This window comes from Geomonas propionica, from assembly GCF_016458235.1.
In the GTDB taxonomy this organism is placed as follows: Bacteria; Desulfobacterota; Desulfuromonadia; order Geobacterales; family Geobacteraceae; genus Geomonas; species Geomonas propionica.
Map to the genome: position 1 here is coordinate 1 of NZ_JAEMHK010000023.1, position 42,322 is coordinate 42,322.

The 42,322-nt window shown below is 57.5% G+C and carries 42 protein-coding genes; 32 read left to right on the plus strand and 10 right to left on the minus strand.

The features are described from left to right. Window positions 1–78 precede the first annotated feature (78 nt). The 4 genes from JFN90_RS21250 to JFN90_RS21265 all read right to left on the minus strand — a co-directional run bounded on the left by JFN90_RS21250 (window position 79) and on the right by JFN90_RS21265 (window position 3,745). Window positions 79–300: a glutaredoxin family protein gene (locus tag JFN90_RS21250; RefSeq protein WP_199397134.1), complete on the minus strand. Its 222-nt coding sequence runs from the start codon at window positions 298–300 to the stop codon at window positions 79–81. A gap of 15 nt (window positions 301–315) precedes the next feature. Then, window positions 316–492: a hypothetical protein gene (locus JFN90_RS21255; RefSeq protein ID WP_199397135.1), complete on the minus strand. Its 177-nt coding sequence runs from the start codon at window positions 490–492 to the stop codon at window positions 316–318. Window positions 493–560: 68 nt separating this feature from the next. Beyond that, on the minus strand, window positions 561–1,973 hold the full coding sequence (locus JFN90_RS21260; RefSeq protein ID WP_199397136.1) for a sigma-54-dependent transcriptional regulator: 1,413 nt from the start codon (window positions 1,971–1,973) through the stop codon (window positions 561–563). Then, window positions 1,970–3,745: a transporter substrate-binding domain-containing protein gene (locus JFN90_RS21265; RefSeq protein WP_199397137.1), complete on the minus strand. Its 1,776-nt coding sequence runs from the start codon at window positions 3,743–3,745 to the stop codon at window positions 1,970–1,972. The genes JFN90_RS21260 and JFN90_RS21265 overlap by 4 nt, the downstream gene beginning before the upstream one ends. A 191-nt stretch (window positions 3,746–3,936) precedes the next feature. On the opposite strand from JFN90_RS21265, the gene JFN90_RS21270 reads away from it, so the two are divergent. Together JFN90_RS21270 and JFN90_RS21275 are read left to right on the plus strand one after the other, a co-directional pair. Then, window positions 3,937–5,835, plus strand: coding sequence for a methyl-accepting chemotaxis protein (locus JFN90_RS21270; RefSeq protein ID WP_199397138.1), 1,899 nt, complete (start codon window positions 3,937–3,939; stop codon window positions 5,833–5,835). A gap of 342 nt (window positions 5,836–6,177) precedes the next feature. Further along, the gene (locus JFN90_RS21275; RefSeq protein WP_199397139.1) at window positions 6,178–6,801 is read left to right on the plus strand and encodes a fibronectin type III domain-containing protein; all 624 of its coding nucleotides are present in this window, start codon (window positions 6,178–6,180) and stop codon (window positions 6,799–6,801) included. Window positions 6,802–6,808: 7 nt separating this feature from the next. On the opposite strand, the gene JFN90_RS21280 is transcribed toward JFN90_RS21275, so the two are convergent. Further along, window positions 6,809–7,069: a hypothetical protein gene (locus JFN90_RS21280; RefSeq protein WP_199397140.1), complete on the minus strand. Its 261-nt coding sequence runs from the start codon at window positions 7,067–7,069 to the stop codon at window positions 6,809–6,811. 196 nt (window positions 7,070–7,265) lie between these two features. Between JFN90_RS21280 and JFN90_RS21285 the strand changes: the two genes are divergently transcribed. Both JFN90_RS21285 and JFN90_RS21290 read left to right on the plus strand, forming a co-directional pair. Beyond that, window positions 7,266–7,565: a transposase gene (locus JFN90_RS21285; protein WP_199397141.1), complete on the plus strand. Its 300-nt coding sequence runs from the start codon at window positions 7,266–7,268 to the stop codon at window positions 7,563–7,565. Further along, complete coding sequence (locus tag JFN90_RS21290) at window positions 7,562–8,416, plus strand: IS3 family transposase (protein ID WP_328756031.1); 855 nt, start codon at window positions 7,562–7,564, stop codon at window positions 8,414–8,416. Before JFN90_RS21285 ends, JFN90_RS21290 begins: the two co-directional genes overlap by 4 nt. A 101-nt stretch (window positions 8,417–8,517) precedes the next feature. Here the strand turns inward: JFN90_RS21290 and JFN90_RS21295 are convergent, their stop codons facing one another. After that, a complete protein-coding gene (locus tag JFN90_RS21295) occupies window positions 8,518–9,915 on the minus strand; it encodes an integron integrase (protein ID WP_199397142.1) in 1,398 nt (465 codons plus the stop codon). A 646-nt stretch (window positions 9,916–10,561) separates the two neighbouring features. On the opposite strand from JFN90_RS21295, the gene JFN90_RS21300 reads away from it, so the two are divergent. The 17 genes from JFN90_RS21300 (at window position 10,562) to rsgA (ending at window position 24,173) form a co-directional block, all read left to right on the plus strand. Next, a complete protein-coding gene (locus tag JFN90_RS21300) occupies window positions 10,562–11,041 on the plus strand; it encodes a hypothetical protein (RefSeq protein WP_199397143.1) in 480 nt (159 codons plus the stop codon). Window positions 11,042–11,166: 125 nt separating this feature from the next. Beyond that, window positions 11,167–11,529 carry a hypothetical protein gene (locus JFN90_RS21305; protein WP_199397144.1) on the plus strand — a complete coding sequence of 121 codons (363 nt, stop codon included), beginning with the start codon at window positions 11,167–11,169 and terminating at the stop codon, window positions 11,527–11,529. 167 nt (window positions 11,530–11,696) lie between these two features. Then, window positions 11,697–12,263, plus strand: coding sequence for a hypothetical protein (locus JFN90_RS21310; protein ID WP_199397145.1), 567 nt, complete (start codon window positions 11,697–11,699; stop codon window positions 12,261–12,263). A gap of 136 nt (window positions 12,264–12,399) precedes the next feature. Beyond that, entirely contained in the window at window positions 12,400–12,705 is a 306-nt protein-coding gene (locus JFN90_RS21315; RefSeq protein WP_199397146.1) for a hypothetical protein, read from the plus strand. Window positions 12,706–12,808: 103 nt separating this feature from the next. Beyond that, window positions 12,809–13,285 carry a hypothetical protein gene (locus tag JFN90_RS21320; RefSeq protein ID WP_199397147.1) on the plus strand — a complete coding sequence of 159 codons (477 nt, stop codon included), beginning with the start codon at window positions 12,809–12,811 and terminating at the stop codon, window positions 13,283–13,285. A gap of 152 nt (window positions 13,286–13,437) precedes the next feature. Next, complete coding sequence (locus tag JFN90_RS21325; RefSeq protein WP_199397148.1) at window positions 13,438–14,130, plus strand: hypothetical protein; 693 nt, start codon at window positions 13,438–13,440, stop codon at window positions 14,128–14,130. Window positions 14,131–14,223: 93 nt separating this feature from the next. Then, window positions 14,224–14,991: a hypothetical protein gene (locus JFN90_RS21330; RefSeq protein WP_199397149.1), complete on the plus strand. Its 768-nt coding sequence runs from the start codon at window positions 14,224–14,226 to the stop codon at window positions 14,989–14,991. A gap of 312 nt (window positions 14,992–15,303) precedes the next feature. Then, entirely contained in the window at window positions 15,304–16,020 is a 717-nt protein-coding gene (locus tag JFN90_RS21335) for an RluA family pseudouridine synthase (RefSeq protein WP_199397150.1), read from the plus strand. Between the two features lie 307 nt (window positions 16,021–16,327). Next, entirely contained in the window at window positions 16,328–16,741 is a 414-nt protein-coding gene (locus tag JFN90_RS21340) for a hypothetical protein (protein WP_199397151.1), read from the plus strand. Between the two features lie 111 nt (window positions 16,742–16,852). After that, window positions 16,853–17,521 carry a hypothetical protein gene (locus JFN90_RS21345; RefSeq protein WP_199397152.1) on the plus strand — a complete coding sequence of 223 codons (669 nt, stop codon included), beginning with the start codon at window positions 16,853–16,855 and terminating at the stop codon, window positions 17,519–17,521. Window positions 17,522–17,646: 125 nt separating this feature from the next. Next, on the plus strand, window positions 17,647–17,961 hold the full coding sequence (locus tag JFN90_RS21350) for a hypothetical protein (RefSeq protein ID WP_199397153.1): 315 nt from the start codon (window positions 17,647–17,649) through the stop codon (window positions 17,959–17,961). 173 nt (window positions 17,962–18,134) lie between these two features. Next, entirely contained in the window at window positions 18,135–18,494 is a 360-nt protein-coding gene (locus tag JFN90_RS21355; protein WP_199397154.1) for a hypothetical protein, read from the plus strand. Window positions 18,495–18,712: 218 nt separating this feature from the next. After that, on the plus strand, window positions 18,713–20,416 hold the full coding sequence (locus JFN90_RS21360) for a DUF3592 domain-containing protein (protein ID WP_199397155.1): 1,704 nt from the start codon (window positions 18,713–18,715) through the stop codon (window positions 20,414–20,416). 17 nt (window positions 20,417–20,433) lie between these two features. Continuing rightward, window positions 20,434–21,387: a homocysteine S-methyltransferase family protein gene (locus JFN90_RS21365; protein ID WP_199397156.1), complete on the plus strand. Its 954-nt coding sequence runs from the start codon at window positions 20,434–20,436 to the stop codon at window positions 21,385–21,387. A gap of 80 nt (window positions 21,388–21,467) precedes the next feature. Further along, a complete protein-coding gene (locus JFN90_RS21370) occupies window positions 21,468–22,091 on the plus strand; it encodes a hypothetical protein (RefSeq protein ID WP_199397157.1) in 624 nt (207 codons plus the stop codon). A gap of 82 nt (window positions 22,092–22,173) precedes the next feature. Continuing rightward, on the plus strand, window positions 22,174–22,974 hold the full coding sequence (locus JFN90_RS21375) for a hypothetical protein (protein WP_236019110.1): 801 nt from the start codon (window positions 22,174–22,176) through the stop codon (window positions 22,972–22,974). Between the two features lie 122 nt (window positions 22,975–23,096). Continuing rightward, complete coding sequence (gene rsgA / locus JFN90_RS21380) at window positions 23,097–24,173, plus strand: ribosome small subunit-dependent GTPase A (RefSeq protein WP_199397158.1); 1,077 nt, start codon at window positions 23,097–23,099, stop codon at window positions 24,171–24,173. Window positions 24,174–24,189: 16 nt separating this feature from the next. On the opposite strand, the gene JFN90_RS21385 is transcribed toward rsgA, so the two are convergent. Both JFN90_RS21385 and JFN90_RS21390 read right to left on the minus strand, forming a co-directional pair. Continuing rightward, window positions 24,190–25,911, minus strand: a complete 1,722-nt coding sequence (locus JFN90_RS21385) for a PAS domain S-box protein (RefSeq protein WP_199397159.1) — start codon at window positions 25,909–25,911, stop codon at window positions 24,190–24,192. Window positions 25,912–26,211: 300 nt separating this feature from the next. Further along, window positions 26,212–27,585 (minus strand): ABC transporter substrate-binding protein, encoded by a 1,374-nt coding sequence (locus JFN90_RS21390; protein WP_199397160.1) that lies wholly within the window; start codon window positions 27,583–27,585, stop codon window positions 26,212–26,214. A gap of 326 nt (window positions 27,586–27,911) precedes the next feature. Here JFN90_RS21390 and JFN90_RS21395 point away from each other — a divergent pair, with 326 nt between their 5' ends. Beyond that, complete coding sequence (locus JFN90_RS21395) at window positions 27,912–28,961, plus strand: adenosine deaminase (RefSeq protein WP_199397161.1); 1,050 nt, start codon at window positions 27,912–27,914, stop codon at window positions 28,959–28,961. 273 nt (window positions 28,962–29,234) lie between these two features. On the opposite strand, the gene JFN90_RS21400 is transcribed toward JFN90_RS21395, so the two are convergent. Next, on the minus strand, window positions 29,235–29,600 hold the full coding sequence (locus JFN90_RS21400; RefSeq protein ID WP_199397162.1) for a DUF3135 domain-containing protein: 366 nt from the start codon (window positions 29,598–29,600) through the stop codon (window positions 29,235–29,237). Between the two features lie 380 nt (window positions 29,601–29,980). Between JFN90_RS21400 and JFN90_RS21405 the strand changes: the two genes are divergently transcribed. From JFN90_RS21405 to JFN90_RS21430, 6 genes are all read left to right on the plus strand, one after another. Further along, the gene (locus JFN90_RS21405) at window positions 29,981–30,430 is read left to right on the plus strand and encodes a phage holin family protein (RefSeq protein ID WP_199397163.1); all 450 of its coding nucleotides are present in this window, start codon (window positions 29,981–29,983) and stop codon (window positions 30,428–30,430) included. Further along, window positions 30,352–30,942 (plus strand): DUF3618 domain-containing protein, encoded by a 591-nt coding sequence (locus JFN90_RS21410; protein WP_199397164.1) that lies wholly within the window; start codon window positions 30,352–30,354, stop codon window positions 30,940–30,942. Before JFN90_RS21405 ends, JFN90_RS21410 begins: the two co-directional genes overlap by 79 nt. 23 nt (window positions 30,943–30,965) lie before the next feature. Beyond that, window positions 30,966–31,241, plus strand: a complete 276-nt coding sequence (locus JFN90_RS21415) for a YtxH domain-containing protein (protein ID WP_199397165.1) — start codon at window positions 30,966–30,968, stop codon at window positions 31,239–31,241. Window positions 31,242–31,490: 249 nt separating this feature from the next. Beyond that, entirely contained in the window at window positions 31,491–32,540 is a 1,050-nt protein-coding gene (locus tag JFN90_RS21420) for a DUF3187 family protein (RefSeq protein WP_236019111.1), read from the plus strand. A 39-nt stretch (window positions 32,541–32,579) separates the two neighbouring features. Next, window positions 32,580–33,770, plus strand: a complete 1,191-nt coding sequence (locus tag JFN90_RS21425; RefSeq protein WP_199397166.1) for an FIST signal transduction protein — start codon at window positions 32,580–32,582, stop codon at window positions 33,768–33,770. 18 nt (window positions 33,771–33,788) lie between these two features. Further along, on the plus strand, window positions 33,789–36,356 hold the full coding sequence (locus tag JFN90_RS21430) for a hybrid sensor histidine kinase/response regulator (protein WP_199397167.1): 2,568 nt from the start codon (window positions 33,789–33,791) through the stop codon (window positions 36,354–36,356). A 21-nt stretch (window positions 36,357–36,377) separates the two neighbouring features. On the opposite strand, the gene JFN90_RS21435 is transcribed toward JFN90_RS21430, so the two are convergent. Continuing rightward, on the minus strand, window positions 36,378–36,794 hold the full coding sequence (locus JFN90_RS21435) for a MerR family transcriptional regulator (RefSeq protein WP_199397168.1): 417 nt from the start codon (window positions 36,792–36,794) through the stop codon (window positions 36,378–36,380). A 501-nt stretch (window positions 36,795–37,295) separates the two neighbouring features. Here JFN90_RS21435 and JFN90_RS21440 point away from each other — a divergent pair. The 4 genes from JFN90_RS21440 (at window position 37,296) to JFN90_RS21455 (ending at window position 42,171) form a co-directional block, all read left to right on the plus strand. After that, entirely contained in the window at window positions 37,296–38,855 is a 1,560-nt protein-coding gene (locus tag JFN90_RS21440; protein ID WP_199397169.1) for an acetyl-CoA hydrolase/transferase C-terminal domain-containing protein, read from the plus strand. A 21-nt stretch (window positions 38,856–38,876) separates the two neighbouring features. Beyond that, entirely contained in the window at window positions 38,877–39,716 is an 840-nt protein-coding gene (locus JFN90_RS21445) for an IclR family transcriptional regulator (protein ID WP_199397170.1), read from the plus strand. Between the two features lie 113 nt (window positions 39,717–39,829). Then, window positions 39,830–40,135 carry a DUF485 domain-containing protein gene (locus JFN90_RS21450; RefSeq protein WP_199397171.1) on the plus strand — a complete coding sequence of 102 codons (306 nt, stop codon included), beginning with the start codon at window positions 39,830–39,832 and terminating at the stop codon, window positions 40,133–40,135. A gap of 32 nt (window positions 40,136–40,167) precedes the next feature. After that, a complete protein-coding gene (locus JFN90_RS21455; protein WP_199397172.1) occupies window positions 40,168–42,171 on the plus strand; it encodes a solute symporter family protein in 2,004 nt (667 codons plus the stop codon). Window positions 42,172–42,322: the final 151 nt, after the last annotated feature.

Below are 42,322 nucleotides of genomic sequence, written 5' to 3' on the forward strand. Positions count from 1 at the left end.
CGAAGAGTTCGAACAGCAGGAGTTTAAGATGGCAGCATAAGGGTTTTTAACGTGTCCTCTATTGCGAAGACAGGTCATCTACTCCCCTTTACCCGCCGCCCCCCCATCCTCAAGCTCACGCATCACCCGCTCGATGGCCCGGACATCGCAGCCGTCGACGATCCGCTTGCCCTGGTCGAAGACGATGAGGGGGACCATGTCGCCGTGGTAGCGTTCGCGCCATTCCCGGTGCGCGACCTGATCTTTCCGGATGTCTCGGGTGGCGTAGGGGATCCCTTTGCTGGTGAAATAACTTTCCACCGAGGCGCAGTAGCTTCAGCCGCTGCCGATGTAGATGGTTATGGCGGGGTAGTGCCGGGTGGCGGTCGGGAGAGGGGATGACGGCGTGGCGCAACCGGGGAGAGGCAGCGCGAGCAGCAGGACCAGCGCGGCCAGTCGGAACACGGTCCGGTGACCTAGCGGCGGCATCTCGATTTTGTGGTAGTGCTGCATCAGTTCCTCCGGGGCCGTCATCCTGGCACTTACGTTAGCGCCACAGCAAGCCGTTCCTCGTCCACCTCTTACGCCCGCTGCTGCTTCAACCTCTTGCTCAAGGTCGGCTGCGACACACCCAAAAGCCGTGCCGCGATGGACTGGTTCCCCTCCGACCGCCGCACCGCCTCGGCCACCAGGAGGTCGATCGCCTCGGTGAACCCCGGCAACCGGTCCATCCCGAAGAACGGGTTGTCCGAAGGCTCCACCGGCTGCTCCGCTACCGATTGCGCCGGCCGCTCGCCGATGGCGCGCATGAACGCCTCCATGGAAAGGACACCCCCCTGGTGCAGGCTGACCGCGTCGTACACCATCGCCTTCAGTTCCCGCACGTTGCCGGGGAAGTCGTAGGTGGCGAGGAGCACGGCGAGTTCTTTCGGGAGCGTCGGCTTCTTCTTGCCGAATTCCCGCGCCGCCAGCTCCAGGAAGTGGTCCAGCAGCAGCGGTATGTCATCTTTTCTCTTCCTCAATGGTGGGACGTGCAGGTGGTGCGCCCGCAGCCGGTAGTAGAGGTCGTTTCTGAACTGCCCCGCCGCCTGCCGCGCCGCCAGGTCCTGGTGCGTCGCCACTACCACCCGCGCCCGGATGCGCCGGGGTCGGTCGCTGCCGATCGGGTAGTATTCCCCCTCCTGCAAAAGCCGCAACAGTTTCACCTGCGACCCAAGGCTCAGGTCGCCGATTTCGTCCAGGAACAGGGTCCCGTCGGCGGCCTGCTCGATCATCCCCTTTCTCGCCTCGCCCGCGCCGGTGTAGGCGCCCTTGACGTGCCCGAACAGCGTGTCGGACACCATGGTGTCGTCCAGTCCCGCCACGTTCACCGCCACTAGTTCCCCCTCCCTGCCGGAAAGCCGGTGCAGTGCGGAGACGATCAGTTCCTTGCCGACGCCGCTCTCTCCCGTCACCAGGATGGGCTGGGAGGAAAGCGCCACCGCCTCGACGTACTGGAAGATGGAACGCATCCCCTTGTCACCGGTCACGATGTCGTTAAACGCCTCCGGGTGCTCCAGCCGGTCGTAGAGGAACCGGTTTCTCAGTTCCCGGTTCTCCAGTTGCAGCTCCTTCTCCCGGACCGCCCGCTTCACCCCCTTGACGATGCGCCCCTCTTCCGAGGTCTTCACGTAGTAGTCGAAGGCGCCGCTACGCATGCAGTTCACCGCCGTCTCCAGCTGGTTCAGGCCGCTCACGATGATCACCGTCACCTCGGGATGCTCCTCGGCGATCCGCTCCAGCAGTTCCTGGCCGGAAAGGTGCGGCATGGTCAGGTCGAGCAGCACCACCCCCACCGTGTGCTCCGTCATCATCTTCAGGGCCTGCCGGCTGTCCGGGCAGGTGAGGATGTTGGTGAGCCCGGCGCGCTCCAGGGTGATGCTCATGGCATAGAGCCAGTCCGGTTCGTCGTCGACCAAAAGGATGCTGAAAGAAGGATAGAGGGTGGTGGTCATGCCATGGACTCCTTGTCGGGCAAGGTGAAGGTGAGCCGTGCCGTGGTGCCTGCGCCGGGGACGGAGCTGAAGGAGAGCTCGCCGCCGTGTTCCTTTACGATGCCGCTCGATACCGACAGCCCGAGCCCGGTTCCCCCGCTGTCGCGCTTGGTGGTGAAGAAGGGATCGGTGAGGCGGGAGAGATGTTCCGGCGCGATCCCCGTCCCCTGGTCGCGCACCTCCAGGATCACCTGCCTCTGGTCCGCCTCGAACCAGGTGACCAGCTCGATGCCTTTGTCCGGTGCGGGAAGCGCCTGGCACGCGTTCACCACGAGGTTCACCACCACCTGTTCGATGCGCTGGGCGCTGCCGTTGAGTCTGGGGATGCCGGTGCCGAGGCTCACGCTGAAATGTTCCGTGCTCTTCTCCACCAGGTTGGCCAGAAGGCGCAGGGCCGCCTGCACCGTCTCGTTCAGGTCGAACTCCGCCGCCTGCCCCGGCTCCTGCTGTCTCGCGAAATCCTTCAAGTCCTCGACGATCAGCTTGACCCGCCGCGACCCTTCCTGCATCTGCTGCATCAGCTTGGGGAGCGCCTCGCGCATGCGGGAGTAGGGAAGGCCCCCGAACTCGAAGTCGCCGTTGTCCCGGTAATACTCCTCAAGGATCGGCTCCGCGTCCCGGAACGCCTCCATCGCCACCGGCAGGTTCAACAGGATCAGCCCGTTGGGGTTGTTGATCTCGTGCGCCACGCCGGAGACCAGGATGCCGAGCGCCGCCATCTTGTCCGCCTGGACCAGCTGCTGCTGACGGTTTATCAGCTCCTCCTCGGCATGGCGGCGCTCCTCCACCTCGCGGGTCAGTTCGGCCGTGCGCGCCGCCACCTCGCGCCCCAGGGTGCGCGACCAGAGCACGGCGCCGCCGGCTACAAGGATCAGCGGCAGCACCACCACCGCACCGTACTTGAATACCTCGCTCCAGGAGAGCCCCGGCGGTTCCAGGACCCCGAGCCACTTGTTGTAGATCCTCTGGTACTCACCGGTGTTCTTCAAAATGGCGAGCCCCTCGTTGAAGCGCGCCAACAGCGCCGCGTTTCCCTTCTTCACCGCGAAGCAGTACTGCTGCGCCGATACCGGGTCGCCCACCGCCTCCAGGTTGGAGAGCCCCAGTTCCCGGATCAGGTACAGGCCGGGCAGTTTCGCCATCACCGCGTAGTCGTGCTTCCCCGAGGCGAGCGCGCGCAGCACGTCGGCGTGGGTCGGCACCGGGATCACCTTGGCGCCGATGCGCTGCGCCGCCAGGAACTCCTGCATGATGCCGTCGTTCAGCACCAGCACCTCCTTGCCGCGCAGGTCGGCCAGGGTGGGATGCCGGTTCCCCCCTTTGCGGGCGAAGATGGAGTGGTGCACGATGGTGTGCGGCGGCGAGAAGTCCACGCCTTTGGCGCGCTCCTCCGAATATGACATCCCCTCCAAGAGGTCGACGTCCCCCCGGACCAGGTCCTGGCGCCGTTCCGACCATGCCCCCAGGCGTATTTCGACCTTGAGCCCCATGACCCGGGCCACGGCGCGGGTCAACTCCACGTTGTAGCCGCTGGGCTTGTCGTCCTTGTCCAGGAACTCGTAAGGAGGGTAGCTGCGGTCGCCGCCGACGATGACCAGCGAGGGAGCGGCATCGGCGGCCGGGGCCGCGTGGGCGCAGATGACGCTGCAGAGGGAGAAGACGGCGGCGAGGAGGAAAAGGCGCAGGTACCGGTTGGGGCAATCATGGCGCTTGATAGTTCGTGCTGATGGCATGGATGCAGCTTATCTATGAAATTCGCCGCTTGCAAGATCATCTGATGCTACCGAAGGAATAAACGACGGCTGGTACATTATTTTGCGCCAATGTTTCCTGCGTTGTCGTTTAAAGTCCTCAAGCACATTCCTTATTGCACCGAAATGAAAGGAATGAGATATCCCTATTGTAAGAACATGAGAGGTGACCAATGAACCTGAGAAACAAGGTAAACATTACTGTCGTCGTCGCTTTTGCCATAGCGATCGTCGCCCTGATAGTTACCGCCGCCACCAGTTCGCGCAGGATCATGGGCAGCATGGTCAACACCTCACAATTGTCGCTTGCCAGCGACAACGCCGCCAGTGTCAACTCGTGGCTCTTGAGCAAACAGGCGATTATAGCTGCGGGCGCCAAGGAGTTATCCAGGGATCCGGGACAGTCAAAGGAGCAGCAAATGAGCCTGGTGAAGCTTCTGGCCGAAGCGGGCGGCTTCTCCACCGTCTATCCCGGCTACGAGAACGGCGTGTTCATCTCCTCCGACGGCTGGGTGCCCGACGCCGGTTGGGATCATCGCAAGAGGCCCTGGTACGAGAAGGCCAAGTCGGAGATGAAGGTGTCCCAGACCGAGCCGTACGTCGATGCCCAGACCGGCAAGACCATCATCTCCTTCATCGCGCCCATCACCGCCGGCGGGAGCTTCGCCGGCGTGCTCAGCTCCGACATCATGCTCGACGACGTCATCAAGCAGGTGTTGAACGTGAAGGTAGGGAGCTCCGGCTACGCCTTCATCATGGATAAGACCGGCAAGATCCTGGTGCACCCGAAAAAGGAACTCGTGCTCAAGAAAAAGTTCCAGGAGGTGACCGCCGGGCTGGACGACCTGAGCGCCAAGCTGTCCGCCGCGCCGGCCGGCAGCTTCGAGTACCAGATGGGGGACGTCGCCAAGATCGCGTCCTACGCGCGCATTCCCGCCGCAGACTGGTACATCTGCGTCACCGCGGACAAGGCCGACGTGTTCGCACCGGTCAACAGGCAGGTCCGTGCCCTCATCGCCATCGGCGCAATTTTCCTCGCCGTCGGCATCGCCATCATCTTCTTCATCGTGATGAGGCTACTGAGCCCGCTGGGCGTGCTCTGCACCCGCGTCACCGACCTGGCCGAAGGGGAGGGGGACCTGACCAAGCGGGTCGACGTGGGGAGCCGTAGCGACGAGATCGGGCTTCTGGCCGAGAAGCTGAACACCTTCGTGGAGAGCATGGGGAGCATCATCTCGCAGATCGCCTCCGCCTCCAGGTCGCTTGCCTCCGAGTCCAACGCCCTCACCTCAACCTCCATGTCCATCTCGGTCGGCGCCGAGTCGGTGGCCGGGCAGACCGCCACCGTGGCCACCGCCAGCGAGGAGATGGCCGCCACCGCCACCGACATCGCCAACAACTGTCACCAGGCAGCGGCCAGCGCCCAGCGCGCCGCCGATACCACCCAGCAAGGCTTCAAGGTGGTCACCAGCACCGTGAACGGCATCCGCGAGCGCGGCGAGCTGACCCGCGACAACGCGCAGGCGATCTCCTCGCTGGGAGAGCGCAGCGAGCAGATCGGCGCCATCGTTGCGACCATCGAGGACATCGCCGACCAGACCAACCTCCTGGCGTTGAACGCCGCCATCGAGGCCGCCCGTGCCGGCGAGCAGGGGCGCGGTTTCGCCGTCGTCGCCGACGAGGTGCGCGCCCTTGCCGAGCGCACCACCCGGGCCACCAAGGAAATCGGGAGCATGATCAGGGCCATCCAGCAGGAGACCAAGGCCGCCATCGCCTCCATGGAAGAAGGGGTGCGGGGGACCGACCAGGGGATCCAGGAGGCCGCGCAGCTTGAAGGGGCGCTGGCGAGCATTCTCGAGCAGGTGAACGAGGTGACCGCCCAGGTGAACCAGATCGCCACCGCCGCCGAGGAGCAGGGCGCCACCACCGGCGAGATCACCAACAACATCCAGCAGGTGACCGCCGTGGTCCAGGAGACTGCCAGCGGCGCCCAGGATTCCGCCCAGTCCGCCTCCAGGCTCTCCGAGCTCTCCGGAGAACTGCAGCGCATCGTCGGCAAGTTCAAGCTGTAACACCGCCGAAGAGCTCCAGTAGGAACCAACGCGAAGCGGGGGACGAGCAAAGACTCGTCCCCCGCTTTCTCATGTTCATCTCGTCATCGTCCTGTAGGGGCGAATAATCATTCGCCCGCCTTTGCCTAAGCCCCCTCGCGGTGTCCCAAATTTCACGCAAAGTCGCAAAGACGCGAGAGACATCCAAATAATCCTGAAGCCTTGCTTTCTTTGCTCCTCTGCACCTCCGCGCCTTTGCGTAAACTTCGATGTGGCTCGCCCCAAACATTTGTTGTTGCAATGACCGATCTGCATGCTAGTGTATTGGAGGTTTTTAATTGAGTAAAGGGAGGTACCCATATTGTGAAAAATCGTAACGGCGGAGAAAAGGACGAGGAGCTCATCCGTGCAAGCGGCGACCTCCTCACCAACTTGATTAAAGATCCTTCCATCATGCAAAGCATCTATACAGTGTTACCTAACCTGGAGAAGTTGCAGGCCGCCCACGAACGGCACATAAACATCTTCCAGCAGGTCCTGGGTGGCGCCCGTGACATGGAGGGGGAACTGGAAGCTGCCCGCAATGAAGTCATCACACAGTCGAGTCTAATTCACGGCATGGTGACCCTTACCGGCAAACATGACCCGACTATTCCGCAGAGGCTGGGCCTGGTGCATCAGATCGGCAGCAAGCGCCATTCGGCCGCTGGTCTTTTAGTCCCGGAGAACTTCCGGATGGCCTACGAGAAACGCAGTATCGTCGCGCGCGCGTCTGCGGTCAAGGGGGCCAGGAGTTACGAGATCTGGCTTTGCGAAAGTGACCCTCTCGTTGAAGCCAGTTGGAGGCACCACGCGACTTCAGGCAAGATCAATCGGATCGAATTAACCGGTCTCACGCCCGGCAAGCTGTACTACTTCAAGATCAGGGCTGTGGGCGCCAGCGACGCAGGGCCTTGGTCCAACTTTATCAGCATGATGGCTATCTAGACATCCTCTACAGTGTCACCACCGCGTGGTTACTGCTTCCGTACCCGGTGGTGACACTCCCTCCCATCCCACACCCTCCTCTACATGAAGTACTCCTTAAGACAAAATCAGAAAACGCCATCGCAAAATCGGAAAACGTGGTGACAAAATCGGAAAACGCGAAGACAAAATCAGAAAACGCGAAGACAAAATCAGAAAACGTCATCGACAAATCGGACAACACGGTGACAAAATCGGAAAACGTCATCATAAAATCGGAAAACACCATGACAAAATCCGAAAACGTCATCGTAAAATCGCAAACAGGATGACCAAATCGGAAAACGTAATCGTGAAATCGCGAAACACGGTGACAGATTGGGAAGGGGGGGAAGGGCTGTACAAATTTTGTGTAAAGGGGCTCCCTGAGCTATCTTCACTTTTGAGGACACACCATATATCCTAACGGGCCAGGAGGGTGTGTCATGAGATCGAATCGCAAGTACGATTCAGAGTTTAAACGGGAAGCAGTCAAGTTGGTCGTCGATGAGGGCCGCACCATCCGCGAGGTAGAGAGCAGCCTAGGGATCACCCATGGTGTTCTCAAAGGGTGGGTCCAGAAGCACCGGGACCAACAGGACCCTGTCAAAGTCAGCCAGCTCTGTGTTGAAGCTGAGCTAAAGCAATTACGCAAAGAGAACGAAAAGCTGCGCCGTGAGCGCGACATCCTAAAAAAAGCAGTGGCCATCTTCTCAACGGATCCGGATCGATATTCGGATTCATAACCGAGCACCGCTCCGAATTCGGAGTCGAGGAGATGTGCCGAGTTCTTGGAGTGACTCGGAGCTGGTATTACGCCCATGCAGTCGGCAGAGTGACCAAACGACAGCGTGAAGACCAGGCACTATTACCGGCAATCAAGAAAGCCTTCCACGACAGCGACAAGACGTATGGTGCAGTGCGAGTGCTCGAAGAGCTTCGTAAGCAGCAGCGGTACGTCGGCAAGAACCGCGTCAGGCGCCTAATGCGCGAAAATGATCTGCGAGTGAAGACTAGGCGGCGATTTAAAGTCACCACTAACTCGGATCACAAGCGCCCGGTAGCGCCGAACCTTTTACAGCGCCAGTTCCATGCCCAAGCTCCAAATCGTGTATGGACCGGAGATATCACTTACATCGAGACTGCTCAGGGTTGGTTATACCTGGCGGTGGTACTGGATTTGTTCTCCCGCCGGATCGTTGGCTGGAGCATGAGCGACCGTATGACAGATGACCTGGTCGTAACGGCTTTCTCCAATGCAACGGTAAAGCGGCGGCCACCAGGCGGCTTCGTCTTCCACAGCGATCGTGGTTCACAGTACTGCAGCAAGCGTTTCGGTGCCGCGGTTAGAAAGGCTGGCGGCGCGCAAAGCATGAGTGGCACCGGATGCTGCTACGACAACGCTGTCACCGAGACCTTCTTCTCAACACTCAAAAGAGAGTTGGTCTACCACTGCTCTTTCAAGACCCGGCAGGAAGCGCAGAGTCGGATCTTTTGCTACATCGAAGGCTTTTACAATCGCAAGAGGCTTCACTCAGCCATCGGCTACTGTTCACCTGAGGAGTTCGAGCAGCAAGGCTTGAGGTTGGCGGCATAAGGGTTTCTAACGTGTCCTCTATTGCGAAGATAGGTCACCCTGCTTAAGATGCCCGCCATCAGTTGGGCACCTACTTTCGACTGACCTGTGGCCTCAAACGCTCAAAAGTCCAGCGGGCTTTTCGGCGCTTGCTGCGTCAGTACGGGAACGCAGTGGGTGTAGACCATGGTCGTCTTCAGATTGGCGTGGCCAAGGAGTTTCTGGATGAGGCGGATGTCGTAGTTTGCTTGCAGCAGGTGTGTGGCAAAGGAGTGGCGAAAGGTGTGGGCGGTCACGCGCTTGAGGATCTTTGCGCGGCGCACTGCGTTGTGAAGAGCCTCTTGGATTTCCGTTTCGTGCAGGTGGTGTCGCCTCCTCTCGCCGGTGCCAGCAACCACGGTGAGCGTCCTTTGCGGGAAAAACCACTGGTGGATCAACTCTTTTGCGGCATGAGGGTACTTCTTCTCCACCGCGTCCTGCAAGAAGACGCCGTCATATCCTGCCGCCAGATCCCTTTCGTGCAAATGTGCGACCGCCTCTATCTGCGCTTTCAATGCCGGCAAAATCGATGCGGGCAGCGGGACCGTTCTGTCCTTGGCCCCTTTGCCATGGATGGTGAGCATCATGGCGTCGAAATTAAAATCCTGCACACGCAATTGCAGGCACTCGAACAGGCGCAAGCCACACCCGAACAGGAGGCTTATGAAGAGCCGGTACGGGTAAGCCAGTTGACCAAGAATGGCATCGATTTCAGCACGTGAGAGCACCATCGGGATGTACAAAGACTTCTTCGCCCGGGGCACATCCTTGAGGATCCCGAAATCTTTCATGAGGGCGTGACGATAGAGAAACAGGAGGGCGTTGAAAGCCTGGTTCTGCGTCGACGCCGCTACGTGGCATTTGACGGCGAGAAAGGTGAGGTATTGCTTTACATCTTCCGTGGATAAGTCATCGGGACTTTTATTTTTTAAAAAGCGTTGGAAATGGCGAGACCATGTCGCATATGTCTTCAGGGTTTTCCTGGAGTAGTGCCGCAGCTTTATTTCTGCGGCAAGTCGTTCGATAACCGTATCCCACTCCGGAGAATCCGACTTTTCGGAATATCCAGCCTCTTGGTAGTTTGAGGTGCGCAGCAGGGATTGAGTGGTTGGCGTATTAATGTCCGGGGCAATGGCGGCGGTGTCGGTTGGAGGATTGGGAACTGTCTCGGCTGGTTGGGGGGGCGCAAAATCGGAGGAAGTCGTGGGAGCACGTCGTTCGTTGTTTTTAAGCAAGGCGAAGTATAAAGAAACTGCATGGGCCGCATGTCGTTGCTGGTCGGCAGTCTGGTTTCTCTCACCCAATTTCTGACAGAAAAGGCGCACCCTGTCTGACTTAGACGGTGCTGGTGAATATTTTTCGCAAAAATCAAGGTAATATCTGAGCCATTGCAGGTACTCCGCGTGCAGCGATGGCGGGACCCGCGACTGTGCCAGGAGATTTAGGAATGCCGACACGACCGCCTTGGGGATACCATTCATCACTTCGCCTTTGACATGTATGCAGCATCTCTATATATTGCGATTGATTTGTGACGACAAATGAAAGTAGTTTAGCCGACGCATCTTCTCTTTGCGGGGAAGATGGAGGATGGTCAGTTTTCTGGCCATCCTCCCAATTGGCACAAATTCCCACCTTCCCAGTGTGCCATATCAGCACCTTACGTCAATGCGGTTTATGTGTATAGGCTAATATTCTTCTCGATGTGGGAGGATGGCGGCAATTTCCCACTAATATGTTGTTGGCCGCGATGAACCCCAAGGGCAACAGTTTAGGTAGAGGGGAAAAACCAAAAGCAGATTGCACGCGATGAGCTACAGGGACGAAAGTTCCGGCCGAAAAAGGAAAAACCTAAAAGTAATTAGCGTAAATGGCAAGAGCGTTCTGGACTTTCGCTGTGCAGGTGGTGGCGAGAGTGAAGGTCCTTACAGCACGTTTGAGGGCACATCCCGACATTCAGGGTTGGCCACCGTCTGATAAATGCGATCGCGCTTCCGGCTTCCGAGCCCGCGCATGGCCCAACCACAACGGGTGGAGACGGTCTCCGCAGTTGGTAAAAGCGAGTAAAAGCCTGCACAAGTTAGGTTGCTCCGCCGCTCACCCGCAGCCCGTTGGACGATGAGAATTATGAAACCAATTCATCACTGCAAACTTCGAATATTCGCTGACTATCGGCAGTTCTATCTCTGGGACCCTGTTGCGAGCGAACGTCTTGCGCCCACAGAATGGACAGACGATGATGTCCACCGGAGAATCAAGATAGCTGATCATGTGGTTGTCATTTGTCCAGAAAGGAATATGGAAGTTCCGGTTCACATCCGATTGTTTGATAAGGATCCTGGTTTCACGTTAGGACAGTGGGACCATATTGCAGAGGCGCCATTACTGATACAGAGCGGAATCCTTGAAGTCCATGAATGCACGGGAAGTGATCTCGCAGCTTTCTCCGTTGCCCCCGGACAATACAGAATAAGGTCAATGCACTGTTCTCTTGGGCAGTTGTCAGAGGACGGACTCGAAGGGGAAGATCATTATCAAGTCGATATCTGGCCAAGCCAAACAAAAACGATGATTATCATCAAACAATGGGAAGAAGGTAACTGGTAAGAGAGAAAGAGCAACCAAGGGACCTTGAAAGGCTAAAATCGACGTCAGATTCGCCCAACCAACGGGTTACACCTGACCAAAAACCGGCAGGTGAACCCTCAGCCGTTGTAGAGATAGGAAGGTAAATGCCGATACTTCAGGCGAAAAAAGAAAATGCTATTGATGCTGTCAGCCAACTGATAGCCCTTCTGGAACGGTGTAGGGAATATGGATGGGCTTCAAAGTTTATTCCGATTAAAGATGCTCTTGTCGACCTTGATTTTGACAAGGCAATCCACCTTTATTCGCGCATTCCAATGCCGAACATGGGAGGTTTTTTGGACCTTATTCTCTCAGAGCGAAACGGACACTTAGTCCGAAGTTACGATGAAGATAATGCGCTTCTTGAGATGCTTAGAGGTGTTGTCTCCCAGGCAATAGGAAATTTACGCCTTTATCTAAGTTACGAAATTGATCGTCCCCTTGTGAAGGTCCCACGCGGTGGATAGCGGGACCGGGATGGTCGGCGTAAAAAGAAGGCGGGCCGAGGTATTGGAACGTTAGGCAGTTTACAACCAAGGAGGTGGACCGGACTTCGCTGTAATTGAAAGCGGGGGTAAGCGTGATGAAGCTTAGCGCTCGCCGGTCACCTTCCGCCGTTGGACGAGGAACGATAATGAAAAAAATAATTATGGTTTTCGCTGCCCTGGTAATTGTTGTGGCAGTAGTATTTTACGTATTTAAAAATAGATCATCTGAGCCCGCCCTCCTTCAACCTACTGAAAAAACGTCTTTATCCCCGGAAAAAATTGCTGAAGTATTTTTGAAGGCTGATTACGATGGCGCTCGCCTTGGAGGCTCACATTCTTTAGGTGAAGTGGCGAGTCATATGGTGTCCCCAGAAGGAGAATTTGAGCCTGGGTGGGATACAGCCATCATAATAAATGACTACAGTGTCTCAACTCCTGCCATCAAAAATGGTGCAGCAAAAGTTGTCGTTAGGTATAACGTTCTTGGAAGCATTGCTGGTGCTCAAGAGTTGGAAAAGAAAAACAAAACCGAAAAAACTGAGTTCCATTTCAAAAGTGTTGGATCTAATTGGAAATTGATTGCTCCAGTTGACCTTAATCCACACATTTCAAAAGTAACTGCAATCAAGTCTCTTGAAGATTTGATTGACCCGCATGATGAAGAAAGATCAGAGCAAATGCGACAGCTTATTTCTAAGGTTCGGAAAATGTAGCTAGGCTGGCTCTTAAATTACCAACAAGCGCCAAGACCGGTCCAGCCGGTCAGGCTTATGACGTTGGGCAGAAGCAAAAAAATGCATTTGAAGAACCATAAAAGGGCAACGCGCCCCTTTCCTGGACACGCATAAAATGAGCAAATCTGGTGAATTCTACAAAAAATATGCGCCAATACCTCTTGCCCTGCTGACCTTGGCATTTGCCCTTGAAGCAGCCGGTATGGGAAAAGTTGCTACCTCATCATTCTTTTTATCTGTAACTATAACCCTTGGAATGATTCTTATTGCAGGGGTTCGTTTTGATGAATTGAACATAAGAGGTGTAATTTTTTCGAAGACTAATAGTCCCGCCGCATTTTACATCGTTTTTAGTATATTTTTGGCCTTGTTAATCGCGGAAATTATTGTGTGGTTTTGGTTGATACGGATTTCAGACTAAGAATGCACGATTTCCCATATTTAAGCAACTTGTAGCGCCCAACCAGCCCCATGGACGCCGACCGCCCGAAAAATCTGGGCGGGCGGGTCATGGGGGCACCCCGTTGGCCAGAAGAAATATAGAAAGAGCGACAATGACACGATCTCAGTTTATTCGAACAATTTTAGTTCTCTGTTCGGCCCTCGCTTTGGTCCAAGGGGCCATCGCAAAGGGGAACGATCTCCGAGATCTCCGAAGGAGTTGGGTCGGCGAATACCCATCAACGAGAAAGCAGAACCTTTTAAATGAACCAAGACTTAAGGGGAAATTGAAGGCACTTCTTGGAGAGGAGCGATATAAGCAACTCCTTTCTGATGATTACCTTCAAATACCAATAGATTACGTCGAAGGATATTTTGTTCTGAGCTATGCAGCCAACCTCCACATAATGCCCAAAGCAGAACAGGTCTATATCATAATCCGAGAGCATACAGGCTCACTGCACGTTGCTATTCAGGATGATCGAAACAAGATCCAATGGATGCACAGCGATGAACCTGAAATTCCATTCAAGATTCTTGAAATGCTAAGCTTTAAGTGAAAATTGAGCCCAGGGTAAAAGGGGACAGGCTACTTTTCCCAACAAGAGCTGGTAGAGACGGACTCCGCAGTCGGTAGGAGCTGGTAACAGCTTTCAAAAGTTGGTTCGCTCCGCCGCTCACCAGCAGCCCGTTGTACCATTCGAGGCCGAATATGACATGGAAAAGATTTGTAGTTGCCTTGATAGCTTTGACCTTTGCGGCCTCAACTGCTGTTGCAGAGCAAAAGAATGCCACACAGAAGCTGGTCGAAGAACAGATGCCCAATCTTAGACTGCTTCAAAACTCTAATGTTAGTGAAGTCACTGGGCTTTATCACCCGCAGCTAGAAAAATACGCTTCGCTAGCCGGATACGACTTAAAACGAGTTGTAAAAGCATTGAGTTTGCGGCCTGAAAAGGGAAACGTACCCGTTTATATTGGAGGGAATAGCCGGTATAGAGCGGGAGGATTCACAAGTGGCAGCCTGAAGGTTTTTGAAATTGCTCCTGTACAGTTCGGCGGCAAAAAGAAGCTTTACGTTCTTTTAAATAGACAAAAGCTCGATCAATATGATGTGGAAAATTTTCATAAAGGTTGGATTTTAGTGGAGATGTCACCTGAATATGTCGTGTTGAAAAGCCACGATCTCTTTGCTGACTCAAAGCGTCCTTGGCCCGGAGGGGAAGCTATATATACCGCTTTGAAAGTAACGAAAAACGAGCTACATGTTTTGCTCACTTACGAGCAAGCGATTAAAGACTTCGAGGTTCACACCAAATGTGATTACACTTTCGCACCTAATCCTGAAGGATTACTTACCTTTAAGAGGGTGAAAGAAACGACGGTCGACGGGCCAATGCCTTGAGATGAAGCCCAACCAGGCCGGTGGAGCGGTGCTTCCCGCTCACCGCCCACGACGTTGGTCTAAAAAACTGCAATTGAAGAACCGGAGATATACATGTTTGTCGTTGCCATTTACGGTTGGCAGGAAGAAACACCTGAACTGGTGCAGGAACTTGCCGGCGCCCTTGGCATCATGACGTTCGAGGCGCGGCAGCGATTGATCGGTGGAGGACCGTCCGTTGTTGCCAGTTTTGCGGATCACCAGCAGGCGAGGGCGTTGGCGGAAAAAGTGAGTCGTGGCGGCATCAAGGCCCTGATTGCCGACGCCACGGCGGTACGCATGCGAAGCGGGTTTTTAATCGTGCGGCGCTTCAGGTTTGAAGGCCGCATGCTGAACATCGAGACTCACAACGGCCAACAAGAGACGTTCCCCTATGCAGATATGGAACTGCTCATCACGGGTACAAGCGTCGTGGGCTTCAGCGAGACAAAAACTATTGTGGAGAAAAAGTTCAGCCTGGGCAAGACCTTGCTTACCGGCGGCATCCCTATGACCAGCAAGGTTGAGCGTCAGGAAGAAGTTTCCAGCGAGGAGAGTGAACAGGTACTCTATCTTTATGCTAACGACCGACCAACGACAATCTTCAGCCTAAACGGCATGAATTACGACGGCTTCGGCGCGGAGATGAAATTGTCCCGGAAACTGAATTTCTCACACCTCATCAGTCAACTGCGCCTGCATGCCTTCGGTGCCGCCTTCGACGACCGCCTGCTGAACAAGATCAACCAAGTACGCCTGCTTGGCCCCGCTCAAGGCCGGGAGGCCAGTCTGGATCTTGCCGCTGAGATCCTCGCCCGATGCCTGCTGACAAGCCGTGGATAAAAGATGAGGGGGCAACTCTTGAAAATGGAATAAATTTAAAATGTATTCCATCCAGAAAAATGGACCCGCCAATAAAAAGAAGGCAGGTCATTTCATGGCTGTTGGGCGATAAAAAATGCAACTGAAAATATCTGACCAAAAGACACTGACGCACGACTATCAAGAGATAATCGCAGCAAAAACTATGAAAGCAGAAACGCCGATGAGCTTGTTCAAGTGATTTCGAATGTTTTTCGAGAAGTTGCGTGATATGAGCTTTTGATTGAATACTGAATGGCCCCCATCCGCCGCTGGCCCCGGAGAAAGTTCGCCATGTCAGCAGCTAAACATCACCCCCAAGGGCTCACGATCCTGTACGAAGACCGGGACATCATCGTCATCGAGAAACCGTGCGGACTCCTGACAATCGGCACCGGCCGGGACAAGACGCGCACGGTCCATTCCATCCTCAACGATTACGCCCGCAAGGGAGATCCCCGTTCCCGAAACCGGGTCTATATCGTCCATCGCCTGGACCGGGAGACCTCCGGCATCCTGATTCTGGCCAAGAGCGAAGCTAACAAGATCTATCTGCAGGAGCATTGGCAGGAGACGGACAAGCACTACGTGACGGTGGTTCACGGCACACTGGCACGGAAGAGCGGCACCATCAGCAGCTATCTGGCGGAGAACAGCGCCATGCGGGTTTATTCGACCACCAACCAGGCGCAGGGCAAGCTTTCCCACACTGAATACGTCGTCATGAAGGAGAACCGCGGCCTCAGCCTGCTGGCAATCCATCTGCTCACCGGGCGCAAGCACCAGATCCGGGTGCACCTGTCCGAAGGGGGCAATGCCGTGGTGGGAGACAGCAAATACGGCACGGACCGGTATGCCCACGCAAACTTGGCGCTCCATGCCCGATCGCTCACGTTCACCCATCCGGTCAGCGGCCGGCGTATGGCCATCGAGACCGGCATCCCCGACTATTTTACTCGGCTGGTCGGCAGTATCTCGCCGAATAAACCGACGGACAAATGCCGGGAATAGATATGGGGTCTTCTGCCCCGACATAATAGTGAAAAAAGCAATTACCAACAAGGTCCATAGACACCGACCGCCCTAATAAACTAGTCGGGCGGGTCATGGCCCGAGACGTTGGAATAGAGAGGAAACATGCGATTCATTACACTTCTTGTGATCTACATCCTCAGTGGATCGAACGCCCTGGCGCAAGAATGCGGACAACCCGTAAAGGTGGTCGCTGGAAAGTTTTTAGAGGCACAGCATGACGGACTTTTGATGGTCTGGGAAAAGTCCGAGGGGGGTGTGGTTTTTTCGAAAGAAAGAGAACGAAGTGAACGCGAGAAATCCGGAATTTGGAGGGAGAGTTCTGTCTCTGACCGCTGACGAACTAGGTGTGGTCGAATCCTATTCAATCCAGAAATGTAATCAAGGTTCCGACAATGGAGAAATCCAAGTAACGTTCGACCTTGTAGCAATTACGAATGGTGAAGGGGACCTAAGCAGGAGGATTGTGCCGTCTAAAAGGTCGCTTAATGTGGTGTACAAGCTAATTTCGAGGCAGGGGCACTGGTATGTGCTAGATCCGCCGAAGCCAATGGTTTCACGGGTTAAATTGACAGAGGCTTTACGCGATGCTGCGACTTCTATGGCGACTGTTGTACAAAATCCTATGGCATCACAAGCACAAAAAAAGCAACATGTGAAATATAAGCAAGAGCTTGAAATACTTCAGACCCTGAAGTAGGTGACAGGCGGAGACGGCCGGTCTGATCAAAGGGCAAATCCCAACAAAGTGCAGCAGCGGACGGCAAAAGACGCCGCCGCTGTGCTCTCGGCGTTAGCAGAAAGGATGAAAATGAAAGAACATCTGGAAATTTTAAAGAGGGTCGGAAAAGTATTGATCGTCCTCGGCCTTCTGGACATTGGGGTCATGATTTACTGTATAACGAACGGAATCTCGTACTCATCAAGTCTTAACATCTTTGCTGTCATCGCCGGAATCTTTCTATTCCGCGGCAGCCTTCGTGCGGTTGCTGTCGTATCAGGGTTTGGAACCTTTTTGATTTCCGCCTTCACCTGCATGATAATCCTATGGCCATTTTACCAACCGATTGAACTAACACTACTACAGTTCAAGCTAGATCCAGTTTCATTCTGTACATCGTTAGCTATTGGGCTTCTCGTTTTGGGGCTTCTTTACTGGGTTGTCAGCGAGTTGCGCCAAGAACCAGTGCTAAAAGCAAGAATTGAGGCAGGAACCAAACATACTTCAATCAAAGTGCCAGTAATCTTAGGAATAGTCCTTACTGCAGTACTGACGATAAGCCTCCGAGTAATGCTTAATGGAGAAACAGCACAACAAGCAAAACAACGTGCAGAAAAAGAAGTTGGCCAAGGGTACAAGTTCCATGTGCGTTCACTGAACACGATGCTTAACTCACAAGGAAAGTTCATTTCGTCCACCGTGACCGCCTACAGCGATAAAGAGATGCGTGTAGTCCATGTGAACTGGGAAGAGAAGTGAGGTGCTAACCAGCGGCAACAGCGGTCTCCGCTGACGCTCCGCCGCTGGTGCCTTGAGACGTTGGACGCGGTGCCAGAGTCTGACCTCGAACTGGAGTGGATTAAAGAGTGCCTGCGGGGATAAAAATGAACACTGTCACTTACTACAATACCTCCACCGAGGTTCAGATCGGTGATCACGTCGAATTTAAGGTATGGCTATTCTTCTGGAAAGGTTGGCAAAAAGGGCGAGTCTACTATGTTCCAGGGATGTCTCCTAAAAGCGACACCCTCGAATATGACGGACTATCTTGGGTTTCCATCCACGACCCAAAAGGTAGTCCGGTAGGAGTTGTCGTCAATCCGGAGACAGGACAGCTAAAGGAGACTGTGCGGTTTATTAGACGGTCCGATGATGAGTTGACTGGAACACCCGCAGATTATAGCTTCCCTGATGAGTAAAAAGGGACCGGGACAAGATACCAATGAGTTCGTGGTCCAACCACAACGGGTGGAGACGGACTGCGCGAGTCAGTAGGAGCGAACAGGAGCCTGTGAGTGCAAGGTCGCTCCGCCGCTCACCCGCAACCCGTTGAAGGCCGCAAGGGCGGCCATTACTGATAAAAGGAGGTTTCATGAAGAAGTTGCTGTTGCTGGCTGGGGGGCTGCTGCTGGGAGGGTGTACGTCGGTGGGAAGTGTTGGGATGGTAACCAAGAGCATGGCTGATCCTGGCTCCCTGCTCAAAAATGCCCAATCATACAAAGAACTAGGACCGGTCGAGGGAGAGGCCTGCCGGTTTTTTATTTTAGCGATGGTGCCGTTCGGAGACTCCACCTTTTCCAGCGCAGTCGACGAAGCGCTTATAAAGTCAGGCGGCGACGCATTGCTTAATGTCACCGTTTCCAGCAGCCTTTACGGCTTCATCCCCATCTACAATTTCTTCAGCTACACCTGCACAAACGTCAAAGGAATTGCCATCAAGTTGAAACAGTGAGGTGAAGGGATCTAATGAGGAGATGAGGGGACGAAGGAGATGAGGGCAGCCCAAGGGGTCAGGCACCATTTAATGTGGCGCAGAAATTAAATAATGCCGATCGAAACTGGTGGAGACGGTCTTCGCGGGACGGTGAAAGCGGGGACCGCTTGTAGAAGTCAAGCTACTTCGCCACTCACCCGCAGGGCGCTAATAAAAAACTTTGCTGAGGGCACAATATGGCGACTATTTCGGACAAATCTAGTCGTATCCCCAAAAAAAACAGCCATACGGTCTGGCCTCTCTATCTCTTCTTCACCATCTTTTTCTTTGTTGGTAGCTGCTGCCTGCTCTATGCTCCAGTCAAGGCGGTGAAGACACTTAATTTCATTCGGAATGCAGCAGTTACCACCGGTACCGTGGAAGATATGGTGGCAAGGCGTGGCTCGAAATCGACCACCTACGCCCCCTCTGTCACCTTTACTACCCCGGACGGAAGGTTGATCAGGTTCATCTCCCAGGTAAGCGGCGGTCAATCGACGTACCACGTCGGGCAGCGGCTAGAAGTCTACTACGACCCGGGCAACGAGGGAAACGCGGAGATCAAGAGCTTCATCCCCCTCTGGATGCCGGTCATCATCCTCTCTGCCCTGGGGCTTGCTTTCAGCGGGGTTGGCGGGGGGATGATCTACGCCATTCGCCGTTCCATAAAAAATGCGGAACAGAAAGAGGCGCTGCTGCAGAAGGGGGCGCTTGAGTGGGAGACTGAACCGGACTGGCAGTCGGCAACCATCAGGTCGGCCACTGGCAGGGAAGCGGCATTTTTCTGGGTGTTTGCCGCTGTCTGGAACGCCATCGCCCAACCTACCGGATTCATCTGTCTCAACGCGGTAATTTACGAAGGCAATCGCCTCGCTGCAATAGGGCTGATGTTCCCGCTGGTTGGGTTCTGGCTCCTATGGGAAGCCACCAGAAGGACACTTCAGATACGGATTTTCGGTGATATCCAGCTCCGGATGGACCCGTTTCCTGCCTCAATCGGCGGAGAGGCCGGCGGTACCATCGATCTTCCGATCCACTTCAGCACCGGCAATGTCTTCGCTGTTTCTCTCTCCTGCGAACTGGTTGTCAAGCACCGAGATGGCAACCGTAAAGAGCTGATCTGGCAGGAGGCCGGCCGTGCTGCGTCGACGCTTGGTCCTGCCGGCACACGGATCGCTTTCCGGGTTGCCGTCCCAGCCACGGAACCGCCCAGCAGCGATTCCCATCTCTGGACGGTACGGATCACCGCTGAACTTCCCGGCCTTGACCTGGATCGAAGCTTTGTCATTCCGGTGATCCGGCAGGAATCGCCCAAGACATCCCGCCTGAACGTGCCGCTGGCCCCGGACCTGATGCCCAGCGCAGAGTTCCCTGCCGGGACGGTACAGGTCGAACGTCAGGGCGAAAGGCTACTGCTCCGCTACCCCTGCCGCCGGAATCTGAAGACCGGCTCGTTGTGCGTATTTTTCAGCGGCTGGTTTCTCGGGGGAGTATCAATCTTCGTGGTCAAATCGCCTGGAATGGGATTTGCGGTCCTGCCCATTTTCGGCACGATTGGCGTAGGCTTGCTGTTTTATGCCGTGTGGCTCTTAAGCAACTCGCTTCAGGTTACAGTCGGAGCAGGCGGGCTATCCGTTGTGCGTCGGTTATTCGGCATCCCGGTCAATAGGTCCTCCATAGAGACTGCTCTCGTCAGAAGAGTTGAAATCGAGAAGTTTGGGGCCCGCGGCACAGGAACATCTGCGAAACTGATCTATCGGATCATGGCCGATTGCGGCAATGGCACAACCATCACCCTGGGAGACGGAGTGGAAGGAAGGACCGTTGCCGAGGAGATTGCCAGACAGTTGCGGCAGGTATGCGGGGTACGGGCCAGAACCGCTGAGCAAACCAGAAGTTGAAAGAAGGGAGAGAGACGATGAACACCATCGACACCTTTCTGAGCCGATATCCGTTCATTCTTGGTGAGGGTGCCGTGATCGAGCGCCTGCGCCGCATGAAGGGATTGGAGCTCGATCCTTTCGTCGTGAACTCGGCTTTTATCTATCATGATGAAAAGCGGAGGGCGCTGGAGGGAATCTGCCGGGAGTACCTGGACATCGGCTGCCAGGCTGGACTGCCTCTCCTCATGTCCACACCGACCTGGCGGGCGAGCAGGGAACGGATCGCAGCGGCCGGCCTCGATGGCACCGACCTCAACGGCGACAATGCGGCTTTTCTGGAAGGCTTGAGGCAGAGCTACCAGGGATATGCCGACAAGATCCTCATCTGCGGGTTGATGAGTTGTAAAGGTGACGCGTATCATCCAGCCGAGGCTCTCCCGGAACACCAGGCTGCGGAATATCATGCGTGGCAGGCGGAAAAGCTCGCGGCGACCACGGTGGACTTTCTCCTGGCGGCCACGCTGCCGGCTCTGAGTGAAGCCACCGGCCTTGCCTTGGCACTGGCGCGGACGGGGAAGCCTTACATGGTGAGTTTCGTGGTCCGGCCGACCGGCACCCTGCTCGATGGCACGCCGCTAAAGGAAGCCATCGCTGCAATCGACGCCGTAGCCAATCCCAAACCGCTCGGGTTCATGATCAATTGCACCCATGTCACCTTTGCCAGATCTGCGCTACTCCATGAAACCAATTCGTCTGCAGAAGTGCGCCGACGAATCATCGGTCTTCTCGCCAATACCGCGGCACTCAGCCCGGAAGATCTGGACAACAGCTCTTCCCTCGTGGAACAGGAACCTGAGGCATTTGGGGCATCGGTGGCCGCCATGGGAATGGAGCTTGGGCTGAAGATCCTTGGCGGGTGCTGCGGCACGGATGGCCGCCATCTGTCCGCTCTGGCCACACGACTGCAGTCTCCCACTTCCTCCTCCTGATTTTGGCAGTGAGAGGGGGGGCAAGAGGGCAGGTCTGGACATTGGCAAGACCCGGCCCATTGGCAAGGAACTTAAACCCTATGAAAAACATTCAACAGTTGACGCGAGTCTGCGCCTTCTGGCTTCCGGTCGCGGGGGGATGCGCGTTCATTGTGCTCTATCTCTTTGCTGCTTCGATGTATCCTGGAGGTACCCGAGTCGATCACCATACCCAGGGCTACAGCCATATGTCGAACTACTGGTGTGACCTGCTCGATTCTGTTTCGTATTCCGGTGACATCAACCACGGCCGTCCCATTGCGGTCCTAGCGACCGTCATTCTTCCATTGTCGCTCGTCCCGCTTTGGCTCCAGGTGCCATTACTTTTTCATGCACCTTCTGTTGCACGGTCGATTGTCCGCATTGCTGGTCCTGTAGCGATGGTGCTCTCTACTTTAGTCTTCACGCCCATGCATGATTTTGCAATAAATCTTGCCGCTCTCTTTGGCCTAGTCGCATTCGCGACTACTATTTGGGGGCTAGCTCGCATGAAGCGCGCGGCACTCGTTTGCATCGGTCTAGTACCCATGCTGCTTGGCATAACCAATTACATCATGTGGCAGACCGGTAGTTTTCTGAACGTCATGCCCATGGTTCAAAAAGCGGCGTACGGTTCGATGTTCATCTGGATCATTGCTGTCAGTCGCACTATTCGGCAGACATGACCCGGCGTGGGATACACACAACCAGCGGCAACTGCGGTACCCGCTGACGCTCCGCCGCTTGAGACGTTAAAATGAGGAATCAATGGAAAAAACACTACATATTTTGACTGTGTTTTTCATGTTCATAACAGCGAGTGGCTGCGGACTTGTCGGGAGCAAAGTGGCCAGATTCACATCAGACTTCAAGACGCTACCTTCGGACGGATGTATTTTGTACGAAAAAGGCGCCGAAGCTCTTGCAGAGGAAACAGCCAGGTCCTTGCCGCGAGCCATCAAAACTGTTGAATCGAGACAATTCGGCGAATTCAAAGAACCGATTAAAATCTATGCTTTCGCTGATACGAAAAGTTTCGCTAAATTTGTGAACGTCCCAGAGGTAATTAAAGGGGCAGCCACAAGGAATGAGGTTTATCTTTCCGGCCAGCTCTTAGGGAAAATGGGAGAAGTACAAGGGGTTTTGACTCATGAACTTTCGCACGTTCAGTTATCACAGAGTCTCGGAGCTGTAACCTTCAATCGTGTATTGCCGCGATGGTTCCGCGAAGGACTCGCAATTTACATCGCAGATGGTGGTGGCGCTACTAATGCCACTGAAACAGAGACGATAGTGCAATTCCAATTAGGAAATCATTTCGCTCCAGAAACAGACGGTGCACTATTCAATCTAAATTTACCGGGACCAAAGGGCTTGGAACCCAAGATTTTTTACCGTCAAAGCGGAATGTTTGTTCAGTTTATGGCCATTAACCATCCAGAGCAGTTCAAGGCACTTTTAAAGGGTCTACAAGAAGGGAAAAACTTTGAGGCAGAATTTGCGGAGTGCTTTAAGTGCAAGGTGGACACGATGTTACAAGCGTTTATAGGCACATTGCGAAGAACGTAACCAGGATAAAGGGGACAGGCTACTTTATCCGCTACCGGTGAGAGCGTAACCGCATCCTTCGAGTCGGAGGGGTAACGTCGTCGGCAAGGCCACATCTTGTTGGGGTGGCAAAAGGTGAAGACATGTCGAACCGGCAATCGGAACTGGAAAAATTGGGATGGAACGAAAGGTTGGCCGGGCTCGCGGCACTGCAGAAGCAGTCGATCGAGACGGTCGCCCGCGTGGCGGCGGTGGATCGCGATCAGCTCTTGCTCCTCGACGACAAAGGCACATTCCGGGCCAAGCTGTCCGGGAGCTACCTGCACCATCACCGGCGGCCGGAAGAGTTGCCGTGCGTGGGAGATTGGGTCTGTGTCGAGAGGGGTGTGAATGACGACTTCGGCCTTATTCACACCATGCTGGAGCGCAGAACAAGCCTTTGCCGCAAAGCCGTCGGCGGGGTGAACGAATCGCAGATGATCGCGGCAAACATGGATTTCGTGATCATCGTCCAGTCATGTCACTTCGATTTCAATCTAAAGCGCCTGGAACGCTACCTCGTTATGGTTATGGAAGGTGGCGCCACCCCTTACGTGCTGCTTACCAAGACGGACTTGGTAGAACCCGACGTGCTTACAGCCCAGCTTTCTCAAATACGCGCTGCCGGTATCACCGCGCCGGTGCTGCCCCTGAGCAATGTCAGTCGTGAAGGAATCGAGGAGCTGAAGCGAAATCTATTGCCGGGCATGACCTATTGCTTCGTAGGTTCGTCCGGGGTCGGCAAAAGCACGATCATCAACGAACTGATCGGTCGGGGTAGGCTGGAGACCCAGGATGTAAGCGCTACCGGCGAAGGAAAACATACGACGGTACGCAGGGAACTGATACGCCTCGCAAATGGTGCCTTGGTAATCGACAACCCGGGGATGCGTGAATTTGGCATCGTAGCTGCGGAAAACGGCATAGGCGGAAGCTTCATCGACATAAACGCCCTGGCATCCGGTTGCCGCTACCGCGACTGCAGCCACACAAGCGAGCCTGGCTGTGCGGTCCTGGAGGCGCTCAGTGCCGGTGCAATCGACCAGGAACACTTCCAGAACTACGCGAAACTCACAGAAGAAGCAAAGTTCTACCAGATGTCACATGCCGAAAAGAGGAAGAAAGATCGGGATTTCGGCAAGTTCATCAAGTCGGTCAAGAAAGACATGAAACGAGACTAGAAGTGGACGCACGTGGTTAAACCTGGTGCTGCGGCGCCTGCAACGTGAAGTAGAAACAGGCGCCCTTGCCAGGCTCTCCCTCGGCGCGCACCTCGCCGCCGTGCCGGTCGACGATCCTGAACACGGTGGCCAGCCCGACCCCGGTGCCGGGAAAGTCGCTTGAGAGATGACAGCGCTGGAAAGGCTTGAAGATCTTCTCGGCGTCGCTCATCTTGAAGCCGATGCCGTTGTCGCGCACGAAGAACTCGTGCATCCCGTCGCGCAGCCCCTGTCCGAACTCGATGCAGGTGTGTTCGTTCCTGGAGGTGTACTTCCAGGCGTTGCCCAGCAGATTCTGCAAGAGAACCCGGGCCAGATGGGGGTCGCACCAAGCCGTCATGCCTGCTTCATTGCGCCAGTCCAGCGAGCGTTCCAGGTCGTACATCCGCAGTTCGGCGATGATGTCATCCGCCATGCGCCCCAGGTCCACCTCCTCGCAAGCCAATTCCGTTCTCGTTACCCGGAACAGCACCAGCATCGCCTCGATGAACTGCTCCATGTTTTCGCACCCGGTATTGATGGCGTTGACGAGGCTCAGGCCGGTTTCATCCAGCAGGTCGCGGTACATCTCGGCAAGGGCCTGACCGGCCGTATAGACGGTGGTTAGCGGTGTACGCAGGTCGTGCGACAGCGAGTAGCTGAAAGCCTCCAGCTCCCGGTTGGTGGCCTGCAACTCGAGGGTTTGCTGGCGCAGGCTGCCGTTCAGCTTCCGGATCGCCTCCTCCGATTGCCGGCGCTCCGAGATGTCGCGCACCACGCAGATGATGCCTCCGTCCTCCAGACGCGAAAGGGATATCTCCTGGGGGAACAGGGAGCCGTCCTTCTTGAGCCCGCTCGCCTCGCCGCGCCAGCCGTGCCCCTGCTCGAAGGCGGCAGAGATGAGCGGCTCCAGCCGTTGGCGCTCCTCGTTGGTGTACAGCTTTTTCCAGGTCTGGCTGAACAGTTCCTGCTGCGAGGGGTAGCCGTAGATCTCCGCGTGCGCCTTGTTCAGGTAGAGGTAGTCGCCGGTAGGGGTCAACAGGGCGATGCCGTCCATGGATGCCTCTATGGCGGCGAACTGCTTTTTCAGCATGTTCTCCCTGTTCTTGCGCTCGGTCACGTCGCGAACCAGTTCGATGGCCGCGGTGACGGCGCCCGTGGCATCCACCAGCGGGGCGGCCGAAGTCTCGATGTGACGCGTCTGCCCGTCGATGACATGGGTCACCTCCTGCCGGTGCAGCAGACCGTCGTGGAAACATTCGTTGACGACGCAACCGGGGCATACGTCTTCACGGTCGTGGTAGGCGCTGTAGCAGTGCTGTCCGACCCGCTCGCCCTTGAACTGCCTGGCCGGGGGATTCTGGTACAGGATCCTGAAGTCGCGGTCCTGGACCGTCACCGCGTCGGGCACACTGGCGAGGATGGCTTCGGTGCGGCCTTTTTCCAGGGCAAGCTTGGCCACGGTGTCTTCCAGCGCCGCGGTGGCTTCTTGCACCTTTTGGGACTTGCGGCAGGCGCAGGCCATGAAAACCAGCAGGAACAGGATGGTTTGCAGACGGTAGGTCAGCTCCTGCGCCTGTGGGTGCAGAAGCTGCTGCAGGAAGGGACCTTCGGAAAACAGCACCGCATCGAGAAAACTGTCGGTGAGCCATGACGCCAGTATCAGTACGGTTCCCGTGGCTATGGAGTAAGAGCGATCCTTTCGGAGCCGCGACAACATAAACTCTCCTCGTTATACAACTTCGACTGGCGTTGATTGCCAAGTGCAGATCAACCGGGTCGCGGTCACGATTGATCCAATCTCACCTATATGCATGATCTATATCGACTCGTATATCATATTGAAGTACAAGCTCATAGTGTTTTCCGCAAAGGTTGTGCGGCAATGTGGTCGGGCGGGCGCATGCCGCACGGCGCCGTACGGGGTACGCTGCAGTGGCGGGGTGTGGGGGGGCAGTTGTCGTCGGCGGGGGAGCGAGAGTGCGCGGTGCACCATGCCGACCAAGGGGAACTCTCGGTCCTACAGCTGCTTGGGCTTTCTGCCGGAGAAGTTGTCGTCGAAGCAGGAAGGACAGATGCCGTGACTGAACTGGGCTTCCGTGTGCTGGGATATGTAGGACTCCATCTGCTGCCAGCTCTGCTCGTCTTTTCTCACCTTCTTGCAGTACATGCACACCGGTATGATCCCCTCCAGTACCTTTACCTTGGAGAGGGCCTGCTCGAGTTCCCCGTTGCGCTGCACGAGCGCGTCCCTGTGGACCTGGAGGTTCTTGCGGCTGTTAACCAGCTTGACGAAGCTCATGGTGAGTGCCAGCAATAGCAGCACGGATATGGTTGAGAGTATTTCGACCCGGTGGCTCCAGAGGTAGCCGGGGGGCTTGTTGACGATGATGCTGTCGGCCGGCAGCTTCCCCGGTGCGATACCAACGCGCCGCAGCTCGTTGTAGTCGAACATGTCCTTGTTGGGGCTTGGGGTGACCGGGGGGAGGTCGTCTATGGATTCTCCCCTGAGTACCCGAACGGCCAGAGCCGCCGCAGCGGCACCATGTTCGCGAAGGTTCAGCAAACGACCGCCGACGATGCCTTTGCCCAGGTTGAATTCCCAGCCGCCGTACACGGGGACGGGACTGGCGGTGGAAATTCTGCGCAGCGCTTCGTTGCTGGAGACACGGTCGCCGTTTTTGTCTGGCACAAAGGAAGCGAAATAGACGATGGCGCTGCCGGGTTTCAGTTCCCTGACCCGGTCGATGAATTGGTCGAGCCGCAGCCCGGCCCAGTCGGTGAAGGTAGCCTTGTCGTGCAGTTGCGCCGCGGCCTTCTGGAACTCCATGTGGTTCAATCGGCCGGTGACGGAATCGTCGCGGATGACGACGATGTTCTTGGTGCCGGGATGGAGGGCAAAGATGAGATCGAGGGTGGCCTTGAAGCTTGGGCGCTCGTCGATGCCTACGATGCCGCGCTTGCCGGTAAGCCTGGCGCGGTCGAATGAGTTGGTGCCGCAGAAGACGATCGGGGTGGCGCCGAAGAGGTCTGATCTGTGCCGTTCGATGACGTTGAAGGCATAGTCGTCGGTGGAGAGGATCAGGTCGAAGTGGCGCTGCTGGTATTTGAACCTGAGCAGATCAATGAGCTTGGCATCGAATTCCCTGCCGCTGTTGTTCTTCGAGTCCAGGTACTCGACCTGGATCTCCGTTTCCGGCAGTGCCCGCAGCAGTGTCTCCTTGATGCCTTCTACCGCGTCATCGGACCCCTTGTAGCCGGAATGGTATGAGTTGAGGATCAGGACCTTCTTCCTCAAGGTCGTTTCCCCGCAGTTGGCGTCCGCGATCCATCCCAGCAGACAGATGCTGACCATCACGTACAGCAGGCGGTTTAAGAACCAGCACTTGCTCATCTTATTCTCCAATAACGGCAGCGACGTCCGCCTCTCTTTGGTTCCGTTACAGAAACGGGCCCGGCGCGACAAAATCTCCCGTATACAATAGTTTCGGCAGAAATGCGCCGCACTTTAGTGCGAAGAACAGTTCTGCATTTCCATATCTTCGTCATCGGTTGTGGCAGTCGGTTGCTGCAAAAGGGGACTCAGCGGGTGCTGACATAGTCGGTTGATCTTTTATAATTGGGGTAGCCCTGAAAGGTATTTGTGCTGTGGGTGCAGTTGTGGCAGTATCCCTCCTCCGCGTCTTCGGGCGCGCAACCGACCAGTACCGGAGTACGATTATGAACCTCGAAGCCATCCCGCGCCAGGAGCTGGACTGCATCCTGCGCCGCATGCCCAAAGCGGAGCTGCACATCCACATCGAAGGATCCCTGGAGCCGGAGCTGATCTTCCGCATGGCCCAGAAAAACGGCATCAAGCTCGTTTACCCGTCGGTCGAGGCGCTGCGTGCCGCCTATGCCTTCACCGACCTGCAGAGTTTTCTCGACATCTACTATGCCGGCGCCGGCGTGCTGCAGACCGAAGAGGATTTCTTCGACATGGCCTGGAGCTACCTGGAACGGGCTAAGGCTGACAACGTGATCCACTCGGAGATCTTCTTCGATCCCCAGACCCACACCGCCAGGGGTGTTGCCTTCGCGACCGTCATCAATGGTCTGCACCGGGCCATCGAGCGGGGGCGCGAGGAACTGGGACTGTCGGCGTCCCTGATCCTTTGCTTTTTGCGTCACCTGAGCGAGGCGGATGCCTTTGCCACCCTGGAAGAGGCGCTGCCGTTTCGGGACAAGTTCATCGGCGTCGGCCTGGATAGCGGTGAGCGCGGCAACCCGCCGGAGAAGTTCGCCGCAGTCTTTGGCCGCTGCCAGGCGTTGGGACTTAGGCTGGTGGCGCATGCCGGGGAAGAGGGACCGGCAAGCTACATAAGCGACGCTTTGGACCTGTTGAGGGCGGAAAGGATCGACCATGGAGTGCGGTGCCTGGAAGACCCGCAGTTGGTGGCCCGCCTCGCCTCGGAGCGGATCGCGCTGACGGTATGCCCGTTGTCGAACGTTAAGCTGGCGGTGTTTCCGGAACTCGGGAGCCACAACATCGGCAGACTGTTGGCGGAGGGGATTGTCGCCACCATCAACTCCGACGACCCCGCCTACTTCGGTGGGTACCTGAACGAGAACTTCACGGCCACCTTCGCCGCGCTCCCTCAACTCGGGGCACGGCAGGCGTACCAATTGGCCCGCAACAGCTTCGAGGCCAGCTTCGTCGCGGAGGAGACCAGGAAACGATGGATTGCCGGCCTCGACGCCTTCTTCGCTGACTGTTGCGGCGGCAGGTGATGGGGCGAGCTTACCATTGCAGAGGCCGACGATGAGGTTGTAATTCCCTAAGGGCAAATCCCCCCTGTCCCCCCTTCGCAAAGTGGGGAACGCTTGTTCACGCGCAGCGCTTCGTGGGCAACATCGTCTGCGCTCCGCAATTTACGGATGAGCCATTGCAGGGGGCGCGATACCCCAATAGAGTCAGTGGGGTACAAAAAAGGAGCCTCCAGAGCCGACATTGCCGGCCTCTGCGGCTCCTTTTGTACACGCCAACGCCACGCTACTGCACCGTTAAACCCTGCGTAGCTTGACCTCCTCCTCTTCCTTTCCCACGATCTGCTGTTTCTTACCGATGGTACGCAGCAGGGAGTTGCAGTTGTCTACCAGTTGCTCCAGTTGGCCTCCCCTGCCGTAGACCTGGCTGTAAAAGATGTTCTCCATGATGTGCATCCGGCCCAGGTTGCTGCCTGCCTTGCGCATCTGCATGGTCATCGACCACTGCATCTGCTGGAGCTTTAGGCTCTTTTCCGGTGTCCGCGCCACGCACGCTTTCTTCAAAGCATCATCTGCCAGTTTCTCGAAGCGGGCGGGATCCTCCTTGTATAGTTGCCTCAACTCATCCGGGGTGTACGCGGTAAACTCCTTTTCGGTACTCATGACACGCTCCTTCTCCTTGCATTACAATAAAAGTTGTGGCAGTGCTGCTGATTTAGTTTTTCTAATTGTGTACTAATGGAAAAAAATATTCCACTAAATTGTGTATACGGCTGGAGGGGGGCGACAGTAACACAGCCGGCATTATTTTTCCATTGGGTATCGGGACACTCCGTCAGCAAGATACCGTCCTGACGGTTGCGTGGCCCCGCAAGTCTCGCCTGCCGGACGGGAGTGCGCCGCATATACATTTTGCGCCCGTTTTGTTCCAGTCGCAGCTCTCGCCAATAGCCTTGCATTTAAAAGTTATTTTCCTTAACATTAATTTGTATCAATACGATGTTCAGAAAATGAAGATCTTCCTGCGGCGAAAGGAGGCTGCCATGGCGGATAAGGATAAAGGTGAAAAGACTATTGGCGAACTGGTGTCCGAACTGACCGGGGAGGTGCGGGAGCTTTTCCGGCAGGAACTGGACCTCTTCACGGCGGAGATGAAAGAGAAGCTGGTTGCTCTTGCCAAGGATACTGCCGCCATCGGAGTGGGCGGGGTACTGGTCTATACGGGGTTCCTGGTGCTCCTGGCGGCGATCGTCCTGGGGCTGGCGACCGTGATGCCCGCCTGGGGCGCCGCGCTCGTGGTGGCCATAGGCCTGATCGCCATCGGAGCGGTCCTGGTCCTTAAAGGCGGCAAGGACGTGAAGGAGATGGATGCGAAGCCCGAAGAGACGGTGGGGGCTTTGAAGGAGACGGTACAATGGGCGAAAACGTTAAAGTTAACGAGCAGTCGCCGGAGAGGATTCGCGAGCAAATCCGGCACACGGAAAGCGATATAACCCAAACGGTGCAGAGTCTCGAGCAGAGGCTTTCCCCGCAGTACCTCAAGCGGCAGGGGCTGCGGAAGGCGAAACTGTTCGCCTGGCAGACGGTCGCCAAAGCCCTCCAATTAGCCGAGAGAACCTCGGTGCAGGCTTCTCTGGTCGGGGGGAGCTCGTTGCTGATGCTGCTGGGGAACAGGCGGGTGCGCGACAGGGTGAAACACGCGACCGGCAGAAAACATGTGATCGAGGTACAACATCCTGTTCCGGCAGTGGCGCGGGCGGCCGGTGCCAGCGCGATGTGGCTGCTGATGCGCAAGCTTGGCGGCGGAAAACGAAACGAGAAGGTGCCGGTATCGGGATTGGCTCTGGCAGCGACTGCCGCCAAAGCCTTCCTGGGAGGCAAGAGGGCATCGGAAAAAAGCGGCACCCCGAGGGAAGGTAAAAAGGTCGCGTGGCACGGGCTGGCGACGACGATCGGAGCTACTCTGGGTAACTACTGGTTCACCCACAAGACCCGCAGAGTGTAGCGAACGTAGCAAAGGAGGACGTCATGAGAAGACACGCGAGCACCACGGCTGAGGTAGTCAGCTTTTCGGCTGGGGCATTGGTAGGTGCCGGGCTTGCCCTGCTCTACGCCCCGAAGACCGGGACCGAGATGAGAGAGAAGGTATCGGACGTGACAGGGGACGCCATCGCCAAGATGAAAGGGCTGACGGCGGAAGCCCAGGACAAGCTGAACAGGAACCTGCGCAGAGGGCGCGAGTACGCGGAAGAAAAAGTGTCGGAGTTATCTTCAAATATTGAGGAAAGAGAACAGTATCACTAAGCCGGGGCGGTTGGCACCGGTGACATCAAGCGGGCTGTCCGGCAACGGACAGCCTTTTTTTGTCCAACTCCTGGGCATGCCCAACATGCAACGTGACGGAAAGGAGCTGGTCATGTGAGACGGTTGCCGCGAAAAAGAGTCGATAGCAAGGTGTGGTAGCAGAAGTGCCTTCAGCTTTGTTTGCCATTATCTTCAACCTCATGTAACATCTGTTGAACTGTATACATCTGCCTGCTGACGGGACCTCCTATGACAACCGCTGCCTTCACAATGACCAATGAGTTCACCTTTAAGAGAATCCTGCTCGCCGTGGTGGTACTACTCGCATCATGGCTGCGCCCCTGCCATGCAGAGCCGCTGGCGATCACCCCTTTTTATACCTTCAACCAGAGCCCCCTGGTGCAGATTTACGGCCTTCCGGCAGCGGAGAGCGCCGTCGTACAGCCGGCCGGAAAAGCGTGGACGCTGCTGTCGGTCGATGTGGCCAACAGCTACCTGAAGCGGGAAACGGCACGGGAATCGCTCCTTCTGGACGGGGAGGGGGAGCGCATCACCCTCGCCCTTCGCTACGGGGTCGCCCAGAGGGGGGAGCTGGGGATGGATCTTCCGCTCATCGCTTATAACGGCGGGATCTTTGACGGCTTCATCGAGGACTGGCACGAGTTCTTCGGGCTCCCCCAGGGGCAAAGGCCGGACGCCCCCAAGGGGCAGCTGCGCTTCCAGTACGAGAAGGACGGGCGGCAGCGACTGGACATGGAGCGCGACGGCCTGCATATCGGTGATCTGAGGTTTTCCGGGGCGTGGCAGCTCTACCACGGCGGCGGCGCGAACCCTGCCGCACTGGCGCTGCGGACCAGCCTGAAGTTGCCCACCGGAAGCAGTTCCCGTCTCACCGGCAGCGGCAGCACCGACCTCGCCCTGTGGCTCACCGGCAGCAGCGATTACGCCTTCCCGGGGCAGTGGGGGCACGCCACGGTTTTCGCGGCTGCCGGCGGACTCGCCATGACGGACGGGCAGGTTCTGAAGGAGCAGCATAAGAATCTTGCCGGCTTCGGCACCGTCGGCTTGGGCTGGTCGCCCTCCGACAGCTTCGCCCTCAAGGCGCAGCTGTCCGGGCACAGCGCCTTCTTCAGGGCCAGCGCCTTCTCGGAGCTGAGTTCCGGCGCGATGCAGGTCATCTTCGGCGGGACGGTCGCGTTCTCGCCGCGTACCACCCTGGATATCGCCCTGTCCGAGGACGTCACCGTGGGCGCCTCTCCGGATGTGGCGCTGCACCTGGGGTTGGGGCACCAGTTCTGAAATGTTTTTAGTCTTAACCCCTGCGTGGGAGGATGTGAGATGGGGACGTCGGTAGGAATAGGGTTCAGCATGCGCAAGAACCCGGTCGAAGCGGGGCACGAGGCGGCCACCGCCGCGCTGGAACAGGCGGGAGGAGCCAAGCCGGACTTCGTCATGGTTTTCGCCACGGTAGGCTACCATCAGCAGCGGCTGATCGCAGCGATCCGCCAAGCGACCTCCGGTGCACCGTTGTGCGGCTGCTCCGGCGAAGGGATCATCGCCCAGGAGGAGGTGGCGGAGACCAATTTCGCGGTAGGCGTCATGGTGATCGCCTCCGACGAGCTCCGCTTCGCGACCGCCTCGATATCGGGGATAGGGGAGGGGGGCGATGTCGCCGGCCAGCGACTGGCCGAGAAGATCGCGCCGCTCGTGGCGGCCGACAGCCGCGCCTTGTTCCTGCTGGCCGACGGCCTGAGGTTTGATTTCGATCCCTTCGTGGCCGCGTTCGAGGGGGGGCTCGCAGAGTCGGCGCGGCTGCCGATCTTCGGAGGGCTTGCGGCGGACAACTGGGCCTCCCGCAAGACCTACCAGTACCACGACGACGAGGTGCTCAGTGACGGGGCCTGCTGCGTGGTCATGTCGGGCAAGGGGCAGGTGGCCTGGGGGATCAACCACGGCTGTGTCCCGGTGGGGACCAAAAGGACAATAACCCGCAGCAAGGGGAACATCATCTACGAGATCGACGGGGTCTCCGCCCTGGAGGTCCTCAAGCAATACCTGGACGAGGAGTGGGCCATCAAGTGGAACAAGGCCACCTTGAACCTCTGCCTCGGCTTCAAGACGCCGGAACACCTGCGCCAGGGGTACGAGGAGTATTTCATCCGCTACATAACCGACAAGGATGACCGGGAGGGGTCGGTGACCATCCAGTCCGACGTGGCGGAGGGGACCGAGCTCTGGATCGTGCGCCGCGACAAGGAGCTCATGATGAACGGCCTGCGCTCGATCCCTAAGCAGATCAAGGAACAGCTTTGCGGCGACCCGCCCAAGTTCGTGCTGCAGTTCGAATGCATGGGACGGGGGAGGGTGGTGTTCAAGGAGCAGGAGCGCATGGAGCTGGTCAAGTCCCTGCAGCGCGACCTGGGGGAAAAGGTGCCCTGGCTGGGATTCTACACCTACGGCGAGATCGGCCCGATCCGGAAGCACAACTGCTTCCACAACTTCACCTCAGTAGTTACCGTGGTGTACTGAAGCAGGAACAAGTAGCGTATGAGCGAATCCGTAAAAGACATCGCGGCAGCCGAGCTGGAGAAGCTGCGCCGGGAGAACGAGATCCTGGCGGACCAGGTGAAGCGGCTGGTCAAGGCCGAAAGCAGGCTCTACGACTATCAGGAGAAGCTGGACGCCCAGGTCAAGGAGTACAGCGAGCTCTACGACCTGAGCCGCAAGCTCTCCACCTGCGGCGACCTCTCGGTCATTTTCGAACTCGCCGCCGGCTTCGTCATCAACTGCCTCAACTACGAACGGGTACTTATCTTCCAGAAATCGGGCGACGGGGCCGCATACGCGGTGTGCGCCTGGGACGGCTATTACGATGCGGAGGAAGAGAGCGCAGTCTCCTCCCTCAGCATCCCCAAGAAGGCCCCCTTCCTGGCACCGCTCTTTCTCGGTGAAAACTACCGTATCTGCACCGAAGGCTCCCGGCAGCACGCGCTCTCCGAGTACCGCGCCAAGCTCTTGATGAACGAGTATCTCCTATGCCCGCTGGGCAATCCCGCCGATCCCGCCGTCCTGATCGCGGTAGGAAATTCCGCCGAAAACGCGGAGTTCAACCGCAGGGTCAGCGACAGCGAGGATGCCTTGTTCGGCATCGGCAACCTGGTGGGGCTCCTCTCCTCCGCCATCGAAAACCTGATCCACTACGCCGGCATGAAAAAGGCGCTGGAACAGGAGCGGCTCGCCGAGGCCAAGTACCGCGGCATTTTTGAAAACGCCATGGAGGGGATCTTCCAGACAACCCCGGAGGGGAAGTTTCTCAGCTGCAACTCCGCTACCGCCGCCATCCTCGGCTACCAGACGCCGGAAGAGGTGCTGGAAAACGTGGTGGATATCGGTCCGCAGCTTTACGTTGACCCGGAGCGCCGCGACGATCTCTACGGGATGATGAACCAGCGCCGCAACGTGAAGAATTTCGAGGTGGAGTTCTATCGCAACGACGGCAGCAAGATCTGGGTCAACCTGAGCACCCGCCCCACCTTCGACGACAGCGGCGAGCTCGCGCACATCGACGGGATCATGCAGGACATCACCGAGCGAAAACGCGACGAGGAGTCCCTGCGCAAGCTCTCCCAGGTGGTCGAACAGAGCCCCGTCTCCATCGTCATCACCGACACCTCCGGACGCATCGAGTTCGTCAACCCGAAGTTCGTCCAGCTGACCGGCTACACCCTCGGGGAGGTCATCGGGCGAAACCCCAGGTTCTTGAAGTCGGGGAAGACCGTGCCCGAGGAGTCGGTAAAGCTCTGGCAGACCATCTCCAGCGGCAAGGTGTGGGAAGGGGAGTTTGTCAACAAGAAGAAGAACGGCGAGCTATTCTCCGAGCACGCCACCGTTTCCCCCATCCGGGACCGAAACGGCGTCATCACCCACTACCTGGCGGTCAAAGAGGACATCACCGAGCGCAAGCTGCTGGAAGCCCAGCTGTTCCAGTCGCAGAAGATGGAGTCGATCGGCCGTCTGGCCGGCGGCGTGGCGCACGATTTCAACAACATGTTGAGCGTCATTCTCGGCTGCGCCCAACTGGCGCTGCGCGAAGCCGAGGAGGGAAGCCCGCTGTGGCAGGACCTGGATCAGATCATCCATGCCGCCAAGCGCTCCAGCGATATCACCCGCCAGTTGCTTGCTTTCTCACGCAACGAGGTGATCGCGCCGCGGGAGGTGAACCTGAACGAGCACTTCGCCGAGATGCAGAAAACGCTGGGGCGCTTGATCGGCGAGGACATCAAGATGACCTTCCAACCCGCCCCCGAGCTCTGGCCGGTCAACGCCGACATAACTCAGTTGGACCAGATCCTGGTGAACCTCGCGGTCAACGCACGTGACGCCATGGAAAACGGCGGGGTGCTCACGGTGGCGACGGCCAATGTCAAGGTGGACAGCAGTTACAGCCAGTACCACCTGGATGCAGCCCCGGGAGATTACGTGCAGCTTTCGGTGAGCGATACCGGCTGCGGCATGGACCGCGACACCATCGATCGCATTTTCGAGCCTTTTTTTACTACCAAGGAAGTGGGGAAGGGGACGGGGCTGGGACTGGCGACGGTGTACGGGATCGTGCGGCAGCATAACGGCTTCATCAACGTGTACAGCGAACCGGGACAGGGGACCATCTTCCAGATCAACTTCCCGCGGTTCGCCGGGGGCGCCGCGGTCGGGGAGCATGGGGCGGCCGAAGCCGCGCTGGCGGGGTCGGGAACCGTGCTGCTGGTCGAAGACGATGCGCTGGTGCGCAAGATGACGCTGCGTGCCCTGAGGGACTTGGGCTACACCGTGATCCACGCCTCGGGCGCCGACGAGGCCATCGCGATCTGCAGGGACGCGGGGACGCAGATAGATGTCATCTTGACCGATGTGGTGATGCCGGGGATGAACGGCAAGGAGATGGTCGATGCCATCGAGGCTTTTCGTCCCGGTCTCAAGGTTCTCTTCATGTCGGGGTACACCAAGGACCTCGTGGCCCAGCGTGGTGTGGTGGACGAGGGGAGGGATTTCATTCAGAAGCCCTTCGACTTGCAATCGCTGGGCAGGAAACTGAAGGAAACGCTGCGGGGTAGTTAGGTCACCTCACCCTGAAGTTCCTCACTGCTCCCTTTCGTTGGCAAGCGCGAACTGCTTCATCATCTTCTGCCGATACCCCACGATATCCTGTCTTAGCGACGCGAGTTGCGCCACCTTTTCATCCACCTTGGCGACATGCAGGTCCAGTGTCTCGATGAGCCGCGGGATCATCTTCTCGGTCTGCTTGGCATCTCCGTACGCTGCATAGAGATCCTGCATTTCCTTGATGGTCAACCCCAACTCTTTGAGCTTGATGATGAACTTTATCCTTCTGACATAGTAGGGGGTGTATCCCCTGGTGGCGCCGTCTTGCCGCTCCACCGATTCAACTATCCCCACCTCTTCCCAATAACGTAGGGTCCTCGTTGTCAGTTCCAATTCCTTCGCCAAATCGCTGATCGAGACAATGATCTCGCCTTCCTTCTGCACATTCGTCATTTGCTTCACCTTTACGTAAATTCAGACATATTCAGCTAAGCACCAGGATTTGTCAACCAATACTCCATGCAGGGGAAACGCGCCGGAACCGGCGCAAGGAACCCCTTGTGTCATTTTTATATAATTCTGTTTTATTTATGGTTGACATTAACGTAAACGACTGATATTTTTTTATCGCAATCTGTCTTTAGCCTGATAAAAGGATGGTAAAACCGTGACTTGCTGGGTTTGTTGCTGTGAAGACAGGCTTGTGACGAGATTTGAATTTACCTAGGCGTTAAATAGCTCGGGCAAGCGTAGCTGCGGGTAACTGGTGCCGGCAGCGATGTTGGCGACTTGATACGGGGCTGCCGGTGGCCCATAACCCTTCTATAGATGCAATGTCAAACTTCTGTTTTGATATATCTGGTCTGGTACAAACACCATTAATATCGGGTGGTAATGTAAATGACGCCTCAATAACTAGCTGCTAATTTGACTCATTAAATAACGGAGGTTTAAATGAGCGAACTGCATAAAAGGATCAGAAAGACGAGTTTGCATTCGAGAATCATGAACGCAGACGACACCATTCCCTTCTTCCGAAACGGCATGGACCTGGGCTGGTCCGGCTTTACCCCGGTCGGCTATCCCAAAGTGGTGCCGGCCGCCCTGGCCGACTACGTCGAGAAGAACAACCTTCAGGGGAAGATGCGCTTCAACCTCTTCATCGGTGCCTCCATCGGGGCCGAGATCGAGGACCGCTGGGCCTCGCTCTTGATGACGGACAAGCGCTGGCCCTACCAGACCGGCAAGGTGGTGCAGAAGCAGGTGAACAACGGCACGGTGCGTATGGGGGACAAGCACCTCTCCGTTTACGCGCAGGATCTGGCCTACGGGTTCTACACCAAGGAGAGGGGCGGCGGCTTCGACCTGGGGCTCATCGAGGCGAGCGGCATCACCGAGGACGGCAGCATCATCCTGGGAGGTTCCATCGGCTGCGCCACCGAGGTGATCCAGCACTCCGACAAGCTGATCATCGAGATCAACACCGCGATACCGTCGTTTGAGGGGATCCACGACATCGTCATGACCGAGCGTCCTCCCTACAAGAAGCCCTACCTGATCAGCCGGGTCGACGACCGGATCGGCTCCCCCTACGTCCCCTGCGATCCGGACAAGATCCTCGCCATCGTGGAGTCCCGTCTGCCCGACCGTGGGCGCGCCCTTGCCGCACCCGACGAGACCTCGGAACAGATCGCCGCGCACATCCTCGACTTCTTCCAGTTCGAGGTGAAGGCCGGCCGACTGCCGATGAACCTCCTGCCGCTGCAGTCGGGCGTGGGCAACATCGCCAACGCGGTGGTGGGCGGCATGGTCAAGGGTCCCTTCTCCAACGTCAAGGTCTGGACCGAGGTGATCCAGGACACCATGCTGGACTTCTTCGACTCCGGGAAACTCGACTTCGCCTCCTCCACCTCGCTCTCTCTCTCCGAGAACGGCTTCAAGCGGCTCTACGACAACTGGGACTTCTACGTCCAGAAGGTCGTGCTGCGCCCCATGCAGATCAGCAACAACCCGGAGCCGATCCGCCGCCTCGGCGTGATCGCCATGAACACGCCGGTAGAGTTCGACATCTACGGCCACGCCAACTCCACCCTGGTGGGCGGAACCAGGATGATCAACGGCATCGGCGGCTCCGGCGACTTCCTGCGCAACGCCTACCTCTCCATCATGCACACACCCTCCACGCGCCCGTCGAAGACCGATCCCACCGGCATTACCTGCGTGGTCCCCATGGCCCCGCACGTCGATCACACCGAGCACGACCTCGACGTCCTGGTCACCGAGCAGGGGCTCGCCGACCTGCGCGGGCTCTCGCCCCAGGAACGGGCCAGGACCATCATCACCAAGTGCGTCCACCCCGACTACAAGCCGCTGATGCAGGAGTACTTCGAGCGTGCCAAGCGGGAGTGCTGCGAGCGCAACGTCGGGCACGAGCCGCACCTGCTCTTCAAGGTGTTCAAGATGCAGCAGCACCTCGCTGAGAATGGGACCATGAAGATCGACAACTGGAACTAGCTGAGCCTGAGAGGTGGACGGATGCAAAGGGACAAAGGCGAGCTTTCCCACGACGAGTTGCAAAAGGCGGTCGAGCTCCTCGAGATAGTGGCGGCCAGGGGCAAGGGGTGTTCCCTGTCGGCGCTGGCGCGCCAGGCCGGCATCACCCCGTACCGGACCAGGCTCCTGTTGGCCCTTTTGGAGGACAAGGGGCTGGTGGCGTGCGCGGTCCAGAGCGGGAAGTACGACGAGGGACGCGCCAGGAAACTGGCCCGCACCCTGCTGCAAAACGCCCGCAACAGCAGGATTCTCGCCCCGATAATCCGCCCGCTCCTGTCGGAGCATGACGACGATCTGAAGGTGACCATCCTGAAGGATACCCGCCCGGTACTGGAAGCCCTGGCCCGCCGGCACAACGAGGCGATCTACATGGCGGTTCCCAACGGCGACCAGGTGCTCTTGCTGGACATGGTCGATCCCCCTTGCCAGGAGCGGGGGGAGCGGTTGGTGGGGAGGCGCTTTCCTTTCTTTGCCAACGCCGCCGGCAAGGTGATGCGCGCCATCGACTCGTGGGACTTGTTGGAGCAAATCGGTCGGAGGTGGCGCGGCGGCAGAGGGGAGGGGCCGGACCTCGCCACCCTGCGGGTCGAGCTGGAGCAGATCAGGGAGCACGGGGTCGCTGTCGAGTGCAGCGGCATGGGGGACGGGGTGGTGACCGTGGCGGTGGCGGTCCGTGACTACGCCGGCAAGGTGGTGGGCGCCCTGATGCTGATCGGGCCGTCGTTCCGGCTGCTGGGGGACAGGTTGGAGCAGGAGATCATCCCATCCCTGCGCCTGAGCGCCGAACTCCTCTCCGCCAGGTTCGGCTACGCCCGCCCCTGAATCCCGACCCTTTTCTGGAGCTATTGGCCCCCCTGGCGCAGGCGGGGGGAATGAACAAGGAAGCGGCGCACCGCTTTCAGTCGCTGGCAACCCTAACAGAAGGAGTGACGGCCATGTCGGAAAAAACGCAATGGGAAGCAATCGCCAACCACAACAAGTTCATCGAGCTCAAACGCAAGAAACGGAACTTCCTCTTCAGTTGGTGGATCATCTCGACCATCTACTACCTCCTGCTCCCGGTCATCTCCGGCTACTTCCCGGAGGCCTTCAGGATCAAGGTCATCGGCCCCATCAACTTCGGCTACCTCTTCATCCTGTCCCAGTTCGTCATGGCCATCGGGGTGGCGGTTTATTACGCCCACGTGGCCAACAAGACCTTCGACCGGCTCACCAAGCAGCTTCTGGAAGCTTTGCAATAGACGCGTCCAACAAACAAAGAGGGGGACCAGGTATGAAAAAGAGGATCGCCGCTTTAACCGTAGCACTGTCGCTATCGATGTTCGGCGCGGCCGCCGTGTGTGCCCAGGCGCCCGCCGGCGCCGCCGCACCTCAGGCCGCCACCGCCGCCGCTCCTCAGGCCACCGCTCCCGCCACCGCAGCACCTGCCCAGGCAGCGCCTCCCGCGGCTAACGTCGCCGCCAAGGCCGTGGCCACGCCGGCCACGGGGGGCGCCGCCCCGGCCAAGATCACCCCCAACCGCGGCATCACCATCGGCATGTTCGCGCTGATCATCGCGGTCACCATGGGCGTCGTGGTCTGGGCCGCCAAGAAGACGCAAACCGCCTCGGATTTCTATACCGCCGGCGGCGGCATCACCGGCTTCCAGAACGGCTGGGCCATCGCCGGAGACTACATGTCGGCTGCCTCGTTCCTGGGAATGTCCGGCCTCATCTCGCTCTACGGCATCGACGGCTTCATGTACGCGGTGGGACCGATGTTCTCCTTCATCGCCATCTTGCTGGTCATCGCCGAGCCCTGCCGCAACGCCGGCAAATACACCCTGGGCGACATCCTCTCCTTCCGGAGTTCGCCCAAGGTGGTGCGCGGCGTGGCGGCGCTCTCCACGGTGACGGTCTCCATCTTCTACCTGATCGCCCAGATGGTCGGCGCCGGCAAGCTGATGCAGATGCTCCTGAACATCCCGTACCGCGTCTCCGTGATCGGCGTCGGCGCGCTGATGGTCGCCTACGTCGTCTTCGGCGGCATGAAGGCCACCACCTGGGTGCAGATCATCAAGGCCTCGCTCCTTATGGGCGCGACCACCGTCCTCTGTCTGCTGGTCGCCATCAAGGCGGGCTTCAACCCGGTCGGCTTCTTCACCGAGGTCGCCAGCAACGGCGCCATCCAGGAGCACGTGCGCATGAACGTGCTGAAGGACGTGATCGCGAAACCCGGCGTCGACTACGGCCAGAGGTTCCTGGAGCCGGGCCTGTTCCTGAAGAATCCCCTGGACCAGATCTCGCTTGGCCTCGCCTGGGCGCTCGGTGCCGCCGGTCTGCCTCACATCCTGATGCGCTTCTTCACCGTCCCCAGCGCCAAGGACGCGCGTAAATCCATCATCGTGGCCCTGTTCCTCAACTCCAGCTTCTTCTTCATGATCAGCGTGATCGGCTTCGGTGCCGCGCTCTACCTCACTCCGCAGGCGATTTCCGCCGTGGATAAGGGGGGCAACATGGCGACCCTGCTCCTCGCCCAGCACATGGGTGGTGGTGCGGGGAGCCTCGGCGGCGACATCTTCCTCGCCTTCATCTGCGCGGTCGCCTTCGCGACCATCCTCGCCGTGGTCTCCGGTCTGGTGCTGGCCGCCTCCGCCGCCATCGCCCACGACGTCTACGTGAACATCATCAAGGACGGCAAGGCGGATCAGAAGCTGCAGGTGAAGGTCGCCCGTATCACTTCCCTGTTTGTGGGAAGCTCGGCCATCGTCATGGGGCTCATGGCGGAGAAGGAGAACGTGGTGGCCCTGGTGGCGCTCGCCTTCGCGGTCGCCGCTTCCGGCAACTTCCCGGTCATCATGTTGTCCCTGTTCTGGCGCAAGTTCAACACGGCGGGGATCGTTTCCGGCCTGGTCGTGGGTACCCTAACCGCATTGGTCCTGGTTATGGTCTCGCCGGTGATGACCTATCCCAAAAAGATCGCCGCCGACGCCAAGAAGGTGGTGGAGACCCTGGAGAAGAAACAGGCCGGGGGCACGGTGCTCGCCGAGAAGGAGCTGTTGGCCCTGGATAAATCGCGGGCGGAGTACGTGAAGAACAAGGACGGCAAGTCCATGGTCGGCCTGGACGCCCCGATCTTCCCGCTCAAGAACCCCGGTATCGTCTCGATCCCGCTGGGCTTCCTGGCTGCCGTCTTCGGCTGTCTCCTCTTTAGGGAGCGTCGTGCCGAGGAGATGTTCGACGAGATCGACGTGCGCCAGAACACCGGCATCGGCATCGCCAGCGCGTCGGATCACTAGCTCTTTGTTCCTAAACCGGCCCCCCTCCCGACCTCCCCCCTCCGGGGGGAGGGGCCACTGGCTGTGCGGAGGTATGAGCTATCTTCACTTTTGAGGACACACCATATATCCTAACGGACCAGGAGGGTGTGTCATGAGATCGAATCGCAAG

Bases quoted from the DNA above. Each gene is read 5' to 3' on its own strand.
- JFN90_RS21255 (WP_199397135.1), bottom strand. From the start codon at position 492: ATGCAGCACTACCACAAAATCGAGATGCCGCCGCTAGGTCACCGGACC.
- JFN90_RS21260 (WP_199397136.1), bottom strand. From the start codon at position 1,973: ATGACCACCACCCTCTATCCTTCTTTCAGCATCCTTTTGGTCGACGAC.
- JFN90_RS21265 (WP_199397137.1), bottom strand. From the start codon at position 3,745: ATGCCATCAGCACGAACTATCAAGCGCCATGATTGCCCCAACCGGTAC.
- JFN90_RS21270 (WP_199397138.1), top strand. From the start codon at position 3,937: ATGAACCTGAGAAACAAGGTAAACATTACTGTCGTCGTCGCTTTTGCC.
- JFN90_RS21280 (WP_199397140.1), bottom strand. From the start codon at position 7,069: ATGGTGTTTTCCGATTTTATGATGACGTTTTCCGATTTTGTCACCGTG.
- JFN90_RS21285 (WP_199397141.1), top strand. From the start codon at position 7,266: ATGAGATCGAATCGCAAGTACGATTCAGAGTTTAAACGGGAAGCAGTC.
- JFN90_RS21295 (WP_199397142.1), bottom strand. From the start codon at position 9,915: ATGAATGGTATCCCCAAGGCGGTCGTGTCGGCATTCCTAAATCTCCTG.
- JFN90_RS21300 (WP_199397143.1), top strand. From the start codon at position 10,562: ATGAAACCAATTCATCACTGCAAACTTCGAATATTCGCTGACTATCGG.
- JFN90_RS21305 (WP_199397144.1), top strand. From the start codon at position 11,167: ATGCCGATACTTCAGGCGAAAAAAGAAAATGCTATTGATGCTGTCAGC.
- JFN90_RS21310 (WP_199397145.1), top strand. From the start codon at position 11,697: ATGAAAAAAATAATTATGGTTTTCGCTGCCCTGGTAATTGTTGTGGCA.
- JFN90_RS21315 (WP_199397146.1), top strand. From the start codon at position 12,400: ATGAGCAAATCTGGTGAATTCTACAAAAAATATGCGCCAATACCTCTT.
- JFN90_RS21325 (WP_199397148.1), top strand. From the start codon at position 13,438: ATGACATGGAAAAGATTTGTAGTTGCCTTGATAGCTTTGACCTTTGCG.
- JFN90_RS21330 (WP_199397149.1), top strand. From the start codon at position 14,224: ATGTTTGTCGTTGCCATTTACGGTTGGCAGGAAGAAACACCTGAACTG.
- JFN90_RS21335 (WP_199397150.1), top strand. From the start codon at position 15,304: ATGTCAGCAGCTAAACATCACCCCCAAGGGCTCACGATCCTGTACGAA.
- JFN90_RS21345 (WP_199397152.1), top strand. From the start codon at position 16,853: ATGAAAGAACATCTGGAAATTTTAAAGAGGGTCGGAAAAGTATTGATC.
- JFN90_RS21350 (WP_199397153.1), top strand. From the start codon at position 17,647: ATGAACACTGTCACTTACTACAATACCTCCACCGAGGTTCAGATCGGT.
- JFN90_RS21355 (WP_199397154.1), top strand. From the start codon at position 18,135: ATGAAGAAGTTGCTGTTGCTGGCTGGGGGGCTGCTGCTGGGAGGGTGT.
- JFN90_RS21360 (WP_199397155.1), top strand. From the start codon at position 18,713: ATGGCGACTATTTCGGACAAATCTAGTCGTATCCCCAAAAAAAACAGC.
- JFN90_RS21365 (WP_199397156.1), top strand. From the start codon at position 20,434: ATGAACACCATCGACACCTTTCTGAGCCGATATCCGTTCATTCTTGGT.
- JFN90_RS21370 (WP_199397157.1), top strand. From the start codon at position 21,468: ATGAAAAACATTCAACAGTTGACGCGAGTCTGCGCCTTCTGGCTTCCG.
- JFN90_RS21375 (WP_236019110.1), top strand. From the start codon at position 22,174: ATGGAAAAAACACTACATATTTTGACTGTGTTTTTCATGTTCATAACA.
- rsgA (WP_199397158.1), top strand. From the start codon at position 23,097: ATGTCGAACCGGCAATCGGAACTGGAAAAATTGGGATGGAACGAAAGG.
- JFN90_RS21385 (WP_199397159.1), bottom strand. From the start codon at position 25,911: ATGTTGTCGCGGCTCCGAAAGGATCGCTCTTACTCCATAGCCACGGGA.
- JFN90_RS21390 (WP_199397160.1), bottom strand. From the start codon at position 27,585: ATGAGCAAGTGCTGGTTCTTAAACCGCCTGCTGTACGTGATGGTCAGC.
- JFN90_RS21395 (WP_199397161.1), top strand. From the start codon at position 27,912: ATGAACCTCGAAGCCATCCCGCGCCAGGAGCTGGACTGCATCCTGCGC.
- JFN90_RS21400 (WP_199397162.1), bottom strand. From the start codon at position 29,600: ATGAGTACCGAAAAGGAGTTTACCGCGTACACCCCGGATGAGTTGAGG.
- JFN90_RS21405 (WP_199397163.1), top strand. From the start codon at position 29,981: ATGGCGGATAAGGATAAAGGTGAAAAGACTATTGGCGAACTGGTGTCC.
- JFN90_RS21410 (WP_199397164.1), top strand. From the start codon at position 30,352: ATGGGCGAAAACGTTAAAGTTAACGAGCAGTCGCCGGAGAGGATTCGC.
- JFN90_RS21415 (WP_199397165.1), top strand. From the start codon at position 30,966: ATGAGAAGACACGCGAGCACCACGGCTGAGGTAGTCAGCTTTTCGGCT.
- JFN90_RS21420 (WP_236019111.1), top strand. From the start codon at position 31,491: ATGACAACCGCTGCCTTCACAATGACCAATGAGTTCACCTTTAAGAGA.
- JFN90_RS21425 (WP_199397166.1), top strand. From the start codon at position 32,580: ATGGGGACGTCGGTAGGAATAGGGTTCAGCATGCGCAAGAACCCGGTC.
- JFN90_RS21430 (WP_199397167.1), top strand. From the start codon at position 33,789: ATGAGCGAATCCGTAAAAGACATCGCGGCAGCCGAGCTGGAGAAGCTG.
- JFN90_RS21435 (WP_199397168.1), bottom strand. From the start codon at position 36,794: ATGACGAATGTGCAGAAGGAAGGCGAGATCATTGTCTCGATCAGCGAT.
- JFN90_RS21440 (WP_199397169.1), top strand. From the start codon at position 37,296: ATGAGCGAACTGCATAAAAGGATCAGAAAGACGAGTTTGCATTCGAGA.
- JFN90_RS21445 (WP_199397170.1), top strand. From the start codon at position 38,877: ATGCAAAGGGACAAAGGCGAGCTTTCCCACGACGAGTTGCAAAAGGCG.
- JFN90_RS21450 (WP_199397171.1), top strand. From the start codon at position 39,830: ATGTCGGAAAAAACGCAATGGGAAGCAATCGCCAACCACAACAAGTTC.
- JFN90_RS21455 (WP_199397172.1), top strand. From the start codon at position 40,168: ATGAAAAAGAGGATCGCCGCTTTAACCGTAGCACTGTCGCTATCGATG.